The organism is Shewanella sp. ISS20, from assembly GCF_056522965.1.
Genome location: NZ_JAWRZK010000001.1, coordinates 3,632,794 through 3,690,464, shown reverse-complemented (window position 1 = coordinate 3,690,464; position 57,671 = coordinate 3,632,794). Strand labels below are relative to the sequence as shown.

The 57,671-nt window shown below is 45.4% G+C and carries 59 protein-coding genes and 1 pseudogene (2 of these 60 only partly in view); 33 read left to right on the top strand and 27 right to left on the bottom strand.

The genetic code is table 11. The annotated features are described in order from the left end of the window. Positions 1 to 286, top strand: a protein-coding gene (locus tag AC1HDP_RS16840; protein ID WP_479637742.1) for an IS3 family transposase; it begins 1,270 nt to the left of the window's first position. Within the gene, positions 1 to 286 belong to an annotated coding region that runs on past the window's edge; the region does not span the whole gene. Here AC1HDP_RS16840 and AC1HDP_RS16835 read toward each other — a convergent pair. Together AC1HDP_RS16835 and AC1HDP_RS16830 are read right to left on the bottom strand one after the other, a co-directional pair. Next, positions 222 to 662: a hypothetical protein gene (locus tag AC1HDP_RS16835; protein WP_479639636.1), complete on the bottom strand. Its 441-nt coding sequence runs from the start codon at positions 660 to 662 to the stop codon at positions 222 to 224. The genes AC1HDP_RS16840 and AC1HDP_RS16835 overlap by 65 nt on opposite strands. A 44-nt stretch (positions 663 to 706) precedes the next feature. Next, positions 707 to 1,866 (bottom strand): IS3 family transposase gene (locus tag AC1HDP_RS16830; protein WP_479637396.1). Its coding sequence is split into 2 segments (ribosomal slippage): positions 707 to 1,617 and positions 1,617 to 1,866, totalling 1,161 coding nucleotides; the frame shifts between segments, so codons are not numbered across the junction. A gap of 282 nt (positions 1,867 to 2,148) precedes the next feature. On the opposite strand from AC1HDP_RS16830, the gene AC1HDP_RS16825 reads away from it, so the two are divergent. Next, complete coding sequence (locus AC1HDP_RS16825; protein ID WP_479639635.1) at positions 2,149 to 2,619, top strand: FKBP-type peptidyl-prolyl cis-trans isomerase; 471 nt, start codon at positions 2,149 to 2,151, stop codon at positions 2,617 to 2,619. Between the two features lie 78 nt (positions 2,620 to 2,697). On the opposite strand, the gene AC1HDP_RS16820 is transcribed toward AC1HDP_RS16825, so the two are convergent. Together AC1HDP_RS16820 and AC1HDP_RS16815 are read right to left on the bottom strand one after the other, a co-directional pair. After that, positions 2,698 to 3,930, bottom strand: a complete 1,233-nt coding sequence (locus tag AC1HDP_RS16820) for a M24 family metallopeptidase (RefSeq protein WP_479639634.1) — start codon at positions 3,928 to 3,930, stop codon at positions 2,698 to 2,700. Positions 3,931 to 4,003: 73 nt separating this feature from the next. Continuing rightward, a complete protein-coding gene (locus AC1HDP_RS16815) occupies positions 4,004 to 4,141 on the bottom strand; it encodes a hypothetical protein (protein ID WP_479639633.1) in 138 nt (45 codons plus the stop codon). Between the two features lie 70 nt (positions 4,142 to 4,211). Between AC1HDP_RS16815 and AC1HDP_RS16810 the strand changes: the two genes are divergently transcribed. Further along, entirely contained in the window at positions 4,212 to 5,999 is a 1,788-nt protein-coding gene (locus AC1HDP_RS16810) for an aminopeptidase P family protein (RefSeq protein WP_479639632.1), read from the top strand. 280 nt (positions 6,000 to 6,279) lie between these two features. On the opposite strand, the gene AC1HDP_RS16805 is transcribed toward AC1HDP_RS16810, so the two are convergent. After that, positions 6,280 to 6,669: a cupin domain-containing protein gene (locus AC1HDP_RS16805; protein ID WP_479639631.1), complete on the bottom strand. Its 390-nt coding sequence runs from the start codon at positions 6,667 to 6,669 to the stop codon at positions 6,280 to 6,282. A 95-nt stretch (positions 6,670 to 6,764) separates the two neighbouring features. Beyond that, a complete protein-coding gene (gene rihA, locus AC1HDP_RS16800; RefSeq protein ID WP_479639630.1) occupies positions 6,765 to 7,700 on the bottom strand; it encodes a pyrimidine-specific ribonucleoside hydrolase RihA in 936 nt (311 codons plus the stop codon). Positions 7,701 to 8,037: 337 nt separating this feature from the next. Here rihA and AC1HDP_RS16795 point away from each other — a divergent pair, with 337 nt between their 5' ends. Both AC1HDP_RS16795 and AC1HDP_RS16790 read left to right on the top strand, forming a co-directional pair. Further along, entirely contained in the window at positions 8,038 to 9,282 is a 1,245-nt protein-coding gene (locus tag AC1HDP_RS16795) for an Nramp family divalent metal transporter (protein ID WP_479639629.1), read from the top strand. Positions 9,283 to 9,474: 192 nt separating this feature from the next. Beyond that, complete coding sequence (locus AC1HDP_RS16790; RefSeq protein ID WP_479639628.1) at positions 9,475 to 10,764, top strand: DEAD/DEAH box helicase; 1,290 nt, start codon at positions 9,475 to 9,477, stop codon at positions 10,762 to 10,764. Positions 10,765 to 10,894: 130 nt separating this feature from the next. Here AC1HDP_RS16790 and AC1HDP_RS16785 read toward each other — a convergent pair whose 3' ends face one another. The 3 genes from AC1HDP_RS16785 to AC1HDP_RS16775 all read right to left on the bottom strand — a co-directional run bounded on the left by AC1HDP_RS16785 (position 10,895) and on the right by AC1HDP_RS16775 (position 12,593). Next, on the bottom strand, positions 10,895 to 11,386 hold the full coding sequence (locus AC1HDP_RS16785) for a class IV adenylate cyclase (RefSeq protein WP_479639627.1): 492 nt from the start codon (positions 11,384 to 11,386) through the stop codon (positions 10,895 to 10,897). Positions 11,387 to 11,530: 144 nt separating this feature from the next. Then, positions 11,531 to 11,692, bottom strand: a complete 162-nt coding sequence (locus AC1HDP_RS16780; protein ID WP_479639626.1) for a hypothetical protein — start codon at positions 11,690 to 11,692, stop codon at positions 11,531 to 11,533. A 271-nt stretch (positions 11,693 to 11,963) separates the two neighbouring features. Further along, positions 11,964 to 12,593, bottom strand: a complete 630-nt coding sequence (locus AC1HDP_RS16775) for a DUF2913 family protein (protein ID WP_140931291.1) — start codon at positions 12,591 to 12,593, stop codon at positions 11,964 to 11,966. 198 nt (positions 12,594 to 12,791) lie between these two features. Here AC1HDP_RS16775 and AC1HDP_RS16770 point away from each other — a divergent pair, with 198 nt between their 5' ends. From AC1HDP_RS16770 to AC1HDP_RS16750, 5 genes are all read left to right on the top strand, one after another. Further along, a complete protein-coding gene (locus AC1HDP_RS16770; RefSeq protein ID WP_479639625.1) occupies positions 12,792 to 14,276 on the top strand; it encodes a carboxypeptidase M32 in 1,485 nt (494 codons plus the stop codon). A 185-nt stretch (positions 14,277 to 14,461) separates the two neighbouring features. Beyond that, the gene (locus tag AC1HDP_RS16765; protein WP_479639624.1) at positions 14,462 to 14,953 is read left to right on the top strand and encodes a GNAT family N-acetyltransferase; all 492 of its coding nucleotides are present in this window, start codon (positions 14,462 to 14,464) and stop codon (positions 14,951 to 14,953) included. Positions 14,954 to 15,011: 58 nt separating this feature from the next. Further along, positions 15,012 to 15,365 carry a DMT family protein gene (locus tag AC1HDP_RS16760; RefSeq protein ID WP_140931285.1) on the top strand — a complete coding sequence of 118 codons (354 nt, stop codon included), beginning with the start codon at positions 15,012 to 15,014 and terminating at the stop codon, positions 15,363 to 15,365. A 9-nt stretch (positions 15,366 to 15,374) separates the two neighbouring features. Continuing rightward, complete coding sequence (locus tag AC1HDP_RS16755; protein WP_140931283.1) at positions 15,375 to 15,629, top strand: DUF2960 family protein; 255 nt, start codon at positions 15,375 to 15,377, stop codon at positions 15,627 to 15,629. A 24-nt stretch (positions 15,630 to 15,653) separates the two neighbouring features. Further along, entirely contained in the window at positions 15,654 to 16,163 is a 510-nt protein-coding gene (locus tag AC1HDP_RS16750) for an RDD family protein (protein ID WP_479639623.1), read from the top strand. Between the two features lie 207 nt (positions 16,164 to 16,370). Here AC1HDP_RS16750 and lptG read toward each other — a convergent pair whose 3' ends face one another. Together lptG and lptF are read right to left on the bottom strand one after the other, a co-directional pair. Then, positions 16,371 to 17,429 (bottom strand): LPS export ABC transporter permease LptG, encoded by a 1,059-nt coding sequence (gene lptG / locus AC1HDP_RS16745; RefSeq protein ID WP_140931278.1) that lies wholly within the window; start codon positions 17,427 to 17,429, stop codon positions 16,371 to 16,373. Then, a complete protein-coding gene (gene lptF / locus AC1HDP_RS16740) occupies positions 17,426 to 18,538 on the bottom strand; it encodes an LPS export ABC transporter permease LptF (RefSeq protein WP_479639622.1) in 1,113 nt (370 codons plus the stop codon). Before lptF ends, lptG begins: the two co-directional genes overlap by 4 nt. Positions 18,539 to 18,899: 361 nt before the next feature. On the opposite strand from lptF, the gene pepA reads away from it, so the two are divergent. The 9 genes from pepA to AC1HDP_RS16695 all read left to right on the top strand — a co-directional run bounded on the left by pepA (position 18,900) and on the right by AC1HDP_RS16695 (position 30,642). Next, positions 18,900 to 20,408: a leucyl aminopeptidase gene (gene pepA, locus AC1HDP_RS16735; RefSeq protein ID WP_479639621.1), complete on the top strand. Its 1,509-nt coding sequence runs from the start codon at positions 18,900 to 18,902 to the stop codon at positions 20,406 to 20,408. A 243-nt stretch (positions 20,409 to 20,651) separates the two neighbouring features. Continuing rightward, positions 20,652 to 21,116, top strand: coding sequence for a DNA polymerase III subunit chi (locus tag AC1HDP_RS16730; RefSeq protein ID WP_479639620.1), 465 nt, complete (start codon positions 20,652 to 20,654; stop codon positions 21,114 to 21,116). A gap of 15 nt (positions 21,117 to 21,131) precedes the next feature. Next, entirely contained in the window at positions 21,132 to 23,987 is a 2,856-nt protein-coding gene (locus AC1HDP_RS16725) for a valine--tRNA ligase (RefSeq protein ID WP_479639619.1), read from the top strand. A 237-nt stretch (positions 23,988 to 24,224) separates the two neighbouring features. Beyond that, on the top strand, positions 24,225 to 25,550 hold the full coding sequence (locus AC1HDP_RS16720; RefSeq protein WP_479639618.1) for an NAD(P)/FAD-dependent oxidoreductase: 1,326 nt from the start codon (positions 24,225 to 24,227) through the stop codon (positions 25,548 to 25,550). Positions 25,551 to 25,671: 121 nt separating this feature from the next. After that, the gene (locus AC1HDP_RS16715) at positions 25,672 to 25,956 is read left to right on the top strand and encodes a hypothetical protein (RefSeq protein WP_479639617.1); all 285 of its coding nucleotides are present in this window, start codon (positions 25,672 to 25,674) and stop codon (positions 25,954 to 25,956) included. Positions 25,957 to 26,027: 71 nt separating this feature from the next. Further along, positions 26,028 to 26,579, top strand: coding sequence for a YbhB/YbcL family Raf kinase inhibitor-like protein (locus tag AC1HDP_RS16710; RefSeq protein ID WP_479639616.1), 552 nt, complete (start codon positions 26,028 to 26,030; stop codon positions 26,577 to 26,579). Positions 26,580 to 26,874: 295 nt separating this feature from the next. Continuing rightward, positions 26,875 to 28,371, top strand: a complete 1,497-nt coding sequence (locus AC1HDP_RS16705) for an MFS transporter (RefSeq protein ID WP_479639912.1) — start codon at positions 26,875 to 26,877, stop codon at positions 28,369 to 28,371. Between the two features lie 255 nt (positions 28,372 to 28,626). Next, on the top strand, positions 28,627 to 29,817 hold the full coding sequence (hmpA, locus tag AC1HDP_RS16700) for an NO-inducible flavohemoprotein (protein WP_479639615.1): 1,191 nt from the start codon (positions 28,627 to 28,629) through the stop codon (positions 29,815 to 29,817). Between the two features lie 264 nt (positions 29,818 to 30,081). Beyond that, a complete protein-coding gene (locus tag AC1HDP_RS16695; protein ID WP_479639614.1) occupies positions 30,082 to 30,642 on the top strand; it encodes a YdcF family protein in 561 nt (186 codons plus the stop codon). Between the two features lie 41 nt (positions 30,643 to 30,683). Here the strand turns inward: AC1HDP_RS16695 and AC1HDP_RS16690 are convergent, their stop codons facing one another. Further along, complete coding sequence (locus AC1HDP_RS16690) at positions 30,684 to 31,271, bottom strand: phosphopyruvate hydratase (RefSeq protein ID WP_479639613.1); 588 nt, start codon at positions 31,269 to 31,271, stop codon at positions 30,684 to 30,686. A gap of 415 nt (positions 31,272 to 31,686) precedes the next feature. On the opposite strand from AC1HDP_RS16690, the gene AC1HDP_RS16685 reads away from it, so the two are divergent. Then, positions 31,687 to 32,181: a peptidylprolyl isomerase gene (locus AC1HDP_RS16685; RefSeq protein WP_479639612.1), complete on the top strand. Its 495-nt coding sequence runs from the start codon at positions 31,687 to 31,689 to the stop codon at positions 32,179 to 32,181. 346 nt (positions 32,182 to 32,527) lie between these two features. On the opposite strand, the gene AC1HDP_RS16680 is transcribed toward AC1HDP_RS16685, so the two are convergent. From AC1HDP_RS16680 to AC1HDP_RS16670, 3 genes are all read right to left on the bottom strand, one after another. Beyond that, positions 32,528 to 33,163 (bottom strand): AcfA family outer membrane beta-barrel protein, encoded by a 636-nt coding sequence (locus tag AC1HDP_RS16680; protein ID WP_479639611.1) that lies wholly within the window; start codon positions 33,161 to 33,163, stop codon positions 32,528 to 32,530. Between the two features lie 50 nt (positions 33,164 to 33,213). Next, positions 33,214 to 33,594, bottom strand: a complete 381-nt coding sequence (locus AC1HDP_RS16675) for a YgiW/YdeI family stress tolerance OB fold protein (protein WP_479639610.1) — start codon at positions 33,592 to 33,594, stop codon at positions 33,214 to 33,216. 534 nt (positions 33,595 to 34,128) lie between these two features. Continuing rightward, a complete protein-coding gene (locus AC1HDP_RS16670; protein ID WP_479639609.1) occupies positions 34,129 to 34,839 on the bottom strand; it encodes a pseudouridine synthase in 711 nt (236 codons plus the stop codon). Positions 34,840 to 35,133: 294 nt separating this feature from the next. Here AC1HDP_RS16670 and AC1HDP_RS16665 point away from each other — a divergent pair, with 294 nt between their 5' ends. Continuing rightward, positions 35,134 to 35,610, top strand: coding sequence for a YcxB family protein (locus AC1HDP_RS16665; RefSeq protein ID WP_479639608.1), 477 nt, complete (start codon positions 35,134 to 35,136; stop codon positions 35,608 to 35,610). 198 nt (positions 35,611 to 35,808) lie between these two features. On the opposite strand, the gene AC1HDP_RS16660 is transcribed toward AC1HDP_RS16665, so the two are convergent. Then, positions 35,809 to 36,375, bottom strand: coding sequence for an acetate uptake transporter (locus AC1HDP_RS16660; protein ID WP_140931246.1), 567 nt, complete (start codon positions 36,373 to 36,375; stop codon positions 35,809 to 35,811). Positions 36,376 to 37,087: 712 nt separating this feature from the next. Here AC1HDP_RS16660 and AC1HDP_RS16655 point away from each other — a divergent pair. The 4 genes from AC1HDP_RS16655 to AC1HDP_RS16640 are packed head-to-tail and all read left to right on the top strand — an operon-like array spanning position 37,088 to position 40,399. Further along, complete coding sequence (locus tag AC1HDP_RS16655; RefSeq protein WP_479639607.1) at positions 37,088 to 37,969, top strand: MipA/OmpV family protein; 882 nt, start codon at positions 37,088 to 37,090, stop codon at positions 37,967 to 37,969. Between the two features lie 29 nt (positions 37,970 to 37,998). Next, the gene (locus tag AC1HDP_RS16650; RefSeq protein WP_140931243.1) at positions 37,999 to 38,403 is read left to right on the top strand and encodes a DUF3019 domain-containing protein; all 405 of its coding nucleotides are present in this window, start codon (positions 37,999 to 38,001) and stop codon (positions 38,401 to 38,403) included. Continuing rightward, complete coding sequence (locus AC1HDP_RS16645; protein ID WP_140931241.1) at positions 38,403 to 39,119, top strand: winged helix-turn-helix domain-containing protein; 717 nt, start codon at positions 38,403 to 38,405, stop codon at positions 39,117 to 39,119. Before AC1HDP_RS16650 ends, AC1HDP_RS16645 begins: the two co-directional genes overlap by 1 nt. 8 nt (positions 39,120 to 39,127) lie before the next feature. Beyond that, a complete protein-coding gene (locus tag AC1HDP_RS16640) occupies positions 39,128 to 40,399 on the top strand; it encodes a sensor histidine kinase (protein ID WP_479639606.1) in 1,272 nt (423 codons plus the stop codon). Between the two features lie 376 nt (positions 40,400 to 40,775). Here the strand turns inward: AC1HDP_RS16640 and AC1HDP_RS16635 are convergent. Further along, positions 40,776 to 40,965, bottom strand: a pseudogene (locus AC1HDP_RS16635) (DUF1289 domain-containing protein); the annotation flags it as partial. 122 nt (positions 40,966 to 41,087) lie between these two features. Between AC1HDP_RS16635 and AC1HDP_RS16630 the strand changes: the two are divergent. After that, positions 41,088 to 41,636, top strand: coding sequence for a DUF4136 domain-containing protein (locus AC1HDP_RS16630; RefSeq protein WP_479639605.1), 549 nt, complete (start codon positions 41,088 to 41,090; stop codon positions 41,634 to 41,636). A gap of 216 nt (positions 41,637 to 41,852) precedes the next feature. On the opposite strand, the gene aqpZ is transcribed toward AC1HDP_RS16630, so the two are convergent. The 6 genes from aqpZ to AC1HDP_RS16600 form a co-directional block, all read right to left on the bottom strand. Next, positions 41,853 to 42,566 (bottom strand): aquaporin Z, encoded by a 714-nt coding sequence (gene aqpZ / locus AC1HDP_RS16625; RefSeq protein WP_479639604.1) that lies wholly within the window; start codon positions 42,564 to 42,566, stop codon positions 41,853 to 41,855. Between the two features lie 97 nt (positions 42,567 to 42,663). After that, positions 42,664 to 43,623: a D-2-hydroxyacid dehydrogenase gene (locus AC1HDP_RS16620; RefSeq protein ID WP_479639603.1), complete on the bottom strand. Its 960-nt coding sequence runs from the start codon at positions 43,621 to 43,623 to the stop codon at positions 42,664 to 42,666. 12 nt (positions 43,624 to 43,635) lie between these two features. Then, entirely contained in the window at positions 43,636 to 44,277 is a 642-nt protein-coding gene (locus tag AC1HDP_RS16615; RefSeq protein WP_479639602.1) for an outer membrane beta-barrel protein, read from the bottom strand. 55 nt (positions 44,278 to 44,332) lie between these two features. Then, on the bottom strand, positions 44,333 to 45,112 hold the full coding sequence (gene djlA, locus AC1HDP_RS16610; RefSeq protein ID WP_479639601.1) for a co-chaperone DjlA: 780 nt from the start codon (positions 45,110 to 45,112) through the stop codon (positions 44,333 to 44,335). Positions 45,113 to 45,130: 18 nt separating this feature from the next. Beyond that, complete coding sequence (gene murU / locus AC1HDP_RS16605; protein ID WP_479639600.1) at positions 45,131 to 45,808, bottom strand: N-acetylmuramate alpha-1-phosphate uridylyltransferase MurU; 678 nt, start codon at positions 45,806 to 45,808, stop codon at positions 45,131 to 45,133. Next, the gene (locus AC1HDP_RS16600) at positions 45,805 to 46,779 is read right to left on the bottom strand and encodes an aminoglycoside phosphotransferase family protein (protein ID WP_479639599.1); all 975 of its coding nucleotides are present in this window, start codon (positions 46,777 to 46,779) and stop codon (positions 45,805 to 45,807) included. The genes murU and AC1HDP_RS16600 overlap by 4 nt, the downstream gene beginning before the upstream one ends. A gap of 204 nt (positions 46,780 to 46,983) precedes the next feature. On the opposite strand from AC1HDP_RS16600, the gene lptD reads away from it, so the two are divergent. The 6 genes from lptD (at position 46,984) to AC1HDP_RS16570 (ending at position 53,753) form a co-directional block, all read left to right on the top strand. Beyond that, the gene (gene lptD, locus AC1HDP_RS16595; RefSeq protein ID WP_479639598.1) at positions 46,984 to 49,287 is read left to right on the top strand and encodes an LPS assembly protein LptD; all 2,304 of its coding nucleotides are present in this window, start codon (positions 46,984 to 46,986) and stop codon (positions 49,285 to 49,287) included. Positions 49,288 to 49,404: 117 nt separating this feature from the next. After that, the gene (gene surA / locus AC1HDP_RS16590) at positions 49,405 to 50,709 is read left to right on the top strand and encodes a peptidylprolyl isomerase SurA (protein ID WP_479639597.1); all 1,305 of its coding nucleotides are present in this window, start codon (positions 49,405 to 49,407) and stop codon (positions 50,707 to 50,709) included. A 6-nt stretch (positions 50,710 to 50,715) separates the two neighbouring features. Beyond that, entirely contained in the window at positions 50,716 to 51,699 is a 984-nt protein-coding gene (pdxA, locus tag AC1HDP_RS16585; protein WP_479639596.1) for a 4-hydroxythreonine-4-phosphate dehydrogenase PdxA, read from the top strand. A gap of 14 nt (positions 51,700 to 51,713) precedes the next feature. Continuing rightward, positions 51,714 to 52,517, top strand: coding sequence for a 16S rRNA (adenine(1518)-N(6)/adenine(1519)-N(6))-dimethyltransferase RsmA (gene rsmA, locus AC1HDP_RS16580; RefSeq protein ID WP_479639595.1), 804 nt, complete (start codon positions 51,714 to 51,716; stop codon positions 52,515 to 52,517). Between the two features lie 28 nt (positions 52,518 to 52,545). Further along, positions 52,546 to 52,926: a Co2+/Mg2+ efflux protein ApaG gene (gene apaG, locus AC1HDP_RS16575; protein WP_479639594.1), complete on the top strand. Its 381-nt coding sequence runs from the start codon at positions 52,546 to 52,548 to the stop codon at positions 52,924 to 52,926. Positions 52,927 to 52,934: 8 nt separating this feature from the next. Next, complete coding sequence (locus AC1HDP_RS16570) at positions 52,935 to 53,753, top strand: symmetrical bis(5'-nucleosyl)-tetraphosphatase (RefSeq protein ID WP_479639593.1); 819 nt, start codon at positions 52,935 to 52,937, stop codon at positions 53,751 to 53,753. A gap of 204 nt (positions 53,754 to 53,957) precedes the next feature. Here the strand turns inward: AC1HDP_RS16570 and folA are convergent, their stop codons facing one another. From folA to rplU, 4 genes are all read right to left on the bottom strand, one after another. After that, positions 53,958 to 54,440 carry a type 3 dihydrofolate reductase gene (gene folA, locus AC1HDP_RS16565; RefSeq protein ID WP_479639592.1) on the bottom strand — a complete coding sequence of 161 codons (483 nt, stop codon included), beginning with the start codon at positions 54,438 to 54,440 and terminating at the stop codon, positions 53,958 to 53,960. Between the two features lie 434 nt (positions 54,441 to 54,874). Then, positions 54,875 to 56,032, bottom strand: a complete 1,158-nt coding sequence (gene cgtA / locus AC1HDP_RS16560) for an Obg family GTPase CgtA (RefSeq protein ID WP_140931209.1) — start codon at positions 56,030 to 56,032, stop codon at positions 54,875 to 54,877. Positions 56,033 to 56,259: 227 nt separating this feature from the next. Further along, positions 56,260 to 56,514, bottom strand: a complete 255-nt coding sequence (gene rpmA, locus AC1HDP_RS16555) for a 50S ribosomal protein L27 (protein WP_140931207.1) — start codon at positions 56,512 to 56,514, stop codon at positions 56,260 to 56,262. A gap of 15 nt (positions 56,515 to 56,529) precedes the next feature. Beyond that, on the bottom strand, positions 56,530 to 56,841 hold the full coding sequence (gene rplU / locus AC1HDP_RS16550) for a 50S ribosomal protein L21 (protein WP_140931205.1): 312 nt from the start codon (positions 56,839 to 56,841) through the stop codon (positions 56,530 to 56,532). Between the two features lie 272 nt (positions 56,842 to 57,113). Between rplU and ispB the strand changes: the two genes are divergently transcribed. Next, positions 57,114 to 57,671: the 5' portion of an octaprenyl diphosphate synthase gene (gene ispB / locus AC1HDP_RS16545; RefSeq protein ID WP_479639591.1), read on the top strand. The gene runs 414 nt beyond the window's last position; only the first 558 of its 972 coding nucleotides appear in the window; the start codon lies at positions 57,114 to 57,116; its stop codon lies beyond the right edge, outside the window.

Below are 57,671 nucleotides of genomic sequence, written 5' to 3'. Positions count from 1 at the left end.
TAGCTCTGGCTTTAAAAACATCACCGAGGCACGGGAATGGGTAGAAGAGTTTGTGACTTGGTACAATACCAAACATAAGCACAGTAAGCTCAATTTTGTATCACCGAGTGAGCGACATGCGATGCAAGATAAAGCGATTTTATCTAAGCGTAAGGAGGTACTAGAAGAGGCAAGATCAAGAAACCCTAAACGCTGGCCAAACGGTATAAGGAACTGTGACGTTATCGGTGAGGTAGTGTTGAACCCAGAAAAAGAGTCTGAAACTGAAACAAGAAATGCAGCTTAAAATTTAAGTAAAGAGTGCCAACTACCTTGAAAAACACCGTATGCCTGCCAACAACTATTGGCAAAATACCTTCAATTTGATCGACCATATGAAGAACCATTGGAGTCCAATGGACAAACCCCAGTGCATCTTGCTCAATAAGTTCTTCTACGCCTTTAACACTAGCTTCATTTAACAGCACGGCTAGTGGAACATTTTCACCGAAAACTTTCAGATTTACACGGTCATGAAGCATTAACGCCTCGAAAATGTTAGCTTTTAAGGCCTCATACCTATGTTGGAATAACAGTTCATCTTGTTTAGTCGGGTTATAGTTGCCAATAACTAGGAATTTTTGACAAAATTCGTTCAATTCCTGCATATAAACTTGATTCAATTTAATCTCCCAAAAAACATAACGTCACGCTAAGCGTGTACTGGTCAACTCAAACTGGACACTTTTAGTTGAGAATTTTCAAACTCTACTGGTGATAAATCATTATTAGCTGAATGAAGGCGCTCTAAGTTGTAATACCTCATATAAGCGGCCACATCCGACTTCATAAACTCATTTGTTGGTTGACTAACCTTAAAAATCCAATCGTGTTTTAAGCTACCAAAGAAACGCTCAACAACGGCATTATCCCAACACGCGCCAACATCACCCATGCTGGCTCGGATACCATAACTCGAGAGCAGCCTACCGAATTGCTTACTGGTATATTGCGAGCCTCGGTCACTGTGAAATACCAACCCTCTTGCCGGTCGGCGCAGGTTGTAAGCTTTCATTAATGCCTTAGATATCAAATCCGTGGTCATGCGTTTGTCTATGTGCCACCCCACAATCCGGCGTGAATATAAATCCATCACCACCGCCAAATATATCCAGCCTTCACCTGTCTTTAAATAGGTCACGTCACCTGCCCAAACCTGATTAACAGATACTGGGTTAAAGTTCATGTTTAGCAGGTTATTAGCCACGGCATCAGAGTGTTTGCGCTGTGTCGTCACCTTATAAGCCCGTCGCTGGGTTGCTTTGAGTCGAAGGCGGTGCATAATTTTACGAACGAGATAGCGACCAACCTGGTAGCCTTCCTTGCGCAATTTCTTCACCATTTCACGATTACCTAAGCTGCCTCGACTTTGCTTAAATAGCTTTCGAACAAGGCGATAAAGCTTCAGTGTTTCAAGACTTATCACGTTTGCAGGGCGTTTATGCCAATCGTAATAGCCTGACTTACTGACACTCATTACTCGGCATAACAGCGCAGTAGGAAACTGGTTAGATAACTGTTTAATGAAGCGAAATTTTACTTCATTTCTCTCGCAAAGAAGGCGCTTGCCTTTTTTAGAATTTCTTTCTCCATGCGTAGTTCTTTGTTTTCTCTACGTAATCTCTTTAACTCATCACGTTCAGATTCTTGTAGGGCGATACCCTGTTGCAATGCTTGGTGTTTTTCCTTCCAGTTATAAAGCAGGCTTGTGCTAATCCCAAGAGACTTTGCTGCCTCAGCAATACTATAGCCCTGTTCTAGCACCATTAAGACGGCTTCGTCTTTGAATGTCTGCGGATAACTTTTATGTGATTTTTTTAAACTCATATCGACCTCTTAATTTATTGACCATACTGTCTCAAAATTAAGTGTCCGATGGAATTAGACCAGAACAAAAGTAAGTAAAAACGCTAAGCCATCAAGACCCTCAACGCGGAGTAAACAAGAGCAAAGCAGATAAAAGCGCGAGATTGTAATCGATTTTCCCTAAGCGCAAAGTGATCACTTGTTTATCTATTTAGCGATAAAAGACAGTTGCCTATTGGCTAAAACTAAGGACAATAGTCCGAGCCCTATGATTCAGTTCCTTTATTGATGGATAACAATACAATGAAAATGATATTAGCTGTCGTAGTGATCGCCTGCGTGGTGTTTTACTTTTATAGCAACTTCAGCAACAACAAGGCAGCCGTCGCCAACATTGAACAAGGCGCCGCCTTTTTAGCCGACAATAAATTACGCGAAGGCGTAATTACCACGCCATCTGGTTTGCAGTATGAGTACTTAGTCAATGCTGAAGGTGAGCAGCACCCAAAAGCGACGGATACTGTCACAGTTCATTACCACGGCACCTTGCTGGATGGCACTGTTTTTGATAGCTCTGTCGAGCGTGGTCAAAGCATAGATTTTCCGCTTAATCGCGTGATTTCAGGCTGGACCGAAGGCGTGCAGTTAATGACTGTGGGCGATAAAGTGCGTTTTTATATTCCTAGTACCTTGGCTTATGGCAATCGCAGCGCTGGCAAAATTGCGCCAGGCTCTACCTTGATTTTTGATGTGGAACTGCTCGCCATCAATTAATTAGGCTTAGGCGTTCCCCTGATTAAATAACTAAACGGGCAAGCTGATGGCTTGCCCGTTTAGTTAGTGGCAGTTTAATCAAGCTTGATAACCAAAAGGGTCGTCTATGCTGTGGGATGGTTCAGTAAACCACTTAGGGCCATTGGCCGTCATATAGAAATGATCTTCTAAGCGCACCCCAAATTCTCCCGGCAACACCAGCATAGGCTCGTTTGAAAAACACATGCCAACTGCCAGCGGCGTTTTGTTGCCTTTCACTAAATAAGGCCACTCATGAATATCCATACCTATGCCATGGCCAGTGCGGTGCGGCAGTCCAGGTAACTGATAATTGGGCCCCATGCCAGATGCTTCGAGTACTGAGCGCGCGGCCGCATCAGCTTGATCACACGGCGCGCCAAGTATCGCAGCTTCAAATGCGGCGCCTTGGGCGGCTTTTTCTAATGCCCACATCTTACGCTGACGCTCATTAGCTACGCCGTAAACATAGGTTCTAGTAATGTCAGACTTATAACCAAACAGCTGACAACCAGTATCAATCAGCACTATCTCATTTTCATCTAAACACTTAGGGTGACTAACTCCATGGGGGAATGATGAGTCTTGCCCAAATAACACTATGCAAAAGTAAGATCCCGCCGCCGCGCCTACTCGCTTATGGGCTTCATGGATAAAGGCTTCCACTTCTTGGGTGCTAATGCCAGAGCGCAAAATGCGCGCCGCGGCTTTATGCACCACTAAGGTCATGTCTTTTGCGCGCTGCATAATCGCAAGCTCTTGCGGCGATTTATGCATGCGGCACCCTGCGGTGACAGGTGTGGCGCTGTGCCATTGATAGTGAGTAGCAGCTTGACGCAGTCCATCAAACATAAAAAAGGCGGTTGACTCATCTATGCCAATATTGCCTTGGGTTATGCCCATACTCGCAAGTACTGCAATGGCTAATGCATACGGGCTTTCATCTTCTTGCCAAGTATTCACTTTGCCTTGAATTTGCATATAACCTTCAAGGGTGCCAACTTCAAAAAACGGGGCAATATATTCAAGCTCACCTGTGGCCGGGATAATAGCGCCAACCATGCGCTCGCTGGCATACCAACTAGTGCCAGTAAAATAGCGTAAATTAGTGCCAGCGTTGACATAAATAGCCGCAAGGCCGTGCTCCTGCATTAATGCCTGCGCCTTCACCACCCGCGCACGCAATTCATCCAGCGAGATATCGTCAATGCCTGCTGTCATATCAGTTAATGCCGCCAATTGGGTTGCCGCATCACTGCCGCCAACGCCGAGCGTCTTAGATTCCATGGTCATGTATTGCCCTTAAGATAGCATCAAAAATCAGTGGCTAGTTTTAGCATAAAGATGGCTATTTTTCAGTGATTAATTATTGCGTCATCAGCGAATACCAGCCAACAGCGTTAGCGCCAATGCGATACATTAAACCTAAAAACTCAGCTAATACCAGCAAGCCAGTCCGCTCACTTGCGTCCACTTGCGCCGCCCTGTCATAATCGAGCCACACCTAAGTGTACCCAACGCAGCCTAGTAAGACCGCAGAGGCCAGACTGTTCGTTTTCCAACAGGGAGTCATTATGCCGTTATCCATAGCTGATAAACTTGGCACTATTCGCCAAGCGTTAGCCAAACTCAACATTGATGCTTTCATTCAACCACGCGCCGATGAGTATTTAGGCGAATATGTTCCTAAAGCCAATGAACGCCTTAAATGGCTGACTGGTTTTACCGGTAGTGCTGGCGCCGCCGTGGTTATGGCGCAGCGCGCAGCTATTTTTATTGATGGCCGCTATACAGTGCAAGTGCGCCAACAAGTGGATGCTAGCTTGTTTGAATACCAAAGCCTGACCGACCTGCCCTTAGCTGACTATCTCATTCAAACCTTAACGGCGCCTAGCCGCGTAGGGGTTGATGCCAGATTGCATACCTTAGCTTGGTATCAACAAACCCAAGGCCAACTGGCTAAAGCTGGCATTGAATTAGTGGCTCTGACTACTAACCCTATTGATGATGCTTGGCTTGAAAGACCTGCCATGCCATCAAGCCCTGCCATATTATTTAGTGATGAATTAGCGGGCAACACTAGCCTTGAAAAGCGCGAACTCGTTGGCGCTAAAATTAACAAGGCAGGCGCGCAAGTGGCCTTAATTACAGCGCTGGATTCATGCGCTTGGTTACTCAATCTTCGTGGGCGCGATATTCCATGTTTACCTGTACTGTTAGGTACTGGCTTACTGAGCGCCAATGGCAATATGCGCTTTTTCACCGACCTCACTAAATTACCCAGTAACGTGATTAGCCATGTGGGCGCTGGGGTTGAGTTTTATCCCGAGCAGCAATTACATGAGCATCTCATCGCGCTTAATGGTCAGCGTTTATTGGCAGATAGCCACAGCGCTAATGCCGCCAGTCAATTAACGGCCGAGCTTGCTGGCGCTAAGTTAATTGATGCTATGGATCCTGTGGCTTTAATTAAGGCCTGTAAAAATCCACAAGAATTAGCGGGCATGCGCGCAAGTCATGTACGAGATGGCTTAGCCGTTAGCCGCTTTTTAGCTTGGTTAGATAGTGAAGTGGCGGCCGGCAGACTTTATGATGAAGCGCAGCTCGCCGATAAACTTGAGAGCTTTCGCAAGCTTGACAGCCAATACCTAGAGCCAAGCTTTGATACTATTTCGGCCGCAGGCAGCAATGCCGCTATGTGTCATTACAATCATCTCAATGGCACGCCTGCCACTGTACCTATCAATAGTCTGTATTTAGTGGATTCTGGCGCTCAGTATCTTGATGGCACCACAGATGTGACTCGCACTATCGCCATTGGTGATGTGAGTGCTGAGCACAAGCAAATGGTGACATTAGTGCTTAAAGGCCATATCGCATTAGATCAAGCCAAGTTCCCTAAAGGCACCACAGGCCAACAGCTAGATATCCTTGCCCGTCAGTATTTATGGCAATACGGCTATGATTACGATCATGGTACTGGCCATGGCGTCGGCCACTGTTTAAGTGTGCACGAAGGGCCACAGCGCATAGGTAAAAACACCAATGCCACGCCATTAATGCCGGGCATGGTGCTCTCTAATGAACCTGGGTATTACCGCGATGGCCAATTTGGTATTCGCATTGAAAACTTAGTGGTAGTGCAAGAAAGTGAAACGCTACAAGGCACTGAGCGCACTATGTATGAGTTTGCGCCGCTAACCTTAATTCCTATCGATAAGCGTTTATTGCAAACATCACTGCTAACAAGCAGCGAAATCACTTGGTTAAATCACTACCATGCCAAGGTGTTGGCCGCCCATGCCAGTCACTTATCTGACGCTGAACTTAGCTGGTTAACCACCGCCACTAGCCCGCTTTAACGGCGGCGTGAGTGTGCTGCTGAGTAAACAGCAAAAGCGAGCAACAAAAGTAAGCAACTAGACATTGCTGCTCGCTATTGCAGAGTACTAATACATAACAAAGTGCTGGCACTCATGAATTTAAGAAGCGCATAAGCTCGCATAAAAAAAGCCGCCGTCAAATATGACGGCGGCTTTTTATTAATGACTGATCTTAGATTAACCCAAGAGTTAATTGAGATTCGACTAAGATTCAACCTAGATCTAACTGCGAGTGGCTATCAATCTAACAGCAAAGCCACTAAGCCTTAATTTCAATAAAATCAAACTGACCATCGTGGATATACACAAGTTTGCAGGCTTCGGAGTAACGCACGCTATGCACTTGTTTAGCCTTAAGATAGGCGGTTTCACCACTGTGATAAACGCGCTCACTACCATCAACTACTAGCTTACCGTCTTGCTCTTTATAGCATTGCACTACCATCATGCCTTCCATCACTATGGTCATATCATCGCCTGGATGATAATGCTTAGGCTCAGAAGTGCCCTGGTCCCAATGCTCTAGCATCAGTTCCACGCCATTAGCATCGGTCGGTAAGGTGCCGCGCACTAAAAAGCCCGCAGGGCCATCATCCAGTGGTTGCAAATGCTGCCAAACGCCGCTTTGACTTAATCCAGAAATTGCCATCACTTACTCCTACCTATCAAAATTAAACCAGCTCATAGCTAACCGCTTAATAGCATAGTCCGATTTAGTGACGCACGGGCGCAAATGATAAAAGCTTAACCGTAGGCCAATAAACTGCGAGCGAGTAAATCCACAAAGCCTAATCTGTCGACCGCCAATAACACCTTGGCATTGGCTTTATGGCCAGTTATTTGGAAGCGATCGACAACTGTCATACCTAAGGTTAATGGTGAGCTAGTTTCAATGGCCACATGGCAATCAATCCCTTGAAATAATTGCGGCTCAAGCAGCCAAGCGATAGTGCAAGGGTCGTGTAGCGGCGCGCCATCAAAGCCCCATTTAGGGTCTTTGTGATATACCACAAAAAACTCCAGCAAATCAGCAACGCATTGCGCCACCTTGTTATCTATGGCGCGAATGCGCTGCACATCCGCAGCAAGAATTTGCGCTTGATGGGTGACATCTAAGCCGCACATGACAATAGGAATACCTGAAGTAAATACAATATCGGCCGCGTGTGGGTCGACATAAATATTAAACTCAGCCGCTGGCGTCCAATTACCGACCCCTGCGGCGCCGCCCATAAGCACTATTTGCGCTATCTTAGGCTTAAGCTCAGGGTAAAGGGTTAGCAGCAGCGCAATATTAGTTAATGGCCCCGTGGGCACTAAGGTCACAGGAACGGCTGATGCGCGCAGCTTAGTTGCCATCAACTCCCACGCCGACATATTGACCGCCGCAAAACTGGGGTCTGGTAACTTAGGGCCATCAAGCCCAGATTCCCCGTGAACATTATCCGCAATAATCAGCTCGCGATTAAGTGGCTTACTCGCACCTGCCGCCACTTCTATATCGGTGCGCCCCAGTAAAGTTAAGATACGCAGCGCATTATTTAAGGTCTTAGCTTGGGTCTGATTGCCTGCACTGGTAGTCACGGCTAACACTTTAAGCTGCGGATGAGCCAGCGCCATGATCATAGCAATAGCATCGTCATGACCGGGATCGCAGTCGAGAATTATGGGTAGGGACATAAGGGATTCCTAACGCTAAGTTAATTTGTTGTTATTAGTGAAAATGCCAAATTCGGCCTTAAGATTAGCAAGAACCGCCAAGGCTCGTTTGAGTCAAGCTCACAATTTAGCCCTAAGCTTGATGCACCTAATTCACTAGCCATTAGCCAAAGTGGGCAATATGGCTAAGTTCATCAATGCGATTCAGTGGTGGCTTTCATTGAGCCAACTGCGGCAAATAAATATCCCCTAGGTTAAGGCTATCGATTATTTACTCAAGATTAGCACTCAAATGATATTGATTCTCATTTGCGGTAAGTTTATGCTTGTTACTCTTTTCTTGTATTGATGGCGTTTTATGAATTCACACGCGCACCTCATACCAACCACAGCTAACATCAGTTTAGGATTTAAGCGTAAGTTACTGATGTTAGGCCCAGCCTTTATCGCTGCCATCGGCTATATCGACCCAGGTAACTTTGCCACCAATATTGAGGCGGGGTCGAGTTTTGGCTATCAACTGCTGTGGGTGGTGTTATGGGCCAACTTAATGGCCATGCTCATTCAATATTTATCCGCCAAGCTTGGCATAGTGACAGGTAAAGATTTGGCCGAGCATTTAGGCGAGCGCTTACCTAAGTGGGCTGTCGTGCCTTATTGGTTACAAGCAGAAGCCATTGCCATAGCCACTGATTTGGCCGAATTTATTGGTGCGGCGGTTGGTTTTCATTTGTTATTTAATGTGACTTTACTCGATGGCGCGGCGATGACAGCAGTTATCACCTTAGCTATTTTTACTTTTAGTCTACGCGGTCAAAAGCCGCTGGAATGGGTCATTGCGGCCATGCTGTTAGTGGTGGCTGTGATTTATCTTATTGAGCTTTATATTGCCCCGCCCGCACTTGCAAGCTTAAGCGCTGGCTTATTGATCCCAAGCTTACAATCAAGCCAGCAAGTGTATTTAGCCGCGGGGATTTTAGGCGCAACTGTGATGCCTCATGTGATTTATTTGCACTCAGCGCTCTTTAAAGCAACGTCCCACTTACCTACAGATTTACGCCTTAAAAGCACGCGCCTTGATGTGACTATTGCCATGACAATTGCAGGCTTTACCAACTTAGCTATGGTGGCAATAGCTGCCTCAGTGTTTCATTTTTCAGGTTTTGCCCATATCGCCAGTATTGAAACCGCCTATTTAACCATGAAGCCTATGTTAGGTGACTTAGCCGCAACCCTATTTGGCTTATCGCTCATAGCGTCAGGATTATCATCAACCGTGGTGGGCACTATGGCGGGCGATGTGGTCATGCAAGGCTTTGTGAAGTTTACGATTCCCCTGTGGCTAAGGCGCGTTATCACTATGACGCCAGCCATAGTGATTATTGCCATGGGCGTGGATGTCACTCAAATTTTAGTCTTTAGCCAAGTGGTTTTAAGCTTTGGTATTGCCCTTGCCATCATACCGTTACTGCGATTTACCAGTAATCCAGAGTTAATGGGGCAATATGTCAACTCGCGCTGGGTTAAGCGCCTTGGCATACTCATAGTGGTTCTAGTGCTTATGCTCAATAGCTATCTGTTAATTAGCTTGATCTCGCCCTAACCTTCTAAGAAGGTTGTTATGTGACCGGTTGAATTGGTCGCTATTTTTAGCTAATTTTTGATTAACTAGCTTTGATTGCACAAGACTCCCCCTTTGAAGCTAAATTTGCTATAATCCGCGGCCGCCAATTTTGGCAGCATTTACCCATAACAAGGCTGATAGCATCAGCTTGTGCCCAGTCAGGATATGCAGATGAAATTTGATGCCTATAGTTTTGCCCCCGAAGTCTTACGCGCTCTTGTAGAGTGTGGTTATCAGACTATGACTCCCGTTCAACGCCAAGCCATACCGGCCGTTCGCCGAGGTCAGGATGTCCTTGCCAGCGCACAAACGGGTACCGGCAAAACGGCAGCTTTTGCTCTGCCTTTACTGCAGCGCATGCTCGATAATCCAAAGCCTAGAGCGCCAGGTAAGACCCGCGCCCTGATTTTAACGCCTACCCGTGAACTGGCTGAGCAAATCTCAGTTAACGTGCAGTCTTATGCCAAATACGCAGATATCCGCGTAGTGACCTTGTTTGGCGGTAACAAAATGGAGCCGCAGGCTAAGAAATTACTGCAAGGCGCTGAATTTGTTATTGCGACGCCAGGCCGTTTACTTGAGCATGTTATCGCCTGCAACCTGACGTTATCTGACATTGAATTCTTAGTGATGGATGAAGCCGACCGTATGCTAGATATGGGCTTTATCGCCGATATCCAGAAAATTCTGTTAGCCAGTAACAAGCAACGTCAAAACCTGCTGTTCTCTGCCACTTTCTCTAGCGGCGTGAAGAAGCTGGCTGATGAAATCATGACTAAGCCAAAGCTCATCATGGTCGACAAGCAAAACACCACAGCATCAACCATTAGCCAAGTCGTGTATCCAGTAGAGCAGCGCCGTAAGCGTGAATTACTGTCGGAACTGATTGGCCGTAAAAACTGGCACCGAGTGTTAGTGTTCAGCGCCACCCGTGATGATGCTGATAAGTTAGTAAAAGAGCTTAATCTTGATGGCATTCCTTCTGCCGTAGTACATGGCGAGAAAGCTCAAGGTAGCCGCCGTAAAGCCTTACGTGACTTCAAAGAAGGTAACATTCGCGTGTTAGTGTCGACCGAAGTTGCGGCTCGCGGCCTTGATATCACTGACCTTGAATACGTGATCAACTACGACTTACCTTTCTTGGCAGAAGACTATGTTCACCGTATTGGCCGTACTGGCCGCGCGGGTAAAACGGGTGTGGCTATTTCATTTGTGAGCCGTGAAGAAGAACGCACCTTAGCTGACATTGAAAAGCTGATCGGTCAAAAGATTAAGCGCGTGATGATGCCAGGCTATGAAGTGAGTAATCGTGAATTACTACTCAAGCAATTAAAGCGTCGCCGTTTTGGTAAGAAAACTCGTAGCGATGATGCTGCCGCGCAGGTTGTGGCAGAAAAGAGCATGACGGGTCGCCGCGTACAGGTGAAAGTTGGCTCAGCCGGAAAGAAAACCAAAATCTAAGGTTATGTGGTTAGGAGCTTGATTACGCATCAGCTAACGACTTAATCACCTAAAAATGGCAGAGTGACTGTTACAGTTACTCTGCCATTTTTGTATTCGGACTTTATACATGTTCAGTTTGAAAATATGACTAACGCTGATTACAGTGCTGCGATACTTGCTCTAGCTGCAACGCTAGCATCATGCTCAAATACGACTGGTTAATGAGCTGCGCTTCCCCTAAGTTAAACTTGCGCGCGAGCGCCCATAAGGCGTGTCGATAGTCAGCAAGCTTAGTTTCATCACTCGTCATAATGGCAAACTCAGCAAAATCCCCAAGGCCTGCAATATTATCAAGCGTCAGGTAATACTCATCGATAAAATAGATACTGCGACGCTTGCGATAACTCAGCACTGGCTCAAAGCCCATGCCCTTAAGCATCTCTTGCGCCTTGGCATGATCACTAATATCCATGGCTTGGCACTCGCGCTGCGCGTCATCAAAATAAACATCATGTTCGATATTATCAATAAAATGAATGTGGTGTTCTTGCTGCGCTAAGCAAGCTAAGAAATCCGTCCTAGATGTTAACCGAAATTTAAGTTCAACCTCAAAGCGGCCAACAAAATGTGAGTGTTGCAATCAAGTTACTCCGCAAAAACATCAGCCTAACTCAAACAAGCTGACAACCTAAGATACTGATAGCTAAATAAAGAGCCGGCTCACACACAAATGAATCGTGCGATATTTAGCTATGACCAACACAGTTAACATTTTACCAGCAAGTTAGATACCAGCCGTTGCGACTATGTGACCAAAGTTGTATATTACGCCGCAATTGTTTAATTCTTTCGACTGACGGACTATGACACCAAAACAAGCAAAATCGGCCAATTTCAAGGTCACTCTCATTTTTGGTTGCGCCATAGTATTGGCATCTGTGCTCATTAACGATATCGACTTGTCTAAGAATCTAAGCGCAAGCTTTATCATGATATGGTTAGGATTGTTTTTGTATTTCAGTAAGAAGTCGCAGCCCCACTATCGTGTTAACTAAGCTGGGTGACTGTGGTCGCATACTAATGTTGGCCACCATATTAACTAAGTAGTTATTATCTGAATTCTGGAATAAATAAGCGGATAAGCAAGGGAATGGGTAAGGCATTATGGCGCGCGACTGGCGCCATAGCTGGAATAACTAAGCCAGTAACTACAGAAATTAGATTTTACTGACTAATAAGGCCAATTCTGGCTGCTCATTCTTAGGAAATACCTGAAACGTTTTATGATGCTTAATGAGCGAAGTTTTCTTATTGGCTTGGCTCAGTAATAAACCATGGGCTAAGGCTGAGCTTGCCAACATAGCTTCATCGGCACGGATATATAAAGCTAACGGCTTAACTAACTCATCCCCAACAATCGCTTTTTCAAACTCAGGTGCTGAGATAATCACACTTGGCAGGCCATCGTTATCAAGCTTTAACTTACCACTGACTTCACTATCAGTAATTACCAGCACGTCTTGCGCGCGTAACTCTTCAAGCCAAGCATTAAATGCCTTACCTAAGCCAGATTTTTGCTCTGCCACTTGGCGATATTGCGCTTCAATGCGCTGCAATAACGAGGTTAATTGCGCGCCAGCGCCAAGGCTGCGGCCATCACGAATCCAGCGGGTTAAATCTTTCGCCAAGCATTTTGGATAAGCTTTCTTTTTTAAGGATTCTGCCATCCAATTACATAAAAAATGGCTTTCTTGTGCCGGGGTTGACTGCTTTTTGGCAAGTGCCGACTGGGCTAACGCCTCAAGACCTTCTTTGGCCAGTATGTATACCGCTTGGTTATAAGACATAAATTAAGCTTCATAATAAATAATGCCGCATTTTACCCTAAATATACCAAGGCGAGTAACCTCAATTATTGCGACAACCAATACAGCTAATACTTTTTTTAGCTAGCGGCACAATCTAGGTTTTGCCAGACATAGGGTACTTATCAAAGCGCTGAATATGCTAGGCTAAGGCAATATTCACTATTAAAACGCCAGATTATGAACGCCAAAAACCTAAGTTATCAGCGCCTTGTTAAACACTTCACTAGCCTTAGCCACTTTGAGCATTTTAATGCACTGGCAGAATGGGACTTAGCAGCCATGATGCCTAAAGGCGGCGGCGCAGATCGCACCGATGCTTTAGCGACCTTAAGTGGTCATATTCATGAGCTTAAAAGTGCCAACTGGTTAAGTGATGCGATTCATGAAGCCACCCAAGGGCCGTTAAGCTCAGAGCAAGCGGCCAATGTGCGCGAAATGGCGCGCCAACATAGCCAAGCAAGCTTAATGCCCACAGATTTAGTTGAAGCTAAAACTCGCGCTGGGCTTAACTGCGAGCAAGCCTGGCGAGGGCAGCGCCAAAACAACGATTGGCTTGGCTTTAAACCAAATTTAACTGAAGTGATTAATCTCACTCAGCAAGAAGCGCAGGTGCGCAGCCAAGCGCTAGGCATTAGCCCTTACGACAGCTTGCTCGATAAATTTGAGCCCGGTATTAAAGCCCATGATATTGAGCAATGGTTTAGCCCATTGCGCCAGCAACTGCCGGCGCTGATCCAAACTGTGCTGACCAAGCAAGCGCAAGAAATGAATATCAGCGCCCAAGGTCACTACCCGCAAGCGGCGCAAGTTGCACTCAGCCACAAGGTGATGACTCGCTTAGGCTTTAATTTTGATCACGGCCGCTTAGATATAAGTAGCCACCCGTTTACTGGCGGCGTGCCGTCAGATGTTCGCCTGACTACCCGTTTTGATGAAAGTGATTTTACCTCAGCATTAATGGGCACAATTCACGAAACTGGCCATGCCTTGTATGAAATGGGCTTACCTAAGGCCTTTGCCAGCCAACCTGCGGGGCAAGCACGCTCAATGGCGGTGCATGAAAGTCAGAGCCTATTTTGTGAAATGCAGCTTGGCCGCAGTGAAGGCTTTTTAGGCCTCATTATTAATGACATCAATAACTCCTTAAATAGTGAATTTGATCTTAAGCGTTTAGCTAACTTATATACCCGCGTGAGCGCTGGCAGCATTCGTGTTGATGCCGATGAAGTCACTTACCCTTGTCATATTTTACTGCGCTTTGATGCCGAAAAAGCCTTAGTCACAGGGGATTTAGCGGTTGCTGATCTGCCCGACTTTTGGTCGGCAAATATGCAATCATTACTTGGCATCAATACCGATGGCGATTATCGCAACGGCTGTATGCAAGACATTCATTGGACCTTAGGCGAGCTAGGTTATTTCCCGAGTTACAGCTTAGGCGCCATGCTCGCCGCGCAATTACGCAATACCATGGAGCAGCAACTTGGTGATGTAAATCAAGTCATGGCAACCCAAGGACTGGCACCCATTTTTGCTTGGTTATCTGAGCATGTGTGGCAACAAGGAAGCTTGTTAAGTACCCCAGAACTTATTCAACAGGCCTGCGGCGCGCCATTATCGGCAGAGTATTTATTGCAGCACTTACGCCAGCGCTATTTATAAGTGCCATGTGAATACGCTTTGACTAATTACTATGGGCAAGCGCTATGACTTAGCGCTTAGCCGCCCCATAAGTACTGAATTTTAGCGTTACATTTTAAGCAGCAGGCTAATGACAAGAGTTCATTAACATCTGAGCCTTAGGTATAATCAATTAACTTTTATTCACTGCCTGTTAATTCGATTTTATGCAACTGCGCCCGATAGAACTACAAGACTGGCCTGAAATCATGGCTATTCAGGATATTTGCTACCATGCCATTAACCCTGAACCATTAGCTGTAATGCAAAGCAAATGGCAAGTTGCCCCCAGCACTTGCCTAGTGCTATGTGATGACGAGCAAGTCATTGGTTACTGTCTGGCTCACCCTTGGCGTCAACATCAGCCGCCCGCCCTTAATCAAGCGCTTAAGCAGCCCATGAGTGATGCTGATACTTTATATCTGCATGATATGGCGCTAGCTCCCGCGGCAAGAGGCAAAAGCGGCGCGCAGCGAATGCTGACTCATCTTAAACAAGCCGCACTCGAATTGAACTTAACTAGCCTCAGCTTAATTGCCGTTCAAGGCGCTCATAGTTATTGGCAGGCGGCAGGCTTTATTAAAACCCATACCGATAAGTGCCTAAGCAGCTACTGCGATGATCCGCATTATATGACTATGGATTTATGCACACTGTGATGCATTCACCCCAACTAAGCTTGACTGCTAAAAACTGGCAGCAATTAACGAGTAGCCTATGACCTTACCACCGACATTAATCACCATAGGCTTACTGTGTTTAAGCAATGTGTTTATGACTTTTGCTTGGTATGGCCATTTAAAAAGCCTAAGTAGCAAGCCGTGGATTATTGCCGCCCTCGTCAGCTGGGGAATTGCCCTGTTTGAATATTTATTGCAGGTACCTGCCAACAGGATAGGTTACACTGTGATGAATCTAGGCCAGCTTAAGATACTGCAAGAAGTCATCACCCTCAGCCTGTTTGTGCCATTTGCCTTTTTCTATATGAAAGAACCGCTCAAACTCGACTACCTGTGGGCTGGACTGTGTATTCTTGGCGCCGTTTATTTTATTTTCCGCAGTGAGTTTTAAGGAAACACCATGGCACGACAAGTTGCATACACCTACAAAGGTGTCACTAAACGCATCAATTTTGCGTATGACAAATATCATGATGCTCATGAAGCGGCCGCCGCTGCTGAAGGCATAGATTTGAAACGTCATTTGATGATGGAACAGCAAATTGCCATGACCTCTAAAGGCAATACTGCTGTAAGAGATTTTCGTGATAAAGAATTTGCCCGCCTAGGATTTGGCCGCATCTACTTAGTACGAGATGAAGACGAACTCGAATAAGCTTGATTAACACAAGGACGAATTATGATAACCCCGGAACATGCCAACTGCCCGCGCGCAGGTTTTTTACGGCGTTTAGGTGCTTGTTGCTATGATCTTTTGTTGGCGGTAGCCGTCTATATGCTCTCTGGCGCCATAGGCTTTGGTATTTTTTCCTTAGTGGTCAATAGCGGGTTAATCAGTATGGGCGAGCACCAGCATATGGCTGACTTACTCAACCAGACGCCGCTATTTCATAACCTCTATCAAGCGTATCTAGCTATCATAATCGCCCTGTTTTATAGCTTATTCTGGAGCAAAGGCGGCCAAACCTTAGGTATGCGCGCTTGGCGTTTAAAAGTGCAGCATCCTAATGGCCAGACCTTAAGCTTAGTCACAGCGTTCGCTCGGGTGGTCTGGTCATTGTTAGGCATAGGCAATCTGTGGATCTTATTAAGCGCCGACAAATTGGCTTTACAAGATAAAATGACCCGCTCAGAAGTGGTGGTATTGTCTAAAGAAGCTAACCAAATGCGTAACTGGCATGGCGCTTAAAGGCAATAGTTTACGTGGTTTACCTGTTCAGTTAGACGTTAGCTTAGACGTTAGATTAGGCATTAGTTAAGTCGCACAGACATAGCTTTAGTGCCGCAACCATAGAAAGCCACCACAAAAAAAGGTACTCACATGAGTACCTTTTTTATTAGTTGAGTGCGCTATTTATAACCTTACTAGCAAACAGCAGATGTTTTAACCACCACATCAGCGGCGGATAAAGTAGAACGCAATGCAGGTAAACAGCAAGCTCGGCGCCATAGCGCCAACCATAGCTGGCATGTTGTAAACCAAGCTCATAGGCCCAAAGATTTCGTTACTGATATAGAAACTAAAACCAGCCACCACCCCAAGCAGCACGCGCGCGCCCATAGTCACAGTACGCAATGGCCCAAACACAAATGACAAGGCCACTAACATCATCACAGCGATAGTCACTGGCTGCATGATCTTGCGCCATAACGCCAACTCATAACGACTTGGGTCTTGATGGTTAATCTTTAAATAATCGAGATAATCCACTAAGCCAGAAATCGATAACGCCTCAGGTTTTACTGACACTACGCTGAGCTTATCTGGGGTCAAGGTCGATGACCATGGCTTACTGGCAAGCTCAAACTGATTAATCTTATCTTGTGATACTTGGGTTTCACTCACACCCGTCATTTGCCATTGGTGCTTATCAAACACAGCTTCTTTAGCGCGAATGACTTGTGACAACTCTTGATTAGCATCAAAACGATACAAGGTGACGTTAGCTAAATGATCTAATTGCTTAATTTCTCCTATGTTAACAAAGAAATCACCATCTTTAGCCCAGATGCCGCGGTGGGATTTAATTAAGCTGCCGCCCGAAATTTGGCTGGTTTTTAAATCATTGGCATTTTGCTCAGCAACAGGCGCAACCCACTCACCTAGCGCCATCACCAGCAGCATTAATGGCACCGCAGTTTTCATGGCTGACATAGTGATTTGCAATCGCGACAGACCTGAGGCTTGCATTACTACTAGCTCAGAGTTTGATGCCAGCATTCCCATGCCAATCAAGGCGCCAAGCAGCACCGCCATAGGGAAAAACATCTCAATATCGCTTGGCACCATAAACAGCACATAGATGCCAGCATCCATCATGCTATAAGCGCCTTTACCGACATTTCTAAGCTGATCCACCCATTTAATAATGCCGGACAAACCCGTTAGCACCAGTAGGCATAAAGCCGAGGTACTTAAGATAACGCGGGCAATATAAAGATCTAAAATCTTCATGAAGCCACCTTCTTGCGCTTAAAGATATTAATCAGCTTAATCCCCAAGGTTCTTTCTTTTCCTAGCAACATTAATCCTAACAATAAGGCCGATAGATGAATCCACCACATGCCGAGATACGCAGGTATCACTTCATCTTCAAGCGCTTTGCGCCCCGCCACCATTAAGCCGAAATAGCCTAAGTACAACAAAATTGCTGGGAACATCTTAGCAAACTTGCCTTGGCGAACATTGACTCGCGCCAAAGGCACTGCAATCAAAGTCAGTAGCGGAATCGAAATCGGAATCGCTAAACGCCAGTTAAACTCAGCGATGGCATCAGGCGTGTTTAACGCTAACAGTTGCGATACTGGTAATGCCGACATTTTACGGCGGCGCTGATCCACTTCTTGCTCTTTAATCTGCATGCCGTAACCACCAAAATTAATAATTTGGTAATCGGCTTCTTTATTCGGGATTTGATAACGGGTGCCGCCATCTAATTTTAAGGTTTGGCTACCTGAGGCTTCTTCAACCACGCGCCCGCCCGCTGCCACAACTAAATCGGTAAATCCTGATTCACTCTTAGGGTCTGGCAGCTGCGCCACAAACACATTACTTAAAATATTATCTTTGCCTATGCCTTCGACAAATAACACGGCGCGGCCATCTGGGCTGGTCTGAAATCGACCTTGCACTAAGGCGGCTAATCCGGCTTCCGCCTGCGCTTGCTCCATCACTTGATTTTGCTGCTCTTCAGCCCAAGGATTAACGTATAAGGATAAGTAGCCAGTCACAAACATATTGGCAATAGCGAGCAATAAGGTGACGCGGGTGACATACCATTCACTCACACCAACCCCGTGGAATACCACCATCTCATTTTCGGCGTACATGCGCCCATGAGCGAGCAATATCCCCAAAAAGAGACTTAATGGCAGGAGTAAAACGGCTAAATTGGGTAGATTAAGTGCCAGTAACGTCATGACTAATGATGCTGGAAATTCACCATCAGAGGCATCAGCCAAGACTCGCACAAAATGTTGGCTAATAAAGATAGTCAATAGGACAGACAGTACCGCAATTTGTGCCTTTAAAACTTCTCGAATCAGATATCTAAATACAATCACAGGCAGGATCCGGTGTTTAAACTTATCTTTTTACTGGTATCAGCTAAACTTTCATGTAGACTGTCTACTTTTGATAGTTTTCTGACCAGCTGCAATGGTAACGAAGCCGCAATCTAGCTTCATTTGGCGTGTAAAGTTGAATCCTAAGCAAAGCGACAATTCAACCTGTTATCAGCCTAGCAGTGTCGTACAACAAACACCATCACTACAAAAGATAGAGTGCTGTTGTTCAATACAAAAACGCTCGGTCAGTGATATTTAGCTTAACTGTGTACAGCCAACCGCTAGCGTCTAATTTTTGGCATAAGGCGGCATTATCCAATAAATAAAAAAATTTGTCTTTAAGAATCTAGGAGAGCTCATGGAGTTTAGTGTAAAGAGCGGCAGCCCAGAAAAACAACGGTCAGCTTGTATCGTTGTTGGTGTTTATGAACCCCGCCGATTGTCGGGTATCGCCGAGCAGCTGGATAAGATTAGCGAAGGATACATATCTAACTTATTGCGTCGAGGCGATCTTGAAGGTAAACCTGGCCAAATTTTATTGCTGCATCATGTACCTAACGTCCTCAGTGAGCGTGTCTTACTGGTAGGTTGCGGTAAGGAACGTGAGCTGGATGAGCGTCAATACAAGCAAATCATCGCAAAAACTATCAATACCTTGAATGAAACCGGCTCGATGGAAGCGGTTTGTTTCTTAACCGAATTACATGTTAAAGGCCGTGACACTTATTGGAAGGTTCGCCAAGCGGTTGAAACCACCAATAACAGCCTTTATACCTTTGATGCGCTCAAAACTCGCAAAGGCGAACATCGCCGTCCACTGCGCAAGCTAGTGTTCAACGTCCCTACCCGCCGTGAATTAACCGTCGGTGAGCGCGCAATTGAACATGGCAATGCCATTTCTGCCGGTATGCATTTATGTCGTGACGTGGCCAACATGCCGCCGAATATTTGTAACCCAGCGTATCTTGCCTCACAAGCTCGCCAAATGGCTGAGCAATATAGTCAATTAATTGTGACTACTGTGGGTGAAGAGCAAATGGCCAACCTTGGCATGAATGCTTATTTAGCCGTGGGGCGTGGCAGCGCTAATGAATCCATCATGACAGTGATGAAGTATCAAGGCGCTTTAAATGTTAACGACAAGCCTATTGTACTGGTCGGCAAAGGCTTAACCTTTGACTCAGGTGGTATTTCACTCAAGCCTGGCGAAGCTATGGATGAAATGAAATATGACATGGGCGGCGCCGCTGGCGTGATTGGCACAATGAAAGCCATTTGTGAGCTGAAACTGCCGATTAATGTCACTGCCATTTTAGCGGGCTGTGAAAACATGCCATCGGGCAATGCTTATCGCCCAGGTGATATTTTAACCACTATGTCAGGTCAAACCGTTGAGGTATTAAATACCGACGCTGAAGGCCGCTTGGTCTTATGTGACGTTCTCACTTATGTTGAGCGTTTTGACCCAGAAGTCGTGATTGATACCGCCACCTTAACCGGCGCCTGCGTTATCGCCTTAGGTAAGCACGCATCTGGCTTATTTGCAGGTCACAACCCATTAGCGCACGAGCTATTAAATGCTGGCGAGCAAAGTGGTGATAGAGCATGGCGCATGCCATTGTGGGATGAATATCAAGATATGCTTGAGAGCCCATTTGCCGACATGACTAACTTAGGTGGTCGTCCAGCCGGCGCTATTACCGCCGCTTGTTTCTTGGCGCGCTTTACCAAGAAATATCACTGGGCACATTTAGATGTGGCAGGTACCGCTTGGAACAGTGGCGCGAATAAAGGCTCTACTGGCCGCCCAGTGCCGATTTTAACGCAGTTTATATTAAACCGCGTTGGCAGCGGCAGCGACGAGTAATAGCTCATCATTGTGGCATTATGTTGAATGATGGTAAGTGTTAAACAGCGAAGCTCAGGCTTCGCTTTTTATTGGCTGTTGTTTGATTCAAGCTGATGTTAATCCCAACGGCATTGGCTTATTTGCCCCACTCGCTAATGGTTTAGTCTTGGCAAAAACTGACTAAAGACCCCATATTTTCAACCTTTGCCTAAAAGGTGTAGAATCTCGCCTTTACCGGCAACTAATAGAGGCGACATAGCCATGAGTCAGGCAATTTTTTACCTCCTGCCAAATAATGAGCAACGTAGCGCCATTGAAGAGTTGCACCACAAAGTTTGCCAACTGGCTGAGCACTATTATCGCCATCAACAAGCCGTGTATATTCATTGCCAAGATCAGGCGCAAGCCTTTGCTATCGATGAGTTACTGTGGCAATTTGAGCCCAACTCGTTTGTGCCGCACAACCTTAAAGGTGAAGGCCCACACAATGGTGCTCCCGTTGAAATTGGTTTTGACCAATTAGGCCCGAATAAAAGTCGCCATCTTCTGATTAATCTTGCAGACCTATGCCCCTCATTTGCGGTAAACTTTAGCCAGATTATCGATTTTGTTGCCAGTGACAATGCCATGAAGGCCATAGCTCGTGAACGCTATAAGCAATATCGCCAGCTTGGTATCCCCCTTGACACTCAAGACCTAGCAACGCATCCACTTGATTTAGATTGAGAATATATAATTCCCATGGAAAAGACATACAACCCGCAGTCCATTGAACAGGCGCTCTACCAAAATTGGGAAGAGCAAGGTTACTTCAAGCCCCACGGTGATGAGTCCCAAGGCAACTATTGCATCATGATCCCGCCACCGAATGTGACGGGCAGCTTGCACATGGGTCATGCGTTCCAAGACACCATTATGGATACCTTAATCCGCTATCAGCGTATGAAAGGTAAGAATACCTTATGGCAGGTTGGTACTGACCATGCGGGTATCGCTACCCAAATGCTGGTTGAGCGTAAGCTTGAAGCCGAAGAAGGCAAAAATCGCCATGACTTAGGTCGCGATGCCTTTATGGATAAAGTGTGGGAGTGGAAAGAACAATCTGGCGGCACCATTACTAAGCAGTTACGCCGCATGGGCGCGTCGGTGGATTGGGATCGTGAACGTTTTACTATGGATGCAGGCTTGTCAAAAGCCGTGCAAGAAGTGTTCGTACGCCTGTACGAAGATGATTTAATTTACCGTGGTAAGCGCCTAGTTAATTGGGATCCAAAGCTGCACACCGCAATTTCTGATCTGGAAGTAGAAAACAAAGAAAAACAAGGCCACATGTGGCACTTGCGCTTCCCGCTGGCCAATGGCGCTTTGACTGCCGATGGTAAAGATTATTTAGAAGTCGCCACTACCCGGCCTGAAACCATGTTAGGTGACAGCGCAGTGGCTGTTCATCCTGATGATGAGCGTTATCAAGCGCTGGTTGGCCAATTTGTATTGCTGCCAATCGTTAACCGTTTAATTCCAATTGTGGCCGATGATTATGTCGACATGGCCTTTGGTACTGGTTGCGTAAAGATAACCCCAGCTCATGACTTTAACGACTATGAAGTTGGTAAGCGTCATAACCTGCCAATGTTCAACATCTTAACTTTAGATGCCGCCATTCGCGCAACGGCTGAAGTCGTAAACTCAGACGGTACCATCAACAAAGAGCTGCAAGTTAACTTGCCAGAAAGCTTTGTCGGTCTAGACCGCTTTAAAGCGCGCGATGCTATCGTCGCTGAATTTGAACGTTTAGGTCTGCTTGAAAAAATTGCACCACACGCCTTGAAAGTGCCTTATGGCGATCGCTCAGGCGTGGTCATTGAGCCTATGCTTACCGACCAGTGGTATGTCGCCGTGGCACCTATGGCAAAAACTGCCATTGAAGCCGTTGAAAATGGCGATATCAAGTTTGTGCCGCAGCAGTACGAAAACATGTACTTCTCGTGGATGCGTGACATTCAAGACTGGTGTATCTCGCGCCAATTGTGGTGGGGACACCGCATTCCAGCTTGGTATGACGACGCTGGTAAAGTATATGTGGGTCGCACTGAAGATGAAGTGCGCGCTAAGCACAAATTAGCGGACTCAGTGGTTCTGCGCCAAGATGATGACGTACTAGATACTTGGTTCTCATCAGCCTTGTGGACTTTCTCAACCTTAGGTTGGCCAGATAACTTAGAAGATTTAAAAACCTTCCACCCAACTGACGTGTTAGTGACTGGTTTTGACATCATTTTCTTCTGGGTTGCCCGCATGATCATGATGACCATGCACTTCATCAAAGACGAAGATGGTAAGCCACAAGTACCGTTTAAAACCGTGTACGTAACTGGCCTTATTCGTGATGAAGCCGGTAACAAGATGTCTAAATCAAAAGGTAACGTCCTTGACCCATTAGACATGATTGATGGTATCGACCTTGAAACTTTAGTGGAAAAGCGCACTGGCAATATGATGCAGCCGCAACTGGCCGCAAAGATTGAAAAGAGCACCCGCAAAGAGTTCAGCGAAGGGATTGAAGCTCATGGTACTGATGCCCTGCGCTTTACCTTAGCCGCTATGGCGTCAACTGGCCGTGACATTAACTGGGACATGAAGCGATTAGACGGTTATCGCAGCTTCTGTAACAAGTTATGGAACGCTTCACGCTTTGTGTTGATGAACACTGAAGATCAAGATTGTGGTCAGCAAGGCGGCGAGATGAGCCTGTCACTGGCAGACCGCTGGATCATAGGTTTATTCAATCAAACCGTGAAAACCTTTGATGATCACATGGCAGCTTACCGCTTCGATTTAGCGGCAAATACCTTGTATGAATTCACTTGGAACCAGTTCTGTGATTGGTACTTAGAATTAACTAAGCCAGTACTGCAAAACGGTAATGAAGCAGAGCAGCGCGGTACTCGTCACACCTTAGTGACAGTACTAGAGCAGATGCAGCGCTTAATGCACCCTATCATGCCTTACATCACTGAAACCATTTGGAACCGCGTGAAGCCATTAGCTGGCGTCACAGGTGATACCTTGATGCTGATGCCATTCCCTGAGTATCAAGCCGCTCAAGTGGATGATACGGCTATGGCTGACCTTGAATGGGTTAAGCAAATGATTATTGCTGTGCGTAACATTCGCGCAGAATTAAACATTGCCCCATCTAAGCCATTAAATGCCCTGCTGCGCGGTGTTAGCGCCGAAGATAAGGCGCGCATTGAAGCTAACCAAACCTTCTTGACCTCATTGGCTCGCCTTGAGTCTATGACGATTTTAGCTAGCGATGACACAGCCCCGATGTCGACCACTCAGTTAGTGGGTGAGATGGAGCTGTTAATTCCAATGGCAGGCTTAATCGATGTAGCCGCCGAAATGGCACGTATCGATAAGCAAATCGAAAAACTGGCGCAAGAAGCTGGTCGCATCGAAGGCAAACTCAGCAACGAAGGCTTTGTTGCTAAAGCGCCTGCCGCTGTGATTGAAAAAGAGCGTGCCAAGCTTGCTGAATTCTCCCGCGATATCGAGAAGTTCAAAGAGCAGCAGCGTCAGTTAAGTCAAATCTAACTCACACTTGAGTTCTACAAAAGGCTGTCATCTGACAGCCTTTTTTATTGGCAAAACAGCATTTTTCGCTACAAAAATACACAATGCAGCACAAAATATTAACTCAACGGAATTTTGTGGTTTTAATTTAAGCATTTGCTAGGGTGCTGCCGCACATTTAAGATGACATAACTCACAAAAACAGGCAGCATAAGTGAGTATTTACCCCCATTTTAATTATTGTTGAGACTAGGCATAATGATCAGCGCAGAAAACTCCACGACTTCCCATACTTTACCCAGAATCGTCATAGTTGGCGGTGGCGCAGGCGGCTTAGAGCTGGCTAGTGCTTTAGGCCATAAATTGGGCAAAAAAGGCCGTGCTGAAATTGTGCTGATTGATAAAAGTCGCAGCCATATTTGGAAGCCGTTATTACACGAAGTAGCCACAGGTTCATTAGATGCCGACTTAGATGGCGTTATTTACTCAGTGCACGCTATGCAACACGGCTACCGCTTTGAGCTAGGTGAAATGATAGGTATGGATTGCCAAGCGCAACACATCAGCTTAGCAGCTAAATACGATCAAGAAGGCAAGCTGTTAAGCGCTGAGCGTCAACTGAACTATGACCAACTAGTGCTGGCCGTAGGTAGCGTAAGCAATGACTTTAATACCAAAGGGGTTAAACAACATTGCTACTTCTTAGACTCACATGCCCAGGCGCAGCGTTTCCACCATGCTTTGCTGGATAACTTTACCCGTGTGCACCAAAACCCAGATGTCGACAGTTTAAATATTGCCATTGTCGGCGGCGGCGCCACAGGTGTGGAATTATCAGCCGATCTTTACCACGTAGCTAAATTGATTAAGTCTTACGGCTTAGCGCAAATGACGCCAGCTAAGCTCAAAATTCAATTAATTGAAGCCGGCCCGCGCATTTTACCAGCCTTACCTGAGCGTATTTCAGCATCTGCCCGTAAAGAGTTATCTTTGCTTGGGGTTGAAGTGATGGAAAACGTGCGCATTAATGAAGCAACGGAAGAAGGCTTTGTTACCAGTGAAGGCCAATTAATTGCAGCGCAAATGATGGTATGGGCAGCAGGCGTTAAGGCACCTGATTTTATCGCCAATATTGAAGGCTTAAGCTTAACTCGCAGCAACCAAATTTTGGTCGAGCCAACCTTACACGCTAAGGGACAAGAAAACTTATTTGTGATTGGCGATTGCTGCGCCTGTGAATTGCCAGATGGCGGCTTCGTGCCACCACGCGCGCAGTCAGCGCACCAAATGGCAAGCTGCGTTTATAAAAACATCTTAAACCGTCGTAGCGGTAAAGCGGAAGTCGCTTACAAATATGTAGATCACGGCTCACTGGTGAATTTATCGCGCTTTAGTACAGTCGGTAGCTTGATGGGTAACTTAAACAAAAACAGCATGTTTGTTGAAGGTAAAATCGCCCGTTTAGTGTATTTATCCCTGTACCGTATGCATCAATACGCAATTCATGGCGCAAGACGCATGATGGCACTGTGGCTGGCTGAAAAACTGATGCGTGCCGTACGTCCAAAAATGAAACTGCATTAATCTAAGTCATTAATGATAAATGCGATTTTCATGGAGCCTTCATGAAAATCGCCTTAACATCCCCTGCCTACCTCATTCGTTGGCTACACTGTACTGACTCAATCAATACGTCGAAGCCACAATGAAACTCATTGCTCTCACTCTTTCACTGCTATTACTTAGCGCCTGCGCTAGCCAAAGCGACCAAGCCAGTGACTATAAAGATATGTTTGATTATGGCCGCGACATGGGCTGCAAATCGGCATTAACGGGTACTGGCACCCCAAGGCAAGCGCTCGACAACGCCCCAACTATTACTGGCAGCCAGCAAGATTTTACCCAAGGCTGGAAGCAGGGCTACTTGAAATGCATCATAGGCCTAGGCCCAGCGCAAATGCCGCCACCCACCAATGCTAGCTCCCACTGAAATTTATCGTTGATTGCCTTAAATAGCCAAATACTCACTAAGCTTACTTGGTCAACAATACCGGAGGTGTTATGAAACGAATTCTATCTATCAGCTGCGCACTGGCACTGTTTAGTGCATCCAGCGCTTATGCGCTCACGCTCGAAAGCCCGCAAGTCACCAATGATAAAACCTTTAGCAATCAGCAGATTTTTAATAGCTGGGGTTGTACCGGAGATAATATTTCACCAGAACTTAAGTGGAGTGATGTCCCCAAAGGCACTAAAAGTTTTGCGGTGACCTTGTATGATCCTAACGCGCCAACCGGTAGCGGTTGGTGGCACTGGGTCACAATTAATATTCCAGCCGATGCCATCGGCTTATCTTTAGGCGCGGGCGCACTTGGCGGCGACAAGCTGCCTAAAGGCGCGAGCATGCTGCGTAACGACTTTGGCTTTATGGGTTACGGCGGCGCTTGCCCACCACCTATGGCGCAACCTCATAATTATGAGATTACTGTCTACGCGCTTGATGTAGCTGATTTAGGGGTACCAGTAGACGCCTCTCCTGCACTCGCTGGCTACTATATTTTACAGCATGACTTAGCCAAAGCCGTATTAACTGCGCCAACTAATGCGAGATAAGTGCTTGATTCACACTCGCTATCAAGTAATTTCATCCAAACAAGGGGCTCCAGTGGCTCCTTAATTTTATATGACTAGATTCTAGTCTGAATGAATGACCCAAAGAAAATACGCCGCAACACCCTTCAAATCCTGATTTGCATCAACACACTATTGCCTAAAGCTTGTCACCTATAAAAAACAAGGTAGAGTGAATTGGTTTACACCACAGGTACAACCCAATAATCACAATAAAAGGGACTGCATAGTGCAAGACTCATCTGACAATGACTTAAGAGAAGTCAAACAACTAGGCATGTGGGCCTCCATCGCCAGTTTAAGTTATATATTTTGGCTAGTTGGCGGCATGGAAATGGTCGAGCGCATCGCCTATTACGGCGTTAAAGCAAGCGCCGGCTTATACGCTAAAGCGCCGCAATCACAAGGGGGGCTAGGAATTAGCCTTAGCGATTACGGCATCATTATTTCTACTTGGGCAATTTTGCAGACCTTTATTCCAGTTTTTACCGGCGGCATATCCGATAGAGTGGGCTATAAACAAACAATTTTTGTATCGACCGCCATCAAGATAGCGGGCTACTTATGCATGGCTTTGTTCCCGAGTTTTTGGGGGTTCCTCGCAGGCGCCATGTTACTTGCTGCCGGCACTGGGATATTTAAACCCGGCATTCAAGGCACCTTAGTGCTTGCTACCCATAGAAATAACTCATCGATGGCGTGGGGTATTTTTTATCAAATCGTCAATATTGGCGGCTTTCTCGGCCCATTAGTTGCTGTGCATATGCGCCAATTATCTTGGGATAATGTGTTTTACGCCTGCGCCGCCATTATTTCTCTCAACTTTGTGTTATTGCTCACTTATAAAGAGCCAGGCCTTGCAGCAAGACTTGAGCGTAACGCCAAAATCAAGTCTGGCGAAATCACTCAACAAGCATTATGGAAAGATGCGTGGCATGAGCTTAAAAAGCCCATTGTGATTTACTACATGCTGGTATTTTCTGGCTTCTGGTTTTTATTCAATGCTTTATTTGATGTTCTGCCTATTCATATTTCTGAGTGGGTCAATACCAGCGTGATTGTAACTAGCCTCTTTGGCCCAGAAGGCACCCAAAATGGCATATTACAGTTTTGGTTAGGACTGAATAATGCTGGTACCCAAGTCATGCCTGAAGGCATGCTCAACTTAAATGCCGGCCTTATTATGACCAGCTGCTTTTTAATCGCGGCCTTAACCGCTAAATATCGCATAACCACAGCCATGCTGGCTGGTTGCTTACTGAGTATTTTGGCGTTTGTGCTCATAGGCTATACCAATGCGGCGTGGATGATGGTTTTTGCCATTGCCATGTTTTCATTAGGGGAAATGATGATTTCACCTAAGAAAAATGAATTTATGGGCAATATTGCCCCTGAAGGTAAAAAAGCCATGTATTTAGGCTTTGTGATGTTACCTCAAGGTATAGGCTGGGGCCTTGAAGGCTATTTTGGCCCACGCTTATATGAGCATTATGCTTCTAAAGAAATATTCTCCCGTCAGCAGCTCATCACAGATGGCATGCCCGCAGTGGAAGTTGCCGCCATTCCCCAAGGCGAAGCTTTTACTACTTTGGTGAAGTTTACCGGCGAGTCGGCAGACGCCCTCACTCAGCAGCTTTACCTCGCCCACAATATTGGCATGGCTTGGTACATAATTGCTGCTATTGGTTCTGTGTCGGCTGTGGGTATTTATATCTATGGCAAATGGTTACTGACGTTACAAAATCAACAACGCCATCAACTGGCTCACGCATAACTACCGCTTTGTGAGTATAGTCAGGTGTAAAATCTTGGCTATGCTTACTTTATAGCTTAAGGCTATTACCTGATCCGTTGCCCCTGAGTTAGAGTTCATTCCACTCTCGCAACTTCATCAGCAAGGACTGCCAGTGAATGTGTAAGTAGTGATCGACATCACTCTCTGAACATTTTCATTAATCTTTAGTTTGATATAAATCAAATGCATCTTTAATATCGCTACAAACACGCATCCACAATAAAGGTTTAAGATATGTTATCTCAACAGACCATCAGCATAGTAAAAAGTACCATTCCTTTGCTCACTAGCGCAGGTCCTGCGTTAACGGCTCACTTTTACAAAAGAATGTTTAGAGATAATCCTGAGCTTAAAGATGTTTTTAACCTCAGCAATCAAGAAACTGGCCGCCAGCCAGCCGCCTTATTTGATGCAGTCGCAGCCTATGCGACCCATATTGATAACCTTGCCGTACTTGGCAGCGCGGTTGAGCGTATCGCTCAAAAGCACACAGGATTTTTAATCCAGCCAGAGCAATATCAAATCGTAGGTCACCACCTGCTGGAAACGTTAAAAGAATTAGGTGGCGATGCCGTTACGCCTGAAATCATTCAAGCCTGGGGCGAAGCCTATGGGTTCTTAGCTCAAATATTTATTGATAGAGAAAAAACTCTGTATCAACAAGCCGCTGCTCAAACCGGTGGTTGGCAAGGTACGCGCGCCTTTACCATTAGCGCTAAGCGTAAAGAATCTGATGTGATCACCTCGTTTGAGCTGACCCCAGTTGATGGCATGCCTGTGCCTACTTTTACCCCGGGCCAATACCTGAGTGTAAAGTTGACGCATCCGCGCTTAGCTAACACTGAAATTCGTCAATATTCGTTATCTGATTGCAGCAATGGTCGCAATTTTAGAATAAGTGTTAAATCTGAGCCACAAGGCAAGGTTTCTAACTTACTGCATGAAGCATTCCAAGTGGGCGATACTATTGAGGTTATTCCGCCAGCGGGTGACTTTATGCTCACGACGGCCGCCGAGCGTCCATTAGTATTAATTTCAGCAGGCGTGGGCTTAACCCCAATGCTCGCCATGCTTAATCAACGCCTGACTACTAACAGCAGTAAAACCTTATGGTTACATGCTTGCGAAAATAGCCAAGTACATGCATTTGGTGCAGACATTCAGGCCAAACAAGCGAAAAACCCGCAGCTCAGCAGTTTCGTTTGGTACCGCGCGCCGCAAATCAATGACACCTTAGGTGAGCAATTTGATTTTAGCGGCATGATGCAGCTAGAAGTTATCCAATCTAAGCTGCCGCTTGATGGCGAATACTATTTCTGTGGCCCAGTGCCATTTATGCAAATGGTCGCCAAGCAGCTTGCAGCCATCGGCATTAGCGCCGAACAAATGCACTATGAAGTTTTTGGTCCGCATCAAAGCCTGTAAGCGTATCAAGCTAATAGCCATGTAAGAAATGGCTTTTTTAGCAATAGTCCTTTAGCAATAGCCACTGTGGTCATCGCCTTTGTTATCAGGCGTCCTATGATCACAGAGGCTATTTCAGCTAGCCGTTCCAGCGCTCGCGGCAATTCACCATGAATAACCTGAACTGACCCCAGTTTCACCCCGCCCTCTTCCTCACGACTTCATCACAGACAAATGATCGCTATGATGCTTTACTAGCAAAAAACTCTTCAAGATACCAAGACCATGTCTGAATTAATTTTACAGTTAGGGGCGCCGAATCTAGTTAATGGCCAATTATCTGCCATAGCCCAAGCGCGCTGTGAAACGACCTTTCATTGCTGGCAGCAAGCACCTCGCCAATTCATCATGTGTACTGGTGGATTTGGCGCGCACTTTAATCAATCCATGCGCTTACATGCCAATTGGGCACAAGACTATCTAGTAAATCTAGGTGTGCACACTGACAAGTTTTTAGCGCCCGTTGCCAGTCGCTTTACCTTCGAAGATGCGAGCTTAAGCTTAGCGCCGTTAATTGAGCTAAAAACTAGGTTTGGTTTAACGCAACTCACCTTAGTGACATCTGACTTTCACATGCCAAGAGTGCAGCTTATCTTTAATGCTGTGCTGTTATCTGGCGCGCCACCTTTATTAAGGCGTGATCAGTTAATTTATCTGCCAGCACCGACGCCGTTATCGGCAGCCGAGCAGCAAGCGCTTGTCGCCCACGAACAAAGCGTAATGGCTCGCGAGCAGCGCAATATTGCTGCTTATCAGCAAGCGCTAGCACCCATAAAAAAGAGCTGACCTAGTCAGCTCTTTTAAGGTCAACATCAAAAATTAGGGCGTTAGGCCTTAGCTGTTTCCGCGTCGGCATTAGCGTTGGAATTAGTATTAGTCCCAACAGCGCCTTGCTCAGTTTTATCAAATAACAATTTAAAACTCATAATGCCAATCACTATGACTTTAATGATCATCATCTGGGTATTGCCATAATATGCCGCCATACCAATGAAGCCAGAAAACAGCATTAACAGGCGATAATTCTTGAGCGTGGTCATATACAGGGCTAACAAAATTATCCCTAAGTCCACAAACTGTAGGGCTACCGCTAAAGTAGGTGAGGCAATAAAAGCTGTGATCGCCACATAAGAAATATAAGCAATGCCCATGGCCATTACGCTGCCTAATCCGATAATCACAGCTTTAGAGGCATTGGTAAAATCTTTGGCATAACGGTAAGTATTTAATGATGCTACCGATAAATTAAGAATGACTTTAGGCCACCATCCCATTAAAAATGCCCATAAGGTATCGTTAGCCGCTGAGCCAAAGGCGGCAAAGCGAGTTAACTTCATGGAATTAAAAATAGTTATCGATATATAAAAGGCGACTGAAGTCCAGCCGAGTATTTCAGTGATGAGTTCCAGTGTCATTTCAGAGTCTCTTGCTTATTATGGTGAATTACATTAATTCACTGGTTTTTTATCTTTATTAGCGAGGAGTCAATGGTAAAATTGCTATCAAAATGTTTAAAACATGTTCAGCTATTTAACGTCAGCATCGCAACACATTCCATCGTGCTGACTTGATAATAAAGCGATAGCGCCTGAAATATCAACTATTGTTAATGATTGAATTTCATTGAGGTTAATTATCAACCAAACCTGAATAGCGCCTATATTCGCAGCTATTCATTTTTGGTTATAAAATTAGAACGCTAACTTAAGTTTTCTCCATGAGGATTTTGCCTTACCCTCGAATTCAACTCAGAAGTATTTTCAGTCGCCAATATCAGCAGACCGAAAATATTAGGTATACTCAAGTATTATTGACTGATAGATGAAGCTCATGACGATTATTTTTACGACTAACTTAGGTGATATTGAAATTGAACTGGATATGGACACAGCGCCAGTATCTTCCAAGAATTTTTTGAAATATTGCCAAGATGGCTTTTATGAAGGCACGCTATTTCATCGAGTGATCAAAGGTTTTATGATCCAAGGCGGCGGTATGACTCCGGATTTTGATGAAAAGCCGACTAACGCCCCGATTGTCAATGAAGCTAACCGCGGTTTAAAAAATGTCATTGGCTCAATAGCGATGGCGCGCACCGATGCGCCGCATTCTGCCACTGCGCAGTTTTTTATTAACTTAGCCAACAATGATTTCTTGGATCATACCTCAACCACCAACAATGGCTGGGGCTACGCCGTATTTGGCAAAGTCACTGCAGGCATGGATGTGGTTAATACCATTGCTAACGTCAAGACCACGTCATTATTTGGCCATGATGATGTTCCGCGAAGCGATATAGTGATTGAAAAAGTCACTATCAAATAAGCTAAGCCTGAACTCACATAAAAAATGGCCGCTCAATTAACCTGAACGGCCATTCATTTAATCGAGCAGGATTTATGCTCGATTTTCTTTGCACACTATTATTCACTTAGCTAAATTTTCACCAGCGCTAACGCTTAAGCTTTATAAGCCTAATCTTTATAAGCCTGATATTTATAACCCTAGGCTATATAAACCCAAAGCTATTGAGCGATAGACTTGCCCCCGTCCCTAAGATTGCCCTTAGGTAAGTAATAGTGAGAGACAAGTGAAAGATAAATGAGAGTGCCTTACCGCAAATACTGAGATTCGCAATGTTAGATTGCAAAAATAAGTAGGCGCAACGTCTTTAGAACGAGTAGCGAGTCATTAAGCTAACGCTGCTGCTATTAGCGAAACTATCTGCCTGATATTTAGCATTCACGCCTACGGTCCATTCAGGCACTATGGCGTATTCCACTCCGATACTGGCAATCGCGCCAATTTCACTGTGAGTACCAGTATCACCGGTAATATGCGAAGTGACAGTTTCTATATCTGTCGCGACATGCTCACTGGTTTCAGTAAATGAAGCGCTGAAATCATAGCGGCTATAACTGATACCTACGCCCAGTTTTGCTGTCCATTTATCATTGATATGAAAAGAGTATATTGGCATTAAGGTTAACTGCTTCACCTTAATATCGGCGTCCCAGTCTTTTTCTATTTCGGTTAAGTCAGCACCCGTACCCACCAAGCTTTCTTGCCCTTGGCCATCACTTAATTCAGATTGGCGATAACCTAATTCCAGCGCCAAATTATCGCTAAATTGGTAACCCATAAATACGCCAGCCACACCGTCGTTATTATCTGGTGTTAACTGCACAAAGTTAACAACAGGCTCAAAATTATGGTTAGTTGCAGCCACACCATATTCAGCACCAATATAAGGAGTCGCAAATGCTGGGGCGGCTAAAAGAGTCGATAATACTAATAACTTTTTCATTAAAACCTCTAGATTTCACTTAGTAATTGTTGATTAATTCGGCACTAATATTATTTAGCCAACCGAATTTGGCTGACATCAACCATCACATCTTGCAATTCTTTATCTATCTCGCCCTGAATAATCACTTTAGATGCCGGCGTCACTTCAAGACCTAACCATTTATCATGTTCAATTTCGATATTGACGCTACCGGTGTCATCGGCAAAGCGGTACATTTCGCCGCCTAACGAGGCTGTAATGTGGCCTTCTAAGGTCACAGGCGTGTCATCACTGAACATGCCAGAATCTAATACCTGCTTAACGCTACTCACTTGAGTTGGGCCAGAAAAGCCTTGATTGGTGACATTGGCAGCAGGGAGGCTTGCAAAGCTTGCCGCTGAATATAAGGTTGCGAGAGCTAAGGCGCTTGAAGTGATAAATTTATTCATAAGATACTCAAATACTGTTGAAGACATGGGATGTCGGTCGTTATGCTGAGCAATTTACACTAAGAGTTTGTCATTTAGATTGCCGCAACCTTACGTTTTTGTAAGGTTAACGACCTGATATTCCATAGAAAAGACTAACAAACATAGTAGTAGCCTATCAATAACTACTATGTTGCAGCGCGCTAATCACTAATCACCAATGAGAGCTAATGAAGGTGAGTAACGATGGATAAGGCGCGTGTATCTATGCTTACACGCCTGAGTGCCCGCAAGACAGAGTAAGAGTCTGTGTGACTGCGTAACTGAGGTACAGAGGTAAATGCAGAGATACAGAGTGATAGCAAAGCATTAGAGGAATACACCGGCCATAAATACTGCCGATAGTGATGTGAATTGAAATTCTCAGTAGCAGTCGTGATTTGGCAAAGAGGATCGCCGCAAGTGATAGCTAGTTGCAGTCATTCCTAGCCACTAGCCACTAGCCACTAGCCACTAGCTCGGCACTTTTACCCCAGGGATTGTTAACTCGCAAGCTTAGGCACGAGCGTTTTTAACTTCTTGCGGGGTTAATTCGCGCCACTGACCCGCGGCAAGCTTAGGGTCAAGTGATAAGGCGCCGATTTTAAAGCGATGCAAGGCCAACACTTGATTGCGAAAGCGGCCAAACATCCGCTTAATTTGATGATACTTACCTTCTTCTAACACTACTTCTACTTGATGACTGCTGTGAATAATAAGCTCTGCCGGCAAGGTAGTAATATCTTCAAATTCAAAATACATACCAGCACTAAATGCTGCTGTATATTCAGCCGTTACCACCTCTTTTAAAGTCACGAGATAACGCTTAGCCACATGCGCGCCTGGCGCCATTAAGGATTCTGACCAGCGGCTGTCATTAGTGAGCAATATTAGCCCAGAAGTATTTAAATCAAGCCGCCCGACTATGTGCAAATCGGCGCGTAATTCTGTGGGCAATAAATCCAGTACGGTTTGATGCTCGCTATCTTGCGTGGCACTCACTATGCCAATGGGTTTATTGACCATGTAATACCTAGGCACATCACCACGAATGAGCTCACCATCACATGCCAGCTGCATAAATTCATCCAACTGAAAATCCATGTCTTTAATAATGATGCCATCAACCGTGACACGCTGACTTAATAGCAAGGCTCTAATCTGCTTGCGCGGTAAGTTGAAATGTTTGGCTAATAGGCGATCTAACCTGCCACGTTTAGTTTGCATGCTGTGATAACTCATAATAATGATAAATAGTGCCACTTAGCCGTTACTGCGGCGCACAAGTGAACGGGCGAAGACATAAGCCTAACTAGGCGTGCATTATTGACGCTAACAGCGCGACAGGCAACGCGCTCAGGCTTAAATTAAGTGTTAACGCAACATCAGTCACTAGCTCTATCGAGGCGACAAACACCCCATACTTAGCTTGATAGCGCTAAAAGCGCACGGAATTAACTGAGAATTAAGCTCAAGTCAGCTACACTGCGCCTTTGTTTATTCGCTTAAACCTTAGATGTTATGATCACTGAATCGCATTTTGAATCCAAATTCACTTTAGACCGCCACTATTATTTGGCTTGTTATGATGAAACCGCTACGCCACTGACTGGGATTAAACCTTATGCCAAGGCCGCCGTGTTATGCGCTATTGGTCTTGGACTGGCAACAGGCGGCGTACCTGCCTATTTAAGCTATTTTATTATTGGCTTAGGCGTCATTGAGGGCTTAAATATCCGCTTTAATCGCACTTGGTGGTTATGGCGTCAAATGATATCAAAAGCGGCTAACAATACCGTCAGCGTCACTATTAATGAAAGTGGCGTGCGCATCATCTCTAACTTCGTCAATCAGCACTGGTCATGGACAGACATAGAGAGCATTACCGAGCACACTCAAGGCTTCGTATTGCAAATCGGCACTAACCGCCAGTATTTGCTCAAGCAACCATTATCCGCTGAATGCCAGGCGTTTTTACGCCAACAAGCTCGCGGTTAATAGCTGAGCTTGGTCATTCGGCTCAGAAATGATGCCCCAGCAGACTCATGACAAATTGAGCTCATGACAAAGTGGACCATAGTAGATAAGCGCCATAAAAGACCAACAAAAAAGCCGATGCAATCAATGCATCGGCTTTTTTAGTGAGAGAGAACCCTCAGGCTCTCACTCAAATCTTGTCACTGTCGTAACGACAGATTAAGCAGCTTTCTTTTCACCGATTGGCAAAATAGTACGGCCAAATTCACCGTTTAAGATTTGCGCCATAGCGAAGTAGATAGCGCTCAAGCCAGTCAGAATACCTTCATAACCAGCGATAGTGCCGATCAGGGCGCTACCAGTGAAGTCACGAGCGGCCAGCAAGAAGAATAAAATGGTTAATAAACCAAATACAACTTGCTTAGCACGTGGGTAGCATAAAGAACCCACAAACATAAAGGCAGTGAACACGCCCCATAATAATAAGTACCAACCCATGAAGTGAGCTGGGCTTGGCGCTACGCCCATCATAGGCATAACTAACAGGCCTACCAGAGTCAGCCAAAATAAGCCGTATGAAGTAAATGCTGTGGTGCCGAAGGTGTCGCCACGCTTAAAGCACATCATACCCACTAAAACCTGACCAATACCGCCATAGAAAATACCCATGGCTAAAATCATTGAATCGATTGGGAAAAAACCCGCGTTATGGATATTTAATAAAATGGTAGTCATACCAAAACCCATCAAGCCAAGTGGCGCTGGGTTAGCCAGTTTAGTAGACATGTGATTCCTCAAATGAAAACGGCCGATACAATCGTCCGTGTTAACAAATTAATTGGGTGTGGACTGCAGCTCGAACATCGATGTTGCAGCGTCTCCTCTTAAAGAAGCCGCGCATCATAGAGAAAGGCGGAGATTAAATCAACAAACACTAATCAAAGGTAAAAAAACCAACGAAATCAATTAAAAAGGCTATATATCAACAACTTACAACCACACGCGCTCGCGAGAAAGATATATATGATATTAATTGTGTTTAAAATCATTGCGTTAGCACTAAAACACTCTCAACCCCAACCAAGTTCACAACCATTAACGTAATGTGACAAAAGTCACACCGACATCAAGGTGGCGGCATGAATCACAGCCATGTATGGCCAATTAAGCAATAACGATGCGATCAGCACCACAAAAACCGCGCTTACACGACCGGCGTCACAGTTACAGCCAATTGTTTGCAATAGTCGGCCAGTGATTATGCTTAAGACTGCGTCAGTCTATTAGCTGTTAATAAATGGGGCCAAAAACCACGTTCAGCGCGACGATAGCGTTAACACGCAACTGCAACATAGTCATAATTGGATCAATTTGTATCACGCCAGATGTTGATACTGTTTTAACCATTTGTTACTGATACAATTATCTCCACTTTGCCCTTATGGTATGCGCCATGCACCTTGCTTGCTTTGGACTAAGATCACTTGCGAGTCGTTTATTGCTCAGTAAGAGATGGGGCGCACTCTTATTTGCTAGCGCCTTAAGCGCTAGTCTATTGGTCAGCAGCCACTTAGCTTGGGCAGAAGACAATACATGCGCACCATCATTAGACTGCATTAACACCGGCCAATGGTCAGTGGCTCTCGCGGCTGGTTATGGCGAACAATCCAATCCACTCATCAATCATGCTGCCATTCCGATTTATATCATTCCCAGTATTGCTTATTACGGTCAGTCGTTCTTTTTCGATAATGGTTTATTTGGCTATTCATTAGTTGAAAATCAAGATGTTGCCTTGAATATCATTGCCGCCTACAGTGGCGATCGCGGCTATTTTTACCGCTGGGATCCAAGCAACATTTTTGTAAGTGGCGCCTCTAGACTACACCATGAAGACGTTATCCATGAGGATGGCGCGAACTCATTGAACCACAACGCCCCATTAGCGCAGCGCCACTTTACTTATGTTGCCGGCATTGAAGCTTGGTATTTTAATCCTCTCGCTGATATCAGTATCAGTGTTGGCCATGATCTCTTTGGCGTGCATCAAGGCATAGAAGCGCGCGTAGCTCTTACTAAACTCTTTGCTTGGTCCAATTTTTCGCTGGAGCTCGATGCCAGTGCTCACTGGCAAGATGCCGATGTGATTGGCTATTACTATCAACCGCGAACCCAAGAATTTGGTTATCACTTACCTTATGAAGCAAGCGCTGGCATAAGCCCACAACTTGGAGCCAGCTTAACCTATGCCATAGATGAACATTGGCAGCTCATAAGCTTGGCTCGCTATCGCGACCTCGCCGCTAGCATAGTCGATAGCCCGCTCATCATCAGAGACTACAGCCGTCATGTCTTTGTGGGGGTCGCTTACTTATGGTAGATAGCAATCCGCCAACTAAGGCATAAGTAATGCCTAACACTTTAGTCAGTATTATGGGGTTATTGACACTCGCAGTGATGAGCAGTCTCCCATTGGCAGCGAACGATGAGCAAAATCTCTTGCACCTCACGCCGAGTGTCTGCATTATTGACGCCGCTACGAGCCACTGCCGTATTCAAGTTCAATTTCATTGGCAAACAAGCACTAACAATGCCGTTTGTATTCAGAGTGTGGATGACACTATTGCGCCTTGGTGTAACCAAGACCCAAACAGTCACACAACCGTCATTGAAGTGCAGGCTCAAGCAGATATGCAGTTTTTATTAGTAGATAAGGCCACACACCAAATACTCGCTGATGCTAAATTTACCGTGACTAGCCCCAATCAAACGTCTGAGCGTCGACGCTACCGAAATCCTTGGAGTTTATTTTAATGACTACGCCTCAATCGCCTTTTCGTGTGCTGTTAGTTGAAGATGATATACGCTTGGCCAATTTGATTTCAGATTACTTAAAGTCGCAAGGAATGCATGTTGAAGTGGAGCGCCGTGGTGACACAGTGCTGACTCGTTTAATCAACTATAAGCCTGACATTATTTTGCTCGATATCATGCTGCCAGGCCTAGATGGCTTGTCATTGTGTGAAAAATTACCGGATTATTTCCATGGCCCTATCTTATTGATGAGCGCCTTAGGCACGCCTGAAGATCAGATTAAAGGCTTAGAATTGGGCGCCGATGATTATGTGGTTAAACCGGTAGAACCCGCATTACTAGTAGCGCGCATTCATAACTTATTGCGCCGCCGCGCTAAACCAACCCATCAGCACGAATCCCATTGTCTTAACTTTGGCAAGCTCAGCATAGATCCCCACACCCAAGCGATTTTACTGAGTGATCATGCGGTTGATTTAACCAGCCATGAATTTGAATTATTGTGGTTACTGGCCTCAAACGCTGGCCAAGTGTTAAGTCGCCAATTCATTTATCAATATTTGCTTAATATTGATTTTGATGGCAAAGATAGAAAAATTGACGTACGTATTTCACGCCTACGCAAAAAACTTGGCGATAATATCGAAACCCCGTTTCGGATTAAAACCGTATGGGGCCAAGGTTACTTGTTTGCTCCTGAAGCTTGGAATAATTAAGGGTCCCCGTGAAGCGCTTATTTATTAGCCTATACCTGCTTCTTAGCCTAAGTATTCTCGGCATAGGTTGGACTTTAGAAGAAGTGTGGCACAGCACGTTTGGTCAACAACAAGCGAATCAACCGTCACTGCTGTTGCTGGCAGATTTATTAGAACAAATGCCAGCAGAGCAGCGTCAGCGTTACTTGAGTAAAATTGACGCTAATCCCAAGCGCCCTGTCGCTCTATTGTCACAAGATCAAATCTCACTGCAAACCAGCCAAGCGCTCGCGCCTAATCAAGTGTTGCGCACGGTCAATAACCACAAGCAGCAATACTTATTTATTCCAGTGGGCGAACAAGTGCTGATGCTCGGCCCGCTCGCGGCAGCGCCATTAGCAGGCTGGGAAACTACCTTTACCTTAGGTTTTTATCTATTACTGGCCTTGGTCATCTTGTTATGGATACGCCCCCTGTCGCGGGATTTACGCAAGCTAGAATTAGCCGCCAATGACTTTGCCAAGGCTAAGTGGAATACGCGCGTAAATTTATTACCAAGCTCCCAAGTGGTATTTCTTGGGGAAGCGTTTAATAAGATGGGCAAGCAGATTGCCAATCTAATCGATAATCAGCAGCACTTATCTAATACTGTGTCTCACGAATTACGCACGCCGCTGGCTCGACTTAAATTTGCCATGGCGCTGCTACCCAGTTATTGCAGCGACCAGAAAACGCTAGAGCAGCGCAGCCAGTTTATTGAAGATATGCAGCTTGATATCGCTGAGATGGAAGGTTTGCTGACTGAGCTATTAAGCTACGCCCGCTTAGAGTCTGCGCAGCTTAATGTTGACCGCCAATTGTGCGACTTATCCCTCTTAGTGCAGCAAACAGTCGAGCGCATTCAACCTCTGTGCCAGCAAAGGATTATCGCCACCGGCATTGAGCAGCCTTGCTGCGTGATGTTAGAGCCTGGCTTAATCGAGCGCGCCTTACAAAACTTACTCACCAATGCGGTGCGCTATCATAGGCATAAAATCCAAGTTAATCTGGTTCGCCACTGTGATACTTGGCAAATTGATGTCGAGAACGATGGTCCAGCAATCAGCGAGCATGAACAACAACATATTTTTGAACCCTTTTATCGCGCGGCTAACAATCAGCAGCAAGACCGCGGGTTTGGCTTAGGTTTAGCGATTATTTGCCGAATTATGGCGCGCCACCAAGGCGATATCAGCTTAACCAGTAATGAGCAAGTGACCCGCTTTAGCCTGCATGCGCCGTTAGATCAACCGCCAAGCTAATAGCGCGAGCTAAGGCTTAGCATTTATGCCTAAATTGCAATTATTGCGCTGAGGGGATTTGAGCACCATGGCCAAAAACACCGTAGGTTTTACTTATTACTAGTCTGCTCGGCGCTATTGCTTAGGCTGTTAATTGTGAGGCGACTTTAACTGTCACTTGAGCTAGTACTTGGATTGCTATTTGCACTGTGACTTTCTGATGAAGCTTCTGTGATTATGCCTTTATCTGCGTCTGCGCTAACGTCCTCACCCTCTTTCACATTAGGCTCCACATTGACTGAAACGTCTATTGCCATTGCACTATCAATATCGAAATCAAAGGCTTGGTTTAATGTTTGAGTATTGAGTTGTTGCTGCTGTCGCTGGGCTTGAAAGATGGCATAACGGCGGCGAGCGCCGCGCTGCTGACACAAGCGCAATACTTCCTGTTTTTGACTGTCATTGAAGGTTTGCCAATTAAAACGCTCATCACGGCTGCGAAAACAACCTAAGCAATATCCACCTTTATCTGTGGTGCATATACCTTTACAAGGACTGATTAATTCAAAAAACAGCAGCTGTTCCATCGCATACCTATCAATGAGATATCAAATTTACCGCCGCAGATATTCGCGACTTTTACGCTGTTAAGGTATAACATCTTAATCACATTTGTGCTAACAAGCGTTCATTCAACCAAGGAGTAATTATGGCAACTCTAACACGTCAGATCACTATCGGTGTATTAGCCTTATTGTTGGTATCGGCCTGCAGCACTAAGCCTGCCAATACCGATTACGATGTTAATTACAATTTTGCCACTCTCAACAATTTTAGTATGTTACCGCCACCTAGCGCTATCGACCCGTTAGTTGCCACCCGAGTAAAAGACCAAGTGTTTAACACTTTACTACTCCAAGGTTATCTTGATAATCCACGCACACCAGATTTTCTAGTCGGCATTGAGCTTTCAAGCAAAGCGAAAGCCAGCGATTCAGGCGTATCCATTGGGCTCGGGACTGGTGGCTGGGGCAGCAATAGCGGCGTTAGTGTTGGCTCAAGTGTTGGCATTCCCTTAGGCAAAGATAAAACTGAGCAAATCATTCAAATTAATATCTTTGATCCAAGTAACCGTTTGATTTGGCGCGGAAGAGACAGCTTTGTGCTAACTGATTCAGTGCCAGATAACGTTAAAGCCAGCCAAGCTGTGATTTCTAATATTCTGGCGCGTTTTCCACCAGAAGATGATATTGAATAATGCTTTAATTAGCCTGTAAGCAAAAAGGGCTTCTCAATGAAGCCCTTTTATTTGCAGTGCATTTATCGCTATTGCACTAACAATAACAAGCTTTAGCAATAACAAGCATTAGCAATAAAAGCTTTATAAAAAATCCCCCTAAGCAGAACTTAGGGGGATTCATGTCACTCCATATCAATAAAGATGCGTATTATCTTGGTTAACTCACTATCAGGCTTAGTCGTTTTGATGATTAGGGCTTAACCAGCGATAGATGAGCGCACCAACTACAGCGCCAAGAATAGGTGCTACCCAAAATAGCCATAATTGCGATAACGCCCAATCCCCCATGATGATGGCAGGACCTGTGCTGCGAGCAGGGTTTACCGAAGTATTAGTAATGGGAATACTGATTAAATGGATTAAGGTTAAACATAAACCTATGGCTAAACCTGCCATGGCGGGAGTTGCTAATCTATGCGTTGCGCCCAAAACCACCATTAAAAACATGCCAGTTAATACAGCTTCTGTGATAAAGCCAGACAATAAATCATAGCCACCTGGTGAATGCTCACCATAACCGTTGGCCGCGAGACCATCGGCCAAGCTGTAACCCGCCTTACCGCTCGCGATAAGATAGACTACGGTCGATGCCAAAATCGCGCCTAACACTTGCGCTACTATGTAAGGGATTACTTTTGATGCTTCAAATCGGCCGCCAACCCATAAGCCCACGGTAATCGCTGGGTTTAAATGACAACCACTGATATGACCAATGGCATACGCCATAGTCACTACGGTTAAACCAAATGCTAAGGCAACCCCTAAAAAGCCAATACCAACATTAGGAAAGCCTGCGGCGAACACAGCGCTTCCCGTGCCTCCTAGCACTAACCAAAAAGTTCCAATAAATTCTGCACAAAAAATTTTAAACATGGTGTAAGTCCTCAATGTAAGAGGTGATTAATCGTTAAGGTCAAACGCCGCCAGACCTTTATCAAACATAGTCGAAAGATAGAGGTTCATTAGCTTAGCGAATAGATTGTTTTTATTTAGCGGGAAAAACTTGATGACAAGGACGCTTTTCAAGAAAATTATGTAGATTATCAAGGGCAATATTCAGTAGTTTTTGACGCGCTTCTAAAGTTGCCCAGGCGATATGAGGGCTGATGCTGACATTATTGGCCGTTAATAAGGGATTATCTGCTTGCGGCGGTTCAGTGCTTAACACATCAAGGCCAGCACAAAGCCTACCTGCATTTGCCGCCGCCGCTAAATCCGTTTCATTCACAAGACCGCCTCTGGCCGTATTAATTAATAAACTTCCATGCTTCATCAAAGCTAAGCTGTCTTTATCAATAAGATTTGCAGTGGCAGGAGTGAGTGGGCAATGCAAGGAGACTACATCCGCTTGCTTCAGTAAATCATCAAGCGCCACCCATTTGGCGCCAGCAGGCAAGTGCGCAGGGCAATTCCTAGTATGCACTAATAGCTGCATGCCAAAAGCGCTAGCTATGGTTGCCACTTGTTGAGCTATGGCGCCAAACCCAACTAATCCTAAAGTTTTACCGCTTAGCGACATAAGCGGTGCTAAGGTAAAGCAAAAATCCCCTTGGGATTGCCAGTAGCCAGCTTTAACCGCGGCATCATGAAGGCTAACTTTCTGGCTAAAGTGCAGCATATGAGCAAACACCATTTGCGCCACGGCGTCACTGCCATAATTGGGCACATTGGTAACGACTATGCCTCTTGCTGTCGCGGCCGCGATATCAACTACGTCTGTGCCAGTTGCCAATACGCCGATATAACGCAGCTGTGGCAGCTGCGCTAATATCTCAGCGCTCAGGCGAGTTTTATTGGTACACACTACGGCAGCATCTTGGCAGCGGCTAACAATAGTACTTGGCTCACTTCTATCAAATACAGTTAACTCCCCTAACTCGGCAAGGCTTTGCCAACTAAGATCGCCAGGATTTAAGGTGTAACCATCAAGCACAATAATCTTCATTGTTTTTCTCAATTAAAAACGGTAATTCAAGCCGAGATTGGCTTGGCTCTGCCAAAAGATATCGGCTTGAACGCGCCATAAGCAGCCGGTTTCATCACAAAATAATTGCTGATCACTATCAACAAATGTGGCAAAGGCGCGCACTTCAGCCACCAGTGACAAACGCTCCACTAACTGGTATTGCACCCCAGCGCCAATCCCCATGGAAAAGCGACTTTCACTGGATAAATGGTGTTCAGGGCGCAGGCGAGTGAAACCAATACTGGTGGTGATATAAGGCGAGAAGTTACCGTTTGGAAATAATAAGGTGCCACCAAAATGCAGATATTCAATGGACAGTGGCGTTAATGACTCAGAGCTCGCGCCACCTTGGCTAACTAACTCAGTGGATTGACGTGAATATAACAGGTAGATATTGCCAGGCTCTGGAGTATTCATCCCCACAGCTAGCCCCCAATGCTCACCTTCCTTGATGGCAGCGCTGGAGCTAAGAGTGTTATTGTTAAGCTGTAAATCAAAGTCACTGGCAGCAAAGCTATAGCCGCCACTTGGGGTTACAAACCAGTCTTGCGCTTGTGCTGGGCTACTCAGCCACTGAGCGCACGTCACCATAGCCAGCAACATTGCTATATTTACTTTATGTAGTTTATCCATACTTCACTCCTTGAAATAACGATATTGTCAGCCGCTGGCGTCTTAAGCTCAGACCTTAGCGCATGCCGCGCTCGGTTTTAATCCGATCGTAAGCCGCTTGAATGTCTTGGGTCTTACGCTTTGCCAGCTCCATCATCTCTGGCGGCAGTCCTTTAGCCACTAATTTATCGGGATGATGTTCATTCATTAGCTTGCGATAGCTACGTTTAATGTGCTGATCATCAGCATTCACATCAACCCCAAGCACTTGATAGGCCTGCTCAATGGATACGGTTTGCTTTCCGCCTTGCTCATGAAATTGGAACTCGGCTTGCCAGCGTTTCAATAAGGCATCAAGCTGCATCCGCCCATAACCTAAGTCTTGCGCTATGGTGAGTAGAATTTCATGCTCTTTGGCTTCCAACTGACCATCAGCCAAGGCCGTCTGGATTTGGATTTCCATAAACATTTGCAATAAATCACTGCGGCCCATAGCAATTAAGCGAAAGGCTTTTAAGCTGCCGCGCAAATCAAAATCAATTTCCTTGCCGTCACGAAATGCTTGCTGAGCATCAACTCGCGCTTGGCCTGTGATGCGCATTTGATCCATAAGCAAAGTTGCAATTTTAATGTCAGTGGCTGTCACCTGCCCTGATGCCTTAGCCACATGGCCCATGACCGCAAAGGTGGTATTAAAGAAGATGGCCTGACGGCTACTGCCACGCTTAGTTAATTGCTTAGACGCCGCGATATATTTATCGACTTTATGACCTAACCATAAGCCAATCACCAGTCCGATAAATTTACCGAACATAAAGCCTATGGCTCCACCAAACAGCTTGCCCCAAATCTGCATTCTCTTTCCCGCTAGTAATTATTGTTGGCCAAAGTCCGCATTGGCTTGTTCAAGTCGAGCGATAGTTCCCACATCGCACCAGTAATGGGGCCAAAATTCGCCCTGAATTTGCTGCATGGTCATGGCTTGTCGTAGCCATGGACCTAACGCTAAAGCGCCTGGCGGCGCATCAGCAAATAAAGCGGGATGATACACGGCCATGCCGCTAAATGTCATGGTTGGCTCATCATCAAGCGCTTGATAGACCAAACCCTCAGCATTCAAGCTAAAATCACCTCGACTATTGTGGCTAGGGTTTGCCACTAACCACACATGGCCTAAGCAATTATCACCTAAGGTTACGCGGTTAAAATCCGGTAATTGCCCTAATAACACATCGCCATTAATCACAGCAAAAGGCTCATCCCCTAATAAAGGTAGGGCATTGATGATGCCGCCTGCGGTTTCTAGCGCTGTGGTTTCAATACTAAAACTGAGTTTAACGCCAAAGCGACTACCATCGCCTAAATAGCTCACGATTTTATCTGCCAGCCAAGCGCAATTAATCACAATCTCAGTAATGCCTTGCGAGGCTAACGCTTCTATGTGATGAGCTATTAAGGGTTTACCGGCCACTTCTAATAAAGGTTTGGGCAAGGCGTCAGTTAATGGCCGCATCCGCTCCCCGCGACCTGCCGCTAAAATCATGGCTTTCATGACGACTCCTGTTGCAGCACTAACTCATGGACATCTTTTACTAACATAGCTAATGCTTGCAGATCAGGATAACGAATTGCGATATCAATAACATAGGTTAAGGTCAGCGGAATATCTTTTAAATAACCCGGCTTATTATCCCTATGATTAAGACGCGCAAAGATACCTGCAGCCTTTAAATGACGCTGAATCCCCATCAAATCAAACCATTGAATGTATTGCTCAACACTAATGGTGTCCGCCAGCAAACCTTGCCGCTGACAAGTCTCAAAATGTTGCTGGCGCAAAGTATCAACCACGGCATCTGGCCAACGCACATAACAATCGCGCAGTAACGACACAGCATCATAAGTGATTGGGCCAATGACGGCATCTTGGAAATCAATCACATACAACTCATCTTGCACTACCATTAAGTTGCGGCTGTGAAAGTCTCTATGCATTCCTACTTGCGGTTGCGCCAGCGCATTCACAGTTAAGTAATCAAACGCCTGCGCTAAAACTGTTTGCTGCGTCTCACTCAAGGTAAATTGCAAATGGGTACTAAGCAGCCACTCACTAAAAATGCTGAGCTCACGGCGCACAAATGCCGCGTCAAATTGCGGTAAATCGCCCGCGGCAGTGCGCTTAACGTTAGCAATATCAGGAAGTAAAGCTAAAGCCTCCTGATACCATGACTCGACATTGGCATCCGTCAAACAAGATAACAGACTGATATCGCCTAAATCCTCAAGCAGCATAAAGCCCAGTGCAGGCTCTATCGCCAAGATAGCAGGCACCTTAATGCCTTGCGCCTGATAAGCGGCTGCCACTAAGGCAAATGGCTCAGTTGCAATCAGAGCAACAGGAGTATCCATCACAATAAAGGAGCTTTGTTGGTGGCTAAGGCGGTAATACTGGCGAAAACTCGCATCACCTGAAATCAAGGTAACCGTGACAGGCTCAGCAAAATAACCTGCTAACCATTGCAATAGTTTCTCTTTTCTAGATACGGACAAGGTGACCTCATGGCTCTTGACGAAAAATTGCTTTATTATAGCCAGCATAACATTGAGTAACAGCCTGTTTTGCCTCCAAGTGCAAGTTTTTAGCCTTTGGAGCTTAAGTAAACATCCAAGGACAACTTTTCCTCTCTAAACTTGTCCAATGACAGAATTCAACTAAATCGATCTGACATGCAAATTCGTTATTTTGTGGCATTAAGCCTTTTACCTTTTACTGCTATGGCCATTGATGCACCGACGCCAGGGCAATGCGTCATCATACCTCCAGTACCTATGCCAGCAGCAAATAGCGGCAGTATTGCGACGCCTGATGTCGATGCTACGCATGACAAGATCATTATCAGTTCTGACTCATCCAATGCCATCATGGGCGATATGGCGAGCTTTCAGGGCGATGTGCGCGTCAGCCAAGGCGATCGCCTGATCAAGGCTGACGAAGCCGTGTTTCATCAGCAACAAGAACAGCTCAACGCCAACGGCAACTTAATTTTTCAAGACAGTTTATTTACTGTCACCGCCGACAGCTTAGTAGCTAAAATGCGCCAAAATACCGCGGTATTATCTGGGGCTAACTATTGGTTACATGGGCAACAAGTTCATGGTGAAGCGCAAGAGTTACAAATTACCCCAGATAATAATCTGCTATTAAAGAAAACCAACTTCACGACTTGCCCGCCAGAAAATCTGACGTGGTTACTGGAAGCTGACCGAATCAAAATCGATAGCGAAGATGAGTGGGGTGAAATTTGGGATGCCAAGCTGAAGCTTTTGGGTGTGCCGGTACTGTATATCCCTTATATGACTGTGCCAGTCTCTGATAAACGCAAATCAGGCTTGTTATTTCCAAGCATAAGTTCTAGCACCAATAATGGCTTAGAAGTGACTACGCCTTATTACTGGAACATAGCGCCAGAATACGATTTAACTTTCACTCCCCATGCGATGACTAATCGCGGTTTATTCTTGCAAACCGAATTTAGGTATTTAGGCGGTGAAGCGCAGCAAGGCCAAATCAACCTAGGGTATTTAGGTAACGATAGATTGCTGGACGACGATCCAAATCGTTATATGTATCACTGGCAACATCAAGGCGCCATTGACGAAAACTGGCGTGTATTAGCTAATTACACTGAGGTGTCTGATGATAACTATTTCAATGAGTTACCGTCAGATATTAATCAACCAACCGATAACCAACTTAACCGTATTGGTGAAGTTAGCTATTTCCAGCGCAACTGGGATACCAGTATTCGCGTGCAAGACATTAAAGTGTTAGGCGCCGAAAACGAAGAACCCTATAAAATCATGCCACAAATCAGTGCCAATTATCGTTTGCCTGATGTTTGGCATAGTCTCGATTTTGCCTTCAGCACTGAATTAACTAACTTTGAGCATAATCAAGACAGTGAAGCCAAAGCGACTCGTTTACATATGGAGCCGTCATTAACTCTGCCGATTTATGTGCCAGCGGGTTCGTTAACTACTGAGCTTAAATTATACCAAACCAATTATTGGCAGCGAGAATTAAACCAGGATGATGGCTTAGGGAAAAGTGTGAGTCGCACCATACCGCAAGCGCGTATTCATGGCCAAATTAACTTTGAGCGCAATACCAATATCTTGGGCAATGACTATCGCCAAACTTTAGAGCCGCAGGCTCAGTATTTATACGTAGGTTATGAAGATCAATCTGACATTGGCTTATACGATACTGCAGCCTTAGCTGATGACTTTTATGGACTATTCCGAGATAGTCGCTACTCCAGCGTAGATAGAATTGCCAATGCTAACCAAGTGACCATAGGTGCCACTACGACCTTATTTGATAATCAAAATTTAGAGCAATTAAAATTTAGCCTCGGCCAAATTTTCTATTTTGATGACAACAAGGTTAATCTCGACCCTGAATTTGAAGAAGAAACACCATCGTTTTCTGTGCTGGCGTCTGAATTAGATGCCCACTTATATGACAAGTGGTATTTTAGTGGTGCCATTCAGTTTGATACTAAAGAAGGCAGTACCAAAAAATCGGAATTCAGCTTAGATTTCCGGCCAGGCACCAACAAACTGATTCAGGCAAACTATCGCTATGTTCCTGATTTATTGAACACTAATACCAATAATCGCGTAAATATTTCACAAACTGGCCTGCGCACCACTTGGCCATTAACTGATAATATTTATTTTGTGGGTAACTGGTATTACGATCTTAATCGTGAGCGTACCGTTGAAACTTTTACCGGCTTACAATACGAATCATGCTGCTGGGCGGTGCGTTTAAGCTACCACTACAACATCACCACCAATTATGTGGAAGACTTTAATCCGCTCGAAGACAGTCGTGAAAAATTTGAAAAGGGTGTTTACCTTAACTTCGTGATTAAAGGTCTGGGTGGTTCAGGTCCACTTGGTGTCAGCGATATGCTTGACGAAGGTTTATTCAATTACCGTAAACCCCTTTACCTGCGAAATTAATAAAATTATGGTAGATTGCTGAACCACAGAAGGGACTGACAGTCCAAACATTGACAACGACTATGGCATCAATTGATGCCCACAATCGCAAGATTATTTGGCCAAGGATATTTTTGGATGAAAGCTCGGATAAGAATAATAGCAGCCTTAATAGGCGCAACACTCAGCATGAATGCAATGGCAATACCTGTACCGTTAGACAGTGTTGCGGTGCAACTTAACGATGGCATCATTTTACAAAGTGAAGTCGACAATATGCTGAGCACAGTTAAGCATAATGCCAAAGAGGCCGGTCAATCATTACCGTCTGACGAAGCATTAGAAACTCAAGTGATTGAGCGCTTAATTTTAACGCGTTTACAGTTGCAAATGGCTGAGCGTATTGGCCTAGTGGTCGGTGATTTACAACTAGATCAAACCATTGAAAACATTGCCAAAGAGCAAAAGATGTCGGTGGCACAAATGCAGAGCGAAATTGAAAAAAGCGGTCAAAGCTTTAGTCAATATCGCGAGCAGATGCGCCAAGAAATTACCTTAGGCGAAATTCAGCGTATTCAAGTCCAGCGCCGCATTCAAATTTCATCCCAAGAGATTTCAACCTTAGTCAAAATGATTGAAGAACAAGGCTTAAAAAACGTTGAGTTCCAGATTGGTCATATTCTGATTGAATTACCAAGCAGCCCAACCAGTGCTCAACTGGAAGCCGCGCAAACACGCGCAGAGGCTGTGCTTAAACGCTTAAAAGATGGCGCTGATTTCAAGCAAACCGCCATTGCCGCGTCATCAGGCCCTAAAGCGCTGGAAGGCGGTATTTGGGATTATATGAATATCAATGAAATGCCGACCTTATTTGCTGAAGTAGTGACTGATGCGAAAAAAGGCGACATTATAGGCCCAATTAAAAGTGGCTCAGGTTTTCATATCATCAAGGTCGTTGATACTCGTGGCTTACAAGCTAAAGAAGTTAATGAAGTAAAATCGCGTCATATCTTATTGAAGCCATCACCAATTTTATCTGAAGATCGCGCTAAGGCTATGCTTGATCAGTTTGCCCAAGATATTCGCAGCGGTAAGGCGGATTTTGCGAGCTTAGCCCGCCAATATTCTGAAGATCCAGGTTCTGCCACTAAAGGCGGCGAGCTAGGATGGGCCGACCCACGCATGTACGTTCCTGCGTTTGCGCAAACCTTAGAAGAGCTCAATCCTGGTGAGCTGAGTGCACCGTTTCGCTCAAGCCACGGCTGGCACATAGTGCAATTAGAAGATAGCCGCACCACAGATGCCACCGCGAAGATGAACATTAATCAGGCGCAGCAATTAATTTACCGCCGTAAATTCAATGAAGAATTACAGCTATGGTTAGATGAAATGCGCTCTGAAGCCTATATTGAAATCTTCAATAATAACAATAGCCAAGGATAATTGACTTTGACAATCAAACGCATTGCCATCACTCCGGGTGAACCTGCTGGCATAGGACCCGATCTCGTTGTCCAAATTGCTCAGCAGCACTGGAATGCGCAATTGGTTGTCTGCGCCGATCCTGATCTATTAATAAATAGGGCTCAACAGTTAGGATTACCATTAACCTTAGAGCCCTATCAGCCAGAGGTTGCGCCCAAGGCGCAGCGCGCTGGCACCTTAACCATAAAGCCATTTTCATTAGCGGAACCCTCTATTTGCGGTCAGCTCAACGAAAATAATAGCGCTTATGTGGTCGACACTTTAAGATACGCCGGCGAGCGCAACATGTGCGGCGATTTTGACGCTGTCGTGACAGGTCCTGTGCACAAAGGCATTATCAATCAAGCGGGCATTCCCTTTAGCGGACATACCGAGTTTTTTGCTCAACAAGCAAAATGCCAAGATGTGGTAATGCTGCTTACTTGCCCTGGTTTACAAGTGGCCTTAGTGACGACCCATATCCCATTGGCGTACGTGGCAAAAGCCATCACTCACGACAGATTAGTGCATATAATTACTATCTTGCACCAAGAGTTAAAGGCAAAATTTGCCATTAACGATCCTAAAATCTATGTGTGTGGACTTAATCCGCACGCGGGTGAAGATGGTCATCTTGGCCGCGAAGAAATTGACATTATCATTCCTGCGCTCAATCAGCTCAGAAATGAGTTCGCTATGAATATTACCGGCCCATTGCCGGCGGACACCTTGTTCCAACCTAAATACCTTGATGATGCCGATGTCGTATTGGCCATGTATCATGATCAAGGTTTACCTGTGTTAAAAGCACAGGGATTTGGGAAGTCAGTGAATATTACGCTGGGGCTGCCTTACATACGCACCTCAGTGGATCACGGCACCGCCTTGGAACTTGCTGGCACAGGAACAGCCGACACTGGCAGCTTAGTCTGCGCCCTGAATAAGGCCATTGAACTGGCCTCCAACTGAATTTATACAAATCCATGAGCAATAGAGTCCATTTAGGCCACACGGCCAGAAAACGCTTCGGTCAGAACTTTTTAACCGATTACAACATTATTAATCGTATTGTTGGTGCAATCGCGCCAGACAATGACCACGTGATGGTGGAAATTGGTCCAGGTCTTGCCGCATTAACTGAGCCAGTAGCTGACGCCGTTGATAACTTAACTGTGGTGGAGTTAGACCGCGATCTGGTTGAGCGTTTAAAGCAGCACCCAGTGCTGAAAGATAAGCTGACTATTTACCAAGGCGACGCCTTACAGTTTGATTTTGCGCAGCTCCTGCAGCCAGGCAAGAAATTAAAAGTATTTGGTAACTTACCTTACAATATTTCTACGCCATTAATGTTCCATTTGTTTGAGTTTGCTGAACATATTGAGAACATGCACTTCATGCTGCAAAAAGAAGTGGTGTTGCGCTTATCAGCAGCGCCAGGTTGCAAAGCTTATGGCCGTTTAACGGTAATGGCGCAATACTTCTGCCAAGTGGTACCTGTATTAGAAGTACCACCAGAAAGCTTCACACCGGCACCTAAAGTAGACTCTGCGGTTGTGCGCTTACTGCCTTATGAAGTTAAGCCATGGCCATGTGACGATCTTGCTGTGATGCAAAAGGTAACGACGACAGCCTTCCATATGCGTCGTAAAACCTTACGCAATAACCTCAAAGGATTATTGAGTGATGCTGACTTTGCGAGCTTAAATATCGACGCCACGCTACGACCTGAGCAAATCAGTGTGCAGCAATATGTCGCTATGGCTAACTTAGTGTGTCGCCGCGGCTAAATTAAAGGACAATGCAAAGGAAATGCGAATGAGCGGACTGGAATCCTCAATATCGATTGAAGTGGTGACTGAGTATAACGCGCAGCAATCCTCTCCCAGTGAAGATAAATACCTGTTCAGTTATACCATCACCATCATTAATCACGGTGACCAGCCTGCGACATTAAAGACGCGTCACTGGATTATTACCGATGCCAATGGTCATAAAAGTGAAGTCCAAGGCGCGGGCGTGGTCGGAGAAACCCCTACCATAGCTGCGAACTCGGCCTTCCAATATACCAGCGGCACCATTTTAGAAACGCCTATTGGTATTATGCAGGGCTCCTACGTGATGGAAAGTGCGGCCGGTGAGAGATTTCAAGCCGCGATTAAGCCTTTCAGATTAGCCGTACCGGGTTTGCTGCACTAGGAGATGTTGTGGCTCACTATTTTGTAGGAGACATTCAAGGTTGTTATCAAGAGCTGAGCCTGTTACTTGATAAAGTGGATTTTAATCCTTCTAAAGATCAACTCTGGGCCGTCGGTGACTTAGTAGCTAGAGGCTCTGACTCATTAGCCGTACTGAGATTATTTCAATCCCTTGAAGATGCCGGCAATCTGGTGCTGGGCAATCATGATTTACATCTACTTGCTGTATTTGCAGGCCTAAAAAAAGCGAAAGCTTGCGATAATCTCCAGCCAATTTTAACGGCCGAAGATGGCGACTCTTTGATAAACTTCTTACGCTGTCAGCCGTTAATGCGCGAATTACCTGAGCATAAAATCATCATGACTCATGCTGGCGTGCCGCCGCAATGGGATCTTGAGACCTTACGACGAGAATCAAAACAAGTGAGCGAAGCACTCATGGCTGATGATTATCTCGAAGCGCTCATCGCCAAGATGTATAGCCAAACCGCTGAACACTGGTCGGAATCACTCACTGGCGTAGATAGGTTACGTTACTGCATTAATGCGCTCACCCGCATGCGCTTTTTGCATCGCGATGGTTCACTCGATTTTGAATGTAAAGAATCACCACAAACAGTTCAAAGCAACGATTTAGCTCCATGGTTTGCCTTTGCAGGACAATTACCCCAAGATTACCGCATTATCTTTGGTCACTGGGCTGCCCTCATGGGACAAACCGATAATGAGCGCATGCTTGCCTTAGATACCGGCTGCTGCTGGGGTGAACACTTAACTTTGTATCATCTGGAAAAGAACGAGCGCATTACTCAACAATCATTAAGATAGCGCTGCTGGGCTACATGCTGACTGCCTGTTTAAATATCTGTTAAGTACTGTAACTTTGAGCCTAAGCCATAACGTGCATAACGCTCATAACTACGCGAATTCCTTGGCATGAATAAGTATGAAGTATCGGCGCCATGCTACTTAGCACAGCGCCTGCAAAATTTCTGTTGGCGCTAGATCTAGAGTTAGCTTTAACTATCCCAACTAGCCTTGCTTAAGCAAATTGATAAACCGATATTTTATGCCACTATCGTTTTGATGCTGCTCTTCAGACTCAATAGCCCAATTGAAAACTTGCCAATCCGGAAAGTGAGTATCCCCGTCAACATCAAGATCAATTAAGGTCAAATATAGCTTATCGGCCTGCGGCAATAACTGCCGATACAACTCACCTCCCCCTATCACCACTAACTCATCACACTCTGTCACTAGCGCTTTGGCTTCATCAAAGCTACTCACTCGCGTAACTCCGGCGGCTTGCCATGATGCATCGCGAGTCATGACTATATTCAGGCGCCCAGGTAAGGCTCTACCAATCGATTCATAGGTTTTTCTTCCCATCAATATAGGCTTACCCAGGGTCATGGCTTTAAAGTGCTGTAAATCTTCTTTTAAGTGCCATGGCATAGTATTGTTTTTGCCAATTACACTATTATTGGCCATTGCCGCTATCATGGCTATCTGCACTGTGAGCTCCTTACATACTGAGTCGAGTTACATCATAAACTAAAGATGGCAAAGCCTAACCAAAAGCAAGGTTCTCGACAATAAAGTGAATGAGAATAATTTGGCTTGAACCCATTCATGCCTAGAGTGGCAATCACAGTCAAAACGGCTGCAGGATAAACTAATTCGATGCTAAAGAGCAAAAGGGATAATTGGCAGGGCTAACTGATTACACTGATGGAGAAACTAAGAGGCTATCTAAGATATCCACTAAGATAGCCATCTCTATAAGATAAGAGCAGTAACACTGCTCTTATCTTTAAACGCTTGCCAACTTCTATCGCATGCTTGATGCTCAAAATTAAGCACAGACACATTGTTTAACGAGTCTAATGCATCCACTCGAATGCATTAGACTCATCTTATTAAAGCTTAGTTCATTAAGCTCGCTGTAATTAACGTTGGTAGATGACCTCAACGTCATAGTCATCTTCATCCCAATCTTCATCATCGAGATCATCTTCAACGATTTCGAGGTTAGATTGATGATAGTTGTCCCACTTAAATTCAACTTCCGCATCCGGATCGACACGACGATCTTCAATCGGTAAGGTGTTGATGTAATCCATCAGCTTTGAACTTAAGGCTTCAGTACCAGTACGGGTGAAAGCAGAGATAGTGAATACTTCACCTTGCCAATCAAGATCGCGCACGATTTGATTAACTTTCTCTTGTACTTCTTCTTCCAGCATTAAGTCTGATTTGTTAATCACTAACCAGCGAGGCTTTTCGGCAAGTTTTGGTGAATATTTTTCCAGCTCAGCAACGATTGCTCGCGCTGATTCAACTGGATTGCTACCATCGATAGGCTCAATATCAAGCACATGCAGCAGAATACGACAACGCTCTAAGTGCTTAAGGAAACGAATACCTAAACCAGCACCGTCAGCTGCGCCTTCGATTAGGCCAGGGATGTCAGCAATAACGAAACTTTGACCAGGGCGTGGATTCACTACACCTAAGTTAGGTACTAAGGTCGTGAAAGGATAATCCGCTACTTTAGGTTTAGCACGTGATACAGCGCGAATTAAGGTAGATTTACCCGCATTAGGCATACCTAACAAACCTACGTCAGCCAGTAATAATAGCTCTAAACGTAAGCTGCGTACTTCACCTGGAGTACCTAAGGTTTTTTGTCTTGGGGCGCGGTTAGTACTGCTCTTAAAACGAGTGTTACCTAAACCGTGGAAACCCCCTTTCGCGACGAGTAACTTTTGGCCGTGCTTAGTCAAGTCACCTAAAGTCTCAGCCGTTTCATCATCGACAGTGCGAGTACCTACAGGGACTTTTAAGAATAAGTCTTCGCCAGCGCGACCAGTACAATCACAGCTGCTACCGTTCTTACCGCGTTCAGCCATGTGAAAACGCTCAAAGCGATAATCGATTAGCGTGTTGAGGTTTTCATCAGCAACCAAATACACATTACCGCCATCACCGCCGTCACCACCATTGGGACCACCATCTGGCACATACTTTTCACGTCTAAAGCTCACACAACCGCTACCGCCGTCGCCTGCTTCAACTCTGATTACTGCCTCATCGACAAACTTCATATCTATTCCAATACCGTTAACTAACTATGCATAAGGCGGTAATTCTGGCAGTGACATGAAAGCCCATGCTGCAAAAACCACACCTTGAGTGACAGCGACGCCGCCAACATTTGCGAAATTATACTGCTATCTTGGCTAGAGCGCCAAAGCAATTGCTTTTTATTGTCTCTAGCAAAAACAAAAGCCCCACCAATGGCGGGGCTTAATCGTTTAAGCAAGTTCGACTATTAGTCTTGGATGCTAACAAACTTACGGTTGTTAGGACCTTTAACTTCGAACTTAACTTTACCGTCAGTCAGAGCAAACAAGGTATGGTCGCGACCTAAACCTACGTTTACACCGGCGTGGAACTTAGTACCACGTTGACGAACGATGATGTTACCAGCCAAAACTGATTCGCCACCGAAGCGCTTTACACCAAGACGTTTACTTTCTGAATCGCGGCCGTTACGAGTAGAACCGCCAGCTTTTTTATGTGCCATGAGTTAGACTCCTAATTAAGCGCTGATAGCAGTGATTTTAACTTCAGTGAACCACTGACGGTGGCCCATTTTCTTTTCGTGGTGCTTACGACGGTTAAACTTCTGGATGATAACCTTCTCGCCGCGACCATGGTTGATAACGGTAGCAACAACTTTGCCACCAGCAACCAGTGGAGCGCCCACTTTCACGTTTTCGCCATCAGCAATCAGCAGAACTTGATCGAATTCGATAGTTTCGCCGGTAGCAACTTCAATTTTCTCTAAACGAACTGTATGACCTTCAGCAACACGGTGTTGCTTACCGCCACTTTGAAAAACAGCGTACATAGCTATTTCACTCCAAATTGCGACACGCTGGTCCCACTTAGTAGGGACGGCAGGGTGCTCAAAAAACTTTATTGACAATGGTCGCGGAGTTTACGCGAAGAAGTACTATCAGGCAAGAGCAAATTATGAAAGATTAAAAAAAGATCGGTTTAACTCTCACAATACTGCTTCTACTACTGTCTAGTACCAGCATTTTTAGTTATATTTGGCTGTATAAAAAAGCCTTCTATAGGGCTGAACTTAATTTACACCTCCCTGGAACCAGAGTCTATATGGATTTACATGCCATCCGCGAGCTTGCTGACAACGACATGCAAGCAGTTAACCAACTGATTTATAAGCAGCTTGAGTCAGATGTCGCCCTGATTAACCAATTAGGATTCTATATTATCAATGGTGGGGGAAAGCGTTTAAGACCCTTACTATCAGTATTAGCAGCCCGCGCTGTTGATTATCGAGGCGAAGCTCACCTTAAATTAGCCGCCATTATTGAATTCATTCATACCGCATCTTTACTGCATGACGACGTTGTTGATGAGTCCACCATGCGCCGCGGTCGTAAAACCGCCAACGCCATGTTTGGTAATAGTGCTAGCGTATTAGTGGGTGACTTTCTTTATACCCGCTCATTTCAAATGATGACTGAGCTGGAAAGCATGAAGGTATTAACCGTACTGGCTGATGCCACCAACGTGTTAGCCGAAGGCGAAGTGCTGCAGTTAATGAACTGCAATGACCCAGACACCACAGAACAAAGCTACATGCGCGTGATTTATTGCAAAACAGCTAAGTTATTTGAAGCCGCGACGCAACTTGTCGCCGTACTTGCT

Coding starts and splice junctions, on each gene's coding strand:
- apaG (WP_479639594.1), top strand. CDS start 52,546: ATGAGCGGACTGGAATCCTCAATATCGATTGAAGTGGTGACTGAGTAT.
- AC1HDP_RS16780 (WP_479639626.1), bottom strand. CDS start 11,692: ATGAGCACAGATGCCAATACTATGGCGCAACCAAAAATGAGAGTGACC.
- AC1HDP_RS16695 (WP_479639614.1), top strand. CDS start 30,082: ATGTCTGAATTAATTTTACAGTTAGGGGCGCCGAATCTAGTTAATGGC.
- AC1HDP_RS16795 (WP_479639629.1), top strand. CDS start 8,038: ATGAATTCACACGCGCACCTCATACCAACCACAGCTAACATCAGTTTA.
- lptD (WP_479639598.1), top strand. CDS start 46,984: ATGCAAATTCGTTATTTTGTGGCATTAAGCCTTTTACCTTTTACTGCT.
- AC1HDP_RS16705 (WP_479639912.1), top strand. CDS start 26,875: ATGTGGGCCTCCATCGCCAGTTTAAGTTATATATTTTGGCTAGTTGGC.
- rihA (WP_479639630.1), bottom strand. CDS start 7,700: ATGTCCCTACCCATAATTCTCGACTGCGATCCCGGTCATGACGATGCT.
- AC1HDP_RS16810 (WP_479639632.1), top strand. CDS start 4,212: ATGCCGTTATCCATAGCTGATAAACTTGGCACTATTCGCCAAGCGTTA.
- AC1HDP_RS16720 (WP_479639618.1), top strand. CDS start 24,225: ATGATCAGCGCAGAAAACTCCACGACTTCCCATACTTTACCCAGAATC.
- AC1HDP_RS16630 (WP_479639605.1), top strand. CDS start 41,088: ATGGCAACTCTAACACGTCAGATCACTATCGGTGTATTAGCCTTATTG.
- pepA (WP_479639621.1), top strand. CDS start 18,900: ATGGAGTTTAGTGTAAAGAGCGGCAGCCCAGAAAAACAACGGTCAGCT.
- AC1HDP_RS16765 (WP_479639624.1), top strand. CDS start 14,462: ATGCAACTGCGCCCGATAGAACTACAAGACTGGCCTGAAATCATGGCT.
- lptG (WP_140931278.1), bottom strand. CDS start 17,429: ATGAAGATTTTAGATCTTTATATTGCCCGCGTTATCTTAAGTACCTCG.
- murU (WP_479639600.1), bottom strand. CDS start 45,808: ATGAAAGCCATGATTTTAGCGGCAGGTCGCGGGGAGCGGATGCGGCCA.
- AC1HDP_RS16650 (WP_140931243.1), top strand. CDS start 37,999: ATGCCTAACACTTTAGTCAGTATTATGGGGTTATTGACACTCGCAGTG.
- AC1HDP_RS16670 (WP_479639609.1), bottom strand. CDS start 34,839: ATGCAAACTAAACGTGGCAGGTTAGATCGCCTATTAGCCAAACATTTC.
- AC1HDP_RS16615 (WP_479639602.1), bottom strand. CDS start 44,277: ATGGATAAACTACATAAAGTAAATATAGCAATGTTGCTGGCTATGGTG.
- AC1HDP_RS16775 (WP_140931291.1), bottom strand. CDS start 12,593: ATGTCTTATAACCAAGCGGTATACATACTGGCCAAAGAAGGTCTTGAG.
- hmpA (WP_479639615.1), top strand. CDS start 28,627: ATGTTATCTCAACAGACCATCAGCATAGTAAAAAGTACCATTCCTTTG.
- AC1HDP_RS16675 (WP_479639610.1), bottom strand. CDS start 33,594: ATGAATAAATTTATCACTTCAAGCGCCTTAGCTCTCGCAACCTTATAT.
- AC1HDP_RS16725 (WP_479639619.1), top strand. CDS start 21,132: ATGGAAAAGACATACAACCCGCAGTCCATTGAACAGGCGCTCTACCAA.
- AC1HDP_RS16730 (WP_479639620.1), top strand. CDS start 20,652: ATGAGTCAGGCAATTTTTTACCTCCTGCCAAATAATGAGCAACGTAGC.
- AC1HDP_RS16660 (WP_140931246.1), bottom strand. CDS start 36,375: ATGTCTACTAAACTGGCTAACCCAGCGCCACTTGGCTTGATGGGTTTT.
- AC1HDP_RS16825 (WP_479639635.1), top strand. CDS start 2,149: ATGAAAATGATATTAGCTGTCGTAGTGATCGCCTGCGTGGTGTTTTAC.
- AC1HDP_RS16760 (WP_140931285.1), top strand. CDS start 15,012: ATGACCTTACCACCGACATTAATCACCATAGGCTTACTGTGTTTAAGC.
- rsmA (WP_479639595.1), top strand. CDS start 51,714: ATGAGCAATAGAGTCCATTTAGGCCACACGGCCAGAAAACGCTTCGGT.
- surA (WP_479639597.1), top strand. CDS start 49,405: ATGAAAGCTCGGATAAGAATAATAGCAGCCTTAATAGGCGCAACACTC.
- AC1HDP_RS16715 (WP_479639617.1), top strand. CDS start 25,672: ATGAAACTCATTGCTCTCACTCTTTCACTGCTATTACTTAGCGCCTGC.
- rpmA (WP_140931207.1), bottom strand. CDS start 56,514: ATGGCACATAAAAAAGCTGGCGGTTCTACTCGTAACGGCCGCGATTCA.
- AC1HDP_RS16710 (WP_479639616.1), top strand. CDS start 26,028: ATGAAACGAATTCTATCTATCAGCTGCGCACTGGCACTGTTTAGTGCA.
- AC1HDP_RS16770 (WP_479639625.1), top strand. CDS start 12,792: ATGAACGCCAAAAACCTAAGTTATCAGCGCCTTGTTAAACACTTCACT.
- AC1HDP_RS16755 (WP_140931283.1), top strand. CDS start 15,375: ATGGCACGACAAGTTGCATACACCTACAAAGGTGTCACTAAACGCATC.
- djlA (WP_479639601.1), bottom strand. CDS start 45,112: ATGCAGATTTGGGGCAAGCTGTTTGGTGGAGCCATAGGCTTTATGTTC.
- AC1HDP_RS16690 (WP_479639613.1), bottom strand. CDS start 31,271: ATGACACTGGAACTCATCACTGAAATACTCGGCTGGACTTCAGTCGCC.
- AC1HDP_RS16620 (WP_479639603.1), bottom strand. CDS start 43,623: ATGAAGATTATTGTGCTTGATGGTTACACCTTAAATCCTGGCGATCTT.
- AC1HDP_RS16665 (WP_479639608.1), top strand. CDS start 35,134: ATGATCACTGAATCGCATTTTGAATCCAAATTCACTTTAGACCGCCAC.
- AC1HDP_RS16750 (WP_479639623.1), top strand. CDS start 15,654: ATGATAACCCCGGAACATGCCAACTGCCCGCGCGCAGGTTTTTTACGG.
- AC1HDP_RS16805 (WP_479639631.1), bottom strand. CDS start 6,669: ATGGCAATTTCTGGATTAAGTCAAAGCGGCGTTTGGCAGCATTTGCAA.
- AC1HDP_RS16645 (WP_140931241.1), top strand. CDS start 38,403: ATGACTACGCCTCAATCGCCTTTTCGTGTGCTGTTAGTTGAAGATGAT.
- AC1HDP_RS16790 (WP_479639628.1), top strand. CDS start 9,475: ATGAAATTTGATGCCTATAGTTTTGCCCCCGAAGTCTTACGCGCTCTT.
- AC1HDP_RS16820 (WP_479639634.1), bottom strand. CDS start 3,930: ATGACCATGGAATCTAAGACGCTCGGCGTTGGCGGCAGTGATGCGGCA.
- rplU (WP_140931205.1), bottom strand. CDS start 56,841: ATGTACGCTGTTTTTCAAAGTGGCGGTAAGCAACACCGTGTTGCTGAA.
- AC1HDP_RS16685 (WP_479639612.1), top strand. CDS start 31,687: ATGACGATTATTTTTACGACTAACTTAGGTGATATTGAAATTGAACTG.
- AC1HDP_RS16680 (WP_479639611.1), bottom strand. CDS start 33,163: ATGAAAAAGTTATTAGTATTATCGACTCTTTTAGCCGCCCCAGCATTT.
- cgtA (WP_140931209.1), bottom strand. CDS start 56,032: ATGAAGTTTGTCGATGAGGCAGTAATCAGAGTTGAAGCAGGCGACGGC.